Source organism: Gilliamella sp. WF3-4, from assembly GCF_001690275.1.
GTDB lineage: Bacteria > Pseudomonadota > Gammaproteobacteria > Enterobacterales > Orbaceae > Gilliamella > Gilliamella apicola_C.
In genome coordinates this window covers 115,344-159,429 of sequence record NZ_LZGW01000030.1, presented here as the reverse complement: position 1 = coordinate 159,429, position 44,086 = coordinate 115,344, and the positions used below count along the sequence as shown (strand labels likewise).

Here is a 44,086-nt window from a genome sequence, read left to right as displayed (position 1 = left end):
ATCCGTGGTTCAGCGCTTAAAGCATTAGAAGGCGAAGCAGCGTGGGAAGACAAAATTGTTGAATTAGCTGAAGCATTAGACAGCTACATCCCAGAGCCAGAGCGTGATATTGACAAACCATTCCTATTACCAATTGAAGACGTATTCTCAATTTCAGGTCGTGGTACAGTAGTAACTGGTCGTGTTGAACGCGGTATCATCAAAGTGGGTGAAGAAGTTGAAATCGTTGGTATCAAACCAACAACTAAAACTACTTGTACTGGTGTTGAAATGTTCCGTAAATTACTTGACGAAGGTCGTGCAGGTGAAAACGTTGGTGTATTACTACGTGGTACAAAACGTGAAGAAATCGAACGTGGTCAAGTACTTGCAAAACCAGGTTCAATCACTCCACATACTGATTTTGAATCAGAAGTGTATATCTTAAGTAAAGATGAAGGTGGTCGTCATACTCCATTCTTCAAAGGTTACCGTCCACAGTTCTACTTCCGTACAACTGACGTAACGGGTACTATTGAATTACCAGAAGGCGTAGAAATGGTAATGCCTGGTGACAACATCAAAATGACAGTATCATTAATTCACCCAATCGCGATGGCTGAAGGTTTACGTTTTGCGATTCGTGAAGGTGGCCGTACTGTTGGTGCTGGTGTGGTTGCTAAGGTTATTAAATAATCTGCCTGCTACTATAAAGAGTAACCAACTGTTACTCTTTACCATCAATCAAAAAAGTGCACAATGTGCACTTTTTTGATAACCATCGATCATATCCATGAAGCACAATAGATAACTTTAAAAATAAAATCAAATATTTACATAAAGTTACAATCAATCCATTCGCTGTGCTTTTCCCATTTTTTTTAAAAAGACTTGCTGTTGCACAAATAGTTCATATAAGGTGATTTCGTGATAATCAATCTGATGTTGCTTGGCAATTTGTTGAATAATTTTCGTCAGGTGTTGATAGTGACGATGGCTGAAACCAGGATATATATGGTGAGTTAGATGTAAATTTAATCCACCTAACCAATATTCTAAAATGGGAAACTTTAATCGCCAATTAAGCGTAGTATTAAATACATGTTGTATCGAACCATGTGGCATAAGACCATGTTCGGGCGCTTGATAAAAGGTCGCTTTTGCCCAGTGGGTACCAAGAATCAGTATGACAAAAATCAGTGAAGCAAAAAATTGACTTAAACCATAGACAATGAGAATAAACCATAAACTAAATTGAGGACAAATATATACCGGAATAACAATAGCCAAACTAACATGTAAAGCCTTAATAACCAAAAAGGCAAACCAACCAACTATGCCATGATGGGTAAATTTGTTTTTATCAAAATTTAAGCCTAACCGATCTTGCCAATCAAACCACCAAATAATTGCAGGAAAGGTCATTCCTGCCACTAATGGCCAGTAATAATGCTGATAACGCATAAACCAATGGTGCACTTGGAAAGGTGTTTGCCTAAGCACGCCATTATACTCAATATCTAGATCATAATGTTCAATATTAGTAAAAGGATGATGCTGCACAACATGACGAATACGCCAGCATTCTGGATCAATCCCAAGTGGAATGGTAATTAGTCGATTAAGCCAAGTATTTGCGTTGCTTGATTTAAAAAATACATTATGTGATGCGTCATGCACCACATTAATCGCTAATAGTAGGGCGAGCGAACTAAACATAAAATAGTAAAGAGAGAATAGATACGCTGATTGTTGAAAAAACGCGCAACAGTAAAATCCTATACACAGAACTAAGAGTAAACCTAACTTTAAATACATGCCACTATTTGCATAACGATGATCATTTTGGGAAAATAAATAATCTTTTGCTGCCGTATTTAATGCTTCTCGCAATAATATATCTTGCTCATTACTAAACCGTAGTGTGGGCTGTTGTGGTTGCGGCTGTGATTGTGGCTTTTGCATTAGTCTGACTCTGAATAGGAAGTTTGTTTATTCGGATTTTGTGCCATTTTACGGATAAATTGTTGCTGTTGAGTAAGTAACTCAAGATAGCCTAACCTGCGATAAGGTAATTGATACTTTTGTGCTAATCGTTCAACAATTAGCATTAACGCTGGATAATGGCGATGGCTCCATCCTGGAAACAGATGATGAGTAAGATGTAAATTTACCCCACCTAATAATTCGTTAAATATTTTGGGAGATGGGTACCAATCACAGCAGGTAGTAAATTGCTGGTAATACCAACCATGCTCTATTTTGCCATCTTTGGGTGCCGTATAAAATGCAGGATCGGCCCAATGTGTCCCTAAGAGTAAACACACAACAATTAAGGATGAAAGCATTTGTGTGATAAGATAAACCGATAGTACACCATACCAGCTAATACCCGCCGAAGATAAAATAAATATCGGTAGCATTAGGGCTATGATGAAATGCAAAATTTTGCTACCTAAAAATAACCCCCATCCTGTGAGACTGGTTAAGTTTTTTTTATCTGATGCTAGCGCAGTTTTACCTAATTGATCAGACCAATCAAATACCCATGCAATATAAGGTAATGATAACCCAGCAATAAAAGGCCAATAAAACGACTGAAATCGCATGTGTGGGTACCATTTTTGAAATGACGTTTGGCGAAAGACCCCATTCTCTTCCATATCAAGATCGTATTTGTCGATATTAGGATAAATATGATGATAATCAACATGCCTAACTTGCCAATAATGTGGATCAATACCCAAAGGTAATGTCACCAATCGCCCAAAAATGCGATTCGCTAGTCGAGTTCGAAAAAAGACATTATGGCAAGCATCATGTTGTGCATTAATATTGGCTAGCATGGCTGACATAACAAAACCAAAATAATAAAGCGCAAATAACCCGATAGTCACTTGATGTAAACTGAAGAAATAACATACAGCACAAAGGAATAATAATAAGAAATTCTTAAACAATAATGTGCTATTAGCAAAACGATGATCGCCTTTTTGAGCCAAATAAGCTTCAGCTTCTGCCATTAATTCTTGATGAAATGGTTCATCATTATTGGTGTAGTGTAACTTAGGTAACGGTTTAGTTGACATGATATTTTCCTATAAGCCACATAACATAAGTGATTGAGCCATGTATTGTCATCAAGCTTGCAAATAATAGCCAGTAAAATGGTGGCCATTGCCAAAAGATGGCAAAAAATAGAGGAATCAACCAGCACAAGACAAACCAACTAACTATTCCCCAATGTTTGCCTTCCGCCATGCCTCCTAAGGCAATACTACCCAATACCAAACTGCCAAATAATAGATACTGCGTCATGGTAACATTATGGTAACCGTAGCCATAATCATAGACGTAGCTTAATACCAAGCCAAATAGAACTAAACCACCACTCACTAATAAACCATGCGGTAAGCGATAACGGGATAAACTAGGGGAATAAGGAATGTTGAATAATGCCATAAAAGGTAACATGCTAGCCCAAAAAGGATTTTGTGACATAATGCCATGGCTACCATAGGTAATCGTTTTATCGACAGGCGTTGTTTCAAACGTACCGAAAAGCTTATCCCAGAATATAAATGACCCTGAAAAATTATGATTAGCATAATAATGGTCTTTAAGGTGATGGACTTTATGATGCGTTGGCGTAACCAAAATCTTTTCTAATAGACCTAGTTTTGGGGTGACAGCATTGTGATTAAAAAATTGAATCGAATAATGAAAGATCGACACGGCAATAAAAATTGGTGTTGGAACGCCTGCAATAGCCAATAAGGCAAAAAATGGGATTGAAGTAAGCGATGAATACCACGAATTACGGATAGCTAAAGATAAATTAAAATGTTCGCCTTGATGATGCACCATGTGAATTGCCCACAATAGGGGTATTTTATGATGTAAACGGTGTTCCCAATAAAAACCAAAATCCCAAGCCAATAAGGTAAATATCCAAGTTAAAATGATCGGCACATGGATAAACAGATTAAAGCTAAAATGCGTATAAACAAAATGGTAGCAGACTAATTCAAGCCCACGAAACAACCAAAGCATTAAATGCCCTGAGTTTAAATTAAAAATAATATCAGACCAGTTAACGGTTACTTTTTTTATATATTGTAAAACGAAAGCTTCTGCAACAATCAAGATTAACATTATCACAAAAGGTAAAACTAAATCCAACATAATAAGATTCCTATTGTTCTAAATTTTGTTTAATTAAATAAGAAGAGCCGTAACGCACACCATACCCCACCATCAACGCTAATGCGATCCCACCAAGAAAATCAACAAACAAGTGCCGCCTAAGTTGGATAATCGAAAAAGCAATGGCTATGCCCCACAGAACTAATAATATATTACGCAGAGGATGATACTTATCTAAACTCCCCCAAATTGCAAGCAAGGTTAAAGTAATATGTAACGAAGGAAAGCAGTTAACAGGAACATCAATATCAATCAGCTTGGCTAATAGCCAAGAACTAATTGAAGTACCAGTATCGACAGGAAAATCCATCGAGGTCGGAAAAATAAGGTAACAAAGCCCTGCAAGAAAGCCACTTAATATAAAACAGGTAGACATCCAAAGTAAGCGATGATAAGGAGCGACTAAAAAACAAATTGGGATGATCAAAAAGAACGAAAGATAAAACCAAATAGCATGAGGTGTAAAGGCAATCGATTGGTCAATTATCGAAGGGGTAAGTAATGTCGGCTCGCCTTGTAGCTCACCCGCACTACGATAAAATACCCCCACACTAAGCCATCCGAACAATAAATAGGCTAATCGCATAAGACAAGGCTTTATTAACTTCATTGGCTACCTCGCTCACGAATGATCCGCCGTCTTTTTTGTGCAAAGTCTTTGGGTAGTGTAACAACTGACGTAAGCTTCCAGCTTAGCGCATCAACCTTGGCACCTTGTTGAATAAAATGAGCCGTTAATGCCTGCTGACACTGGCTTAACTGTTCTTTTGAGCAACTGCCAATGAGTTCAATACATTGATCGTTGTGCTGAATCAGGCGGTAATCACAGGTTAGCGGTAAGGTATTGGCTATTACTCGACTACAATAATCAGCAAAAATGGTTAATGGTTTCCCATGTTGATCTGTTAATACAAGCTGATCATCGCATCGCCCCTCAATATGTGAAATCGCCATACCTTGCCAACCACATTGGCATGGCGTTTGGCTACGAACTAAAATATCATCTAATTGATAACGTACGATAGGCTGTGTTTGCCGAGTAAAATCGGTGATAATTGGTATAAAACGATCTTCATCTAACCAATGAGGTTCAATATAGATAAACTCTTCATTTAAATGCAAAGTGCCGAGTGGACAGGTTGCAGCAAGAAATCCTTCGGTGGCTTGATAAACTTCAGCGAGCTGATTAAACGCTTGTTTGATAAGTTTTTTATCTTGTTCTTCGAGCACTTCTGCGACAGATATCACTAAAATAGGATTGACTGTTAACTTGTCGTTGAGTTTTTCAGTTGCAAGAGCGCGCAGTACCTGTGCAGGGGCAATAATAATAGTTGGTTGATAGTCATCCAGCGATTGGATCTGTTGTTGAAAATTATCAAACAACCCGTAAAAACGAAAGGTCAATCGATGACTTTTAGTACTATGATAAAGATGATTATCAGCTCTTAAAAACAGTGCAACACGTTCTTCTTTCCATAACCCGCGTGGTAACATTTTTGCCAGTATGCCTCCAGCCCAAATTTGTTGTTCTTTTGGACTAACCACAAAAATCCCTCGTTGCCCTGAAGTTCCTGAAGATAATCCCACACTAAACTTACCCATTTTGGCGCTAAAATCGCGCTTTTGCTCGCTTTGTTGGGCTAATGCCAATAACGCTTGGCTATTAAGATTTGCGGTATTCATTTGATCAAAATTCGCCATCATCAATTGTTTGTTCATCAGTGGCCAAGTATCAAAAGGTTGTTTAATAAATCGACTAAAGTAAGGGCTTTTGCTTAATACCCGCTGTTTAAATTTTTCTAATTGTTTGCGTTGATATGCTTCAAGATCTGCTCGGCAGCTAAATGTTAAGCGTTTGGTGCGCCAATAATACCAAAGTATTTTTAGTAGCCTCATTGTTCATCCTCATGGCTTAAATAAATGGTAACATTAGGTTGATAAGAAAGTTGGTGTAGTTGATTAAGGGTTTGATGATAGGCGCGTGGATCGTCCATAATGAGTTGCGCCAAACGAGACGGCTTTTTTAACTCTTTATAATTAGCTTTAACCCATGCTGCATCGCTAGCCAAAAGTGTCCACCCCTCATCAGTCAAGATAAATGCGCCAATGTGACCAGCTGCATGACCAGGTAAAGGCACTAAAATTACCTGCTTTTTGCTATTAGGTAAAATATAGCCATGCGTAAAAGGAGATAACTCAGGTGCTAAAGTGCAACACTCAAATTGTTCTAAAAAACTAACACGCTGTTCAAAATCATCAGGAATAAGATCGGGAACAAAACCTTGCTTAAGGGCAAAAAAGCCATATAGCGGTTTGACCGTTTGCCAACCTTTTTGGGAACAAATAAAACGGCTGTGAATAAAATCTTTCAATCCCGCAATATGATCACCATGAAAATGTGAGATAATCACATTTTGTATACTGGCAAGCTCAATACCCAAAGTCGCAAATTGCGCTTTTAATGATTCGCCTTGCTTTAGATAAACTGGGGTGGTTTTTTGATAAAGTTTGAATATGCCCGATTGGGTATATTGTTGAAAATACTCAGCATATCCAGTATCCCACAACCAGCGATAGCCATCAACCTCAATTAGCCAAGCACGTGCAGGAAACTGGCAAACATGAAATCCAGCACCCCGCATAACCATACACGCAATATGAGTACAGTATCCAGCTTTAAATGGGATTATTTTAGCCATCTTATACCATTCCACTTTCCTGTAACCAGCGCGCTGTCAGCGTAATGCTTTCATTAAGATCATATAAAGGTTGATAACCTAAACGTTCAATCGCCTGTTGTTGGCTTAAAGTCATATCAAAATATAATGTACCAACGCTATAACGCGTTAGTAGTGGTTCTTTATGAGTTAAAGCCGATACCCCCTCAAGCACAGTAGCGATACCGTAAAGTAGTGGATAAGGGAGCGAGCGAATTTTATAATCGAGTTGCAATTGATCGGTTAACAACGCCTTTAATAATTGATTAAGCTGACATGGTTGTTGATTGGTAATATTAAAGGCTTCACCCGACAATACTTGCTGCTGAGTTGAGGCCACAAATAAAGCATAAACTACATTTAGCACAAAGGTAAGATCCAAATAAGCTTGCCCTCCTGCTGGCAAATATAATATACCGCCAGTACGTTTTAATAATGCAAGCATACGAGGAATAATCACACGATCATGTGGTCCAAATATACCTCTCGGTCTTAATATTAGATAAACAGTTTCACGATAGCGTGTAACACATGTTTGAATATGCTGTTCGGCTTGATATTTGGTATCAGCATAATGATTAGCAAACCGTTTAGCTCGATATTCTTCAGAAATATGACGGTGGGATTTAAAATCAAAATAGATCGATGGCGTGGATACATGAATAAAGCGCTTAATCCCAAGTTGCCCTGCAATATCGGCTAATTGTGAGGTCACTAAAACATTCGCCTGATAAAACCATTCATAATTCCCCCAAGGGGATGATAACGCAGCACAATGCCAAACTATATCACAATCTCTCAATAATTGGTGATAATCCATTTTGCTCGCCGTGACTAAATCAAGCTGAGTAAACGTAGCACCTAGCGCAATAAGTTGCTTTCCCACCTCATTATTGCGCCCTGTCGCATGCACTTGATGACCTTGTTTAAGCAACCACTCAACTGCATTACGACCTAAACCACTGGTCGCACCAGTAACTAAAAATCTCATGGCAATAAAATCATTCCCCCTAAAGTGACCCCAGCAGCAGTACCTATCAACATGGCAGGTTTGCCAGAATTAAATCGTTTAGTTATTATTGCTTCATGCAATGCACTAGGTATCGAAGCTGCCACTTGATTACCGCGAAAGCGGTAGATATCAATTAGCACGTCACTTGAAACATTAAGTCGTTTACGCATATGTTCTAAAGACAAATGGCTAGCTTGATGAGGAATAACCGTAGCAATATCGGCAAGAGTTAAACCAGCTTGATTTAATAAGCGAGCTAAATATGGCTCAATTAACGAAGATACCAGTTTAAATAATGGCTTACCCTGCATATGGAAAAGACAATCGGTTTCATCCATCCCAGTTCTAAAATTTCGGCGGCTCCCGCCACCGCGAATTTCACATAGATCAATACCATCGGTATAAGTCTCTAACAAACAAGAAAGAATACCACTGCGACCATCCCCTTGTTCGACAATAGCACAAGCAGCGCCATCACCAAAGATAAATGAAGATTCTTCATCTTGCCAATCTAACCCTCGTGAAGCCAAATCTGCCGAAACAATAGCGATTCGCTTATAAGCACCAGAATTTAATAGCCCAGCAGCCACTTGTAACGCACTAATAAAGCTCACACAACTGCCATTAACATCAAAGCAGGTAATATTTTTGGAAAGTGAACTGGCTTTTAGAATATGGGTTGCGGTATATGGTAGGGCTTGAACAGGAAGTGCACAAGCTGAAATTAATAAATCAATCGATTTTGCGTCTATATCACAACGCATTAACGCATCATTAATCGCTTGGGCGGCTAAATCGGCTTGACTCAATTGCTGATCAGCGTGATAGCGATAAAGGATACCTGAACGCTTAAGCGAATAACCAGCAGGTTTATTCAGCCTTTTATCTAATTCTTCCGCATCAAGTTTATTTGGCGGTAAAGCAATACCGGTTGAAATAATTTTGATAGGGACTACCGTTTTGTTTAGCACTTCATTGTCTTTTAACAAAAGCTATACTCCAAAAACTATCCTGTACCAATTATTATAGTACTCTATTTAATTCTAATAAACTTTTTTTAAACTACAGGTTATTAGTGGGTCGGCCCACACTTTTTATAAGAGATAAGGTAAACTTACCACAATTAAAAAAGAAGCTAATATAAATAAGATTAAACGAAAAAAGCGAACATTCAATGATGATTTTAAATACCAAATCATCAGTCTTTATCAACACGGTAAATCACGTTGTGAAATCGTTGCAGAATATAATTTGACACCATCAGCATGGGACCGTTGGGTAATGTAAGCCCGTTAAAGTGGCTTATTTAAAACAAAAGATAATCACAGTCCATAAGAACAAAAGTTATTGCGCGGATAATAAAATCCTTATTGTGCGTATCAAAATAACACCATTAAACGTTATAAACCTCATAATACAGAAGTGAATCAAACAGCCAAAAAGAATCGTTGACAACGGCAATTTGACGTAGATGATAAAAAGCAAAATGTTGTTGCAAATTTAACTTATATACGCATTAATCAACGTTGGCATTACTTATGTGTTTTTGATGAATTTACCCGATAGACAGATTATCGGTTATCATGTTGGTAAACATAAAACGGCAGAGTTTGATAACTGGTTATTAGAGGATTGTTTTAAGGTATTTAATATCACACATTCATTAAACAAGAAAGGAAGTCCTGATGGCAATACAGTAGCCGATGCGACATTGAAAACAATTAAAACAGAGTTTGTAAAAGGCCAACGTTTCAACGCCATGACTCAGTTACAGTGCGCTTTTTCGGCTTATGCCTGTTGGTATAATAATCAACGATGACATTCTTCGTTAGGCTACTTGCCTCCCGTCTAATTAAAAAAAACACTTACCCCTTAATTTTTCGTTTAAAAATGTGCTGCTATTCTAGCCATTATTATACATATCTTGGTTTATCATAGCCGATAATAGTAGTTTATTTATCTCTAAAATAATTGGCTAATTTGTCAATTTTTTTAGATTATCCATTGCAACCAAACAGCTATCATTCATGACTTAATAGCATTTTTTTGCTATAGTAGGCGCCATTTTATTTAATTTGGATGAATCTTAATTATGGAATCTATACCTAATTGCCCTGTTTGCCAATCTGAACACACTTATCATGATGGTTCATTTTATGTTTGCCCTGAATGTGCTCATGAATGGGATCCAAACGAAGTTGTAGCCACTGATGGTGAATTACAAGTAAAAGATAGTAATGGTAATTTACTTGCTGATGGTGATGATATTATTTTAATTAAAGATCTTAAATTAAAAGGATCGTCAACTGTGCTGAAAAAAGGTGCTAAAGCCAAAGGCATTCGTTTAGTAGACGGTGATCATGAGATCGATTGTAAAGTCGATGGTATGAAAATTATGCTTAAAGCTTGCTTTGTGAAAAAAGCTTAATTAGAAAGATTCAGTTCAAAAGTCGAGTTAAATATCCTATTCACATTGGTTTAACCAATATGAATAGGAATAGTTAACATAAAATAAGCTTCTAGTTAATTATTCATGACGTAAAACGAAGAGGGCTTCGTGAGATTGACTTAATAAAAATTTACCCTGCTTGTTATCGGCTTGTTCTATTAAACGGTCTAATTGCGCTTCGGCATCATCAGGTAGTGGATACGTATTCAGTAGTCGGCGAATCTTATTATTAAGCATCTTAAAATGATCATTGGGATATAACGCTTCTTCAAGAGCGATAGAGTAAAAAGCCACAACCCGGGATCTCATTTCAAGATCGGTTTCGTTGTTAAGTAGATCCATAAGTTGATCGAATGGCTTTTCTGAATCTGGAAGTAAAGCGAGCCTTTCGGCTTGTTTTATTCATTCTTGCTCTTTACCCATAGTAATTACACGCCATTAAGTTGTAAAAATTATATATTAACGATAACAGCAAAATACCGCTTATTTTGCTTGGCTTATAATCACAATGATTAGCTAAATTAATTAGCTTTAATAATCAACATGTTGATTTTATTCTTATCAGTCATTTTAGTGCTTAAAAGCCATTCAGAAAACCCATTGATTTTATTGAATTTTTTCTTTTTATGAAAATCAATCGTTTTTCTATGCTATTTTTTAGTTATCTTGTTATTTTAAGATAACTTTTCTTCCTGCATTTGGTTTTTTGCTGATAAATAAATGATTGCTAACAGATTAGATTTAGGCGATTTAGTGCCAAATATTTTGCCTCAAACATGGCGTTGAATGACTAAAAATAAGGTATTTTGCTACTTAAAAAAGAATTCAGAAAACCAATTGATTTTATTAGAGTTTTTTAAAGATTAACACCGTGCTTATTTGGCGTGAGAATATAGCTACCGATGGTATAAAGTAAGCACAGCAAACAAGCATGTTTGCAAGGCACTGCTTTGCCTAGAATAAATTAGCATCGTTGCGTTAAAACCAAGTGGCAAAGATCGGTTGTCAAAGCCTCCATTTTGTAGCCATGCTTAAAGCACAGGGGGATTTTACAGAAAATTTTTTGGTTTTAGCATGGTAGCACATGGTAGCCATAGCTTATTTTATTAATAGCGCTTCAAACACCCGAAATAGCACAGATCTCAAATTGACTTAGTGTTTTTATTGGCTGAAATATCGCAATAGAGTAGAAATTTGTTCAAACATTTGTTCAAAGACAAATGTAGCAAAGGTGGGCAATGCTGAAATTAAGTAAGTTAGCATGAGCAATCCTAATAATAATGTAGCTGGATAGCCGACAACAAAAATAGAGAGTTGTGGCGTTATTCTATTAAGTAGCCCTAATGATATATTGACGATTAGCAACAATGTCATTAAGGGAAGTGCTAACATTATCCCGTTGATAAATAATAGTTTACTGACATCAATTAAAGCTAAGTATCCGTTTGCTTGTAATGGCATTACTGCGATGGGAATAATATCAAAACTGTTTGCTATGCCGTATAACAACCATAAATGACCATCAACACTAAGAAAGATTAGCAGTGCAATAATGTTAATTAAGCGTGATAATACCGATGTAGATGGACCGCCAATAGGATCAAAAAAGGTGGCCATTCCAAGTCCCATTTGCATACCAATTAATTCGCCGGCAAATCGCACCGTCATAAATGCTAACTGCATAGTAAAACCAATAAGCACGCCAATCATTATTTGCTGTGCAATCATCCATATGCCAATAAAAGAGTATATTTTAATATGTTCATCAAGATGTGGAAGTGGCAAAGCAATTGCAATAAGTAATGCCAAGCTTATTTTTACGCGGTTGGGGATCTCTTTTTCTCCCAAAATAGGGGCAACCATAATCAACGCTAAAATGCGCACAAAGGGGAAAAAGCCATCTTTAGCCCAAGCAAAGAAATCAATATTAAATAAAATATTACTATTAAAATCCATTTAATTTAACGGGTTAAATTAGGAATATCGGTAATGACCGTTTGCATATAATCAATCATGGTTGATAGCATTGATGGTCCCCATAGGATTAAAACCACAACGACCGCGATAATTTTGGGAATAAATGATAATGTCATTTCGTTAATTTGTGTGGCCGCTTGTAATAAGCTAATGATTAATCCTGTTACTAAAGCAACTAATAGTAACGGTCCAGCCAGTGATGCAGCGACTTTTATTGCTTGTATTGCTAAGGTGCTAATATATTCGGGCGACATAGTGTAATTCAACTAAAAAAGCTTTGCGCTAACGAGCCCAGTAATAAGTGCCAACCATCGGCTAACACAAATAACATTAACTTAAATGGTAAAGACACCGTTGCTGGCGGTACCATCATCATGCCTAATGCCATGAGCGTGCTTGCAACCACGAGATCTATCACTAAGAAAGGAATAAAAATGGTAAAACCGATTTGAAACGCTGTTTTTAATTCACTGACAACAAAAGCCGGAACCAATACTTTTAAAGGGACATCTTCACGTGTTTGAATATCATTTTGGTGAGACATGTTAACAAATAATGCTAAGTCCGTTTCTCGTGTTTGGGCAAGCATAAATTGTTGTAATGGTTTAGCCGCTTGAGTTAAGCCCTCTTGCATGGTGATTTGATTTTGCGAATACGGCACATAAGCATCTTGATAAATGTTATCAATCACGGGGGACATAATGAAATAGGTCATAAATAGGGCAATGCCCAAAATAACTTGATTGGGTGGTGCCGATTGCGTACCAAGTGCATTACGTAACAGACCTAATACAATAATAATACGTGTGAAACTGGTCATTAATAACAAAATTGCTGGAATGAAGGTAAGCAATGTCAAAAAGACTAAGGTTTCAACAGGTAATGACCAATTTTGCCAATCACTCATCGGTTGGGATATGGCAGGTAACGTAGATAAGTCAGCATGGCATGATAAACTTAGCAACAATAAGCTGAGCAAAATAATAAAATTTAACCGCACTAGTTGTTACTCCTTTTTTGCTTTTAAAGCGGATTGTAATATCTGCTGAAATACGTTACTTTTCACACAAGTAGTATCTGTCGTATTTTGCGAAAGCAGTGCTTGAGTGCGTTGTTCATTGATAGTGTGTAATAACGTCATTTGTTGAGATGTAACCCCAATCACTAATAATTGGTTATCAACATGAACCACAACCATACGTTCTTTGGGGCTAATGCTATATGTGGCTTTGACATCAATCCATTGATTGGTCTTTTTTTTCCAGCTCATTCGTTTGGCAAGCCAACCTAACAATAAAATAAAACCAATGACAACGATAAGCGTTGATCCCATTGAGGATCCTACTTCGGTATAAATATTTAACGGAGAAGATGACGGAGCCAACGTTTTGGTGCTTGTTAACGTTTTGGTGTTTGCTATAGTATTTACAGGTTCAACCAAATTAGTTTGCTTCATTACCATTAATGGCTCAATCTTCACTATTAACGACTCAGTCTTCGTACACGTTCTGATGGGGTAATAATATCGGTGATACGCACACCATAGTTATCGCCCACAACGACAATTTCACCTTGAGCAATTAAGTAACCGTTAATCAATATATCCAATGGTTCACCTGCTAGCCCATCTAATGCAATTACCGATCCTTGTGTTAAATTTAATAGATCTTTAATTGCTATCTTGGTTCGACCAAGCTCTACACTTAAATCAACAGGAATATCTAAAATCAGATTAATATCTTGCTTTTTTTCTTCCGTTTGTTGCGGTGATAATGTTTCAAAAATTGCTTCTTTGGTAATAAGATCATCACCAGTTGCTTGGTTTTGGTCGTTATTTGCTTTGATGTCAGTCATGGGATACTCCTTCATTCAATTGTTCTATCACAGGGTTAATAACCTGATCGACTTGAATTGCATATTGTTTATTCACTTTACCATAATGACCCTTTAGCACAGGCACTCCACCGACAGTGACATCTAAATTGGTGGGTTTGTCGATGACTAAAATATCATCAACTTTTAAGGATAATAATTTAGCAACGGTTATATGAATACGGGTAAAGTTTGCGACTAATTCGACAGTTGATTGCTTGATCCCCGTTGTTAGTGAACTCATCCAAATATTATCATCTTGATAACTCTGTTGCTCGATAGGCGGTTTTATAAGTAGCTCTTTAATAGGCTCTACCATAGAATAAGGAATGCAAACGCAAAATGTTGCTTTGCTATGACCGACTTCAACTTTAAAATTTGTTGTTAATACAATATCATCTGGTGAGCTGGTAATATTGGTAAATTTACTTTGCATTTCAGATCGAATATATTCGGTTTCAATGGCGTAAATATCTGCCCACGCATTTTGATAAATGCCTAATGCTAACTCGAGTACTCGTTTAATGATTTGCTGTTCCGTGTGTGTAAATTCCCGCCCTTCGGTTTCTATTTGGGAAAAATGCCCATCACCGCCAAACAATGAATCCACGATAATAAACACTAGCTCAGGTGAGAATGAAAATAAACAAGTCCCTCTTAATGGATTAAGGTGCACTAAATTCAAATGATTTGCTGATGAAATATCAGAAAACTCTTTGAACGTGTGCGGCTCAACGGGAGAGGCAATCACATCAGTATTACGGCGTAATCGATTAAATAATCCAATTCGAAATTGCCGAGCAAAACGTTCATTAATGATCTCTAATGCCGTTAAACGTTCAGGGATAAATCGATGTTTGACTGATAAATCATAAGGTCTAACATCGGACTTTTTCCCTGTAGGCAGCGAAGTAGCCAAAGCATCAATATTGCTATCATCTTCAGCTACAACAAAATTATCTGGCGTTAAAGCATCACTGCTTTCATTCATATCTTGTTTCGGTTCGCGCTTATCAGGCATAGTCATCACCGTATAATAAAATCAGTAAATAAAACTTCATCAATATTTACCCAATGTTTTGCATCATATTTTCGCGATAACGTATTTTTTATCTGTTCTTGTAAATCGATTTTGCCTGTTTCTTGCTTTAGCTTATTAATATATTGCTTTGAAGTAAGGAGGAGGATATCGCTTCTTACTTCGGGTAAATAATCTAATAGCACTGTTTTTTGACTTTCATCATTAACACGTAATACCACCCCGACATAAAGGATTTTAGTCATCTCAATATTATCTTCAGCAACAGGCAATGAAATAGTAAACGGTTTTAATGTTAAAAATACTGGCGAGACGATTTCAGGCTCTTCTTGCACTTTAGTTGTGTCTTTGGGATAGCCTTGAAACCACAAATAAGCTGTAGCACCTATTGCTGATAGGGTAATAAGAATAAGGATTAAATTTAAAGCACTTACTTTTTTAGACGTTGTAGGCATATTTATTCTTGTCTCTATAAAAATTTAAAAAAATTTATAATCCATTAATTGGCTATAGTGACAAGAATAATAAATCATATTTTTAAAATTGATTTGAAGAATAGGCAACAAAACATGACCTATTTAAACGTTTCATCTTCTCTAATCCCCAATTTGTACAATAAATAGCAATTTTAATCGTTAAGCAAATATGCTGAGTGCTGATTTTTGTGGGCTATTTTCAACACGGATTTGTTCAACATTAATATCGTTTGTCTCTGGATCTAACGTTAGGGCGCTATGTGACTGATTGTGTTGGGTTTGCTGATACATAGCAGATTGTTGCGAATCACTCATCATCGAAAAGTCACCAATATCTGCTTGTTCTAGGGTAATGCCTTGCTCAGCTAATGATGTTTTTAAGAAAGGCAGTGCCGATTCTAACAGACCTTTAACAACACCATGTGCTGCCATCATATGAAGATTCATCTTATCATCGCTCATCGCAAGTTTAATGTGTAATGAGCCTAATTCTTGTGGGTGCAAATTTATGTTGGCAGATTGAATACCTTGCCGATTAAACATAATAATTTGTTCTGTTAATGAATTTTGCCATTGCGTAGTATTTGCTTGCATCGACATATTTAGTGTTGCTGATGTCGTGCTAGCATTAGCTGACGGTAATAATGCATTTTGCCCATTGGCATGGGTTGTTAAAGCTGATTCGGGATTGATATGCAAAATCGCACCTTGATCGTCATTATTTGTTATAAATGGTGTTTGATCTGCCATCGCTTTTTGCCTAATGTCGCTAGCATTTTGTGTATTATTCGTTGGATTAAAATGCGTATTACTCACATCATTTTTAATTCTTGTGGCTTTTTTATGCACCAGATCAGTGGCTATCGCTTGGTGATTGTCAGACAATGGCATGGCATCTGTTTGCTGTGTTGCTTTATTGATTAAATTCTCACTGTCATAAATAGAGGCCAGTAGCTGTGTTGGCTGATCATTAATTAACGTTTCTGACGATAAATTATCGAATACATCCGCCTCTAAAATGTCAGTGTTTAGAGGATTTGTTATCGATAAATTGGGCTTGGTTTTTGCCTCACTATTTTGTGCTGCGCTGACAACATCTTGTTTTTCTTGTTCAATAGTTTGTATATAAAAAGGATTGATAGCCATAATGATCATATCAGCATCATGATCTTCGTGCGTATCATCAATAACATTTAACTCAGCATGAATGATTTTTTTGCCTTGTTGGCTTTGCTTTTCACTCTGTTGCAATAATTGTTGAAAGCCATCACTATCACTTGCAATTACATCCGTTTCAACTGATTGTGATTGATGAGATGGGGTAAGATTTAAATCATTAATAAGATTAATATTCATTTAATACTCTCCTTGCTAGTTGTAGCTGTGCAAATTCATCAGTCAGTTTTTGTTGCAAACGGCTTTGTTGCTGTAACTGTTTTTTATATTGCTTGTCTAATAATGTTGTATAAGTGTTCAAGTTTTTTTGTGATTGATTAAGTTGATGGGTTATTTGCTTTTGCTTAACATCCAACGTTAACAATACTTTTTTTTGCTGTTCAATGCCTTTTTCAAGGGTTGAAATAAATGCATTAAAATTACTTAATTGGCATCCATTAATACCATGAGATAAGGCATTATTTAATTTTTGTTGGTACTCATCATAATAATCATTTAATACATTCAATTGTGATTGTGCATTACGATGATTTTCATGGGCTTTTTTTAACTTAAGTAAAGTGTCGTCTACCGATTTTTGCGCCAATTTTTTTAGTGTTAAAAAAGCAAATTGCCCAGAATTTTTATTTACCATTACTCAGTCCTAACTAGCTAATTTGGGTTCGACAATATTCACTAATTGTTGATAAGCATCTTGATAACTACAATGCTCATGAATTCCTTGCTGTAAAAATTTTTGCATAGCAGGAAACAGCATAATCGCCTTATCCAATAAAGGATCGGTGCCAGACACATAAGCACCAACATTAATCAAATCGCGATTTCGTTGAAAACTTGAAAATAACTGTTTAAACAACCTTGATTTTTTTTCATCCTCTGGTGCGGTAAGATCGGTCATCACTCGACTGATTGAGGCCTCGATATCAATAGCGGGGTAATGGCCAGACTCAGCAAGTGAGCGCGACAAAACAATATGCCCATCGAGTATGGCTCTAGCTGAATCGGCAATCGGATCTTGCTGATCATCACCTTCTGTCAATACCGTATAAAATGCCGTAATGGCGCCTTTTCCGCTTTCGTCATTGCCTGCTCTTTCAACCAAGGCGGGTAATTTTGCAAAAACCGAAGGTGGGTAACCTTTCGTTGCGGGTGGTTCTCCTATTGCTAACGCAATTTCACGTTGTGCCATGGCATAACGCGTTAAAGAGTCCATAATCAGTAACACATTAAACCCTTTATCGCGGAAATTTTCGGCGATTTTAGTCGCATAAGCAGCGCCTTGTAAGCGCAATAATGGCGAAACATCCGCTGGTGCGGCAACAACAACCGCTCGTGCTAATCCCTCTTCACCTAAAATATTTTCGATAAAATCTTTAACTTCTCGCCCCCGCTCACCGATTAACCCGACAACAATAATATCGGCTTGGGTGTAACGTGCCATCATGCCAAGTAAAACGCTTTTTCCAACGCCAGAACCAGCAAATAACCCCATCCGCTGTCCTTTACCAACCGTTAATAACGCGTTAATGGCTCTAACGCCAACATCAAGCACTTGGTGAACTGGCGTGCGCTGTAATGGGTTAATCGATTTATGAGATAATCCCCCAAACTCAATCTCTTCGGGTAACGGTTGACTATCTAACGGTTTACCCATAGCATCAACAACTCGCCCTAACAACCCCATTCCCATGGGTAATGCTTTATGACTAAAGTGCGCTAAATCATATTGCTTGGTATAAACACGAGCGCCTAATAAAATGCCGTCAGTGGATTCAAATGGCATTAAGTAAATTGTTTTATCATTAAAACCAACGACTTCACACTCAACGGCCTCAATTTGACCATTTGTTTGTCGCTCTACTAAACAATTAGATCCCAACGGCAATTTTAATCCGACAGCTTCAAGAACCAATCCCGATGCCTTTACTAACCGCCCATATTGATGAATTAAAGGTAGCGATTGCAATTGATCTATACCTTGATTAATTTTGGCGACCCATTGAGCAGAAAACCGCATATTAATGATCATCTCCATGTAAACAATCCGATATCATTTGCCAATGGTCATTGATATTGGTGTCAATTTCGTTGGTATCTGTAAAAATTTTGCAGCCACCCACTTCAATGCTAGGATTGGCAATTAATTGGCAGTGATATTGTTGGTTGTCGTCATTAAGCATGGGCTCTAGCCATTGCAAATCGGCTGGATTAAGATGCAACGGCATAGGTTCTGATAAAATTGAGCACTGCTCAACTAATGTTTGTATTGTGTGAATTAACTGTTTTTGTTTTATTTTAGCGAGGCTACCTACCGTCTTTTGTGCCGCAATTAACGCCAAATCAAACAATTTAGGTACAATTAATTCATCAATTTCATTAATTGATTGCTGAAAATTAGTGGCTAAACTGGCTATAGCATGAGCAGTTTTAAGCTTTTCTTCATTAAGTTGCTGTTCAATTTGCTCACGCCCTTGTTGTTGCCCAACAAGATACCCCTGCTCATAACCCGCTTGCTTACCTTCATTAAAGCCTTTCTCAAAGCCCTCATCGCGCCCTAAATTAAAACCTTCTTTATAAGCTTGTGCTTCTACTTCTTGCTTTAACTGTTCCCATGTTTTTTCAATAACACGAGGGTCAGGGCTAGCAGCGATTGATTCAAGATCAGGCTCAACCTGAAGCTTTATTTGATTATCCTCTACTTGCTCTGTCATCGTGTTTTGGCTTGATTCAGATAGATCGGATAATGCCAAATCACGAAAGTTGAGCGGTTCCCAATTTAAGCTATCGGGCTGATTATACATATTCATCATCACCGCTAGTTAAAATCATTTCACCACTTTCGGCTAATCGACGCGCAATAGCCAAAATTTTCTTCTGTTCAGTTTCAACTTGTGATAATCGTACTGGCGGTCGATTTTCTAAGTCTTCACGTAAAATCGAAGCCGCACGCTGTGACATATTACTTAATAGTTTGTCACGTAATTCAACCGTTGCACCTTTCAATGCAATGATTAACATCTCATTATCGATTTCTTTAAGTAAGCGTTGGATACTTCGGTTATCCACTTCAACAAGATTTTCAAACAAGAACATTTCATCAATAATTTTTTGCGTTAATTCACCATCATAATCACGTAATGCATTAATAACTTGTTCTTCTTGTTGTGTTTTCATTAAGTTAATAATTTCTGCTGCGGTACGTACTCCACCTAAATTATTAAGTTTAATATTTTGTCCGTGTAATAAGGTTGATAGTGAAGTTGAAAGCAATTGAAGCGCTGAAGGCTCAACCCCCCCAAAGGTTGCAATACGTAACATAACATCGTTACGTAATTCATCATCAAATAAGTTTAGAATTTCTGCCGCTAAATCACGATTTAAATGAACAAGAATCGTTGCTATAATTTGAGGGTGCTCTTTCTTCACTAAGTCAACCGCTCTTGTTGCATCAACATAATTGAGCATTTCAAGACCATCGGTAGCTTCTTCTTGTTCAGTAGATAAAAGTTCATCAAGTAAACGTTCCGCTTTTTCACTACCCAGTGAACGCCCCAATATTGAGCGTAAATAACCATTGGGATCAGTATTTAAAACAGCGCACTCTTCAAGCGCCACTTGACACTCATTAAGTATGCCTTTCAACTGTTCTTGAGAAAACTGAGGCAACGACATCATCGCACTACTAATTTGTTGCACTTCTTTTTGGCTAAGATGTTGCATTACTTGCGCCGCCAGCCCTTCGCCTAATACCATTAAAATGGCAGCCGCTTTCTGAGATTCACTTAAAATCATTGGTTAGTGTCCTCCTTACTCATCCAGCTACGAATAATTAATGCCATTACACGAGGCTCTTTCTCAACAATTTTTCGTATGTGCTGTTGTTGTTGCATATTATCTTCAAACATTTTGTGTTGCTGTTTACTGTGTGCTTTATAATCTAATTTTTCTTCCGCTGATAGCTCAATATCAGATGTTTGACCATTACTGTTAAGAAGCTGTCTTTGTAATTTTATCCAGAACGATCGTAATACCTTACGCCATAAAACCCATAAAATAGCAATATAAATTAAATATTTAACTGCATTTTTAACGGAGTCATAAAATTCATTTGTTTTCCAAAATGCGATATTTTCGTTGTCATCAAATAATTGATCAGTAAATTTCAAATTTGCAACCGTCAATGTATCGCCACGTAAATCAGAAAAGCCCATTGCTTGGCGTGCTAATGCTTCAATATTTTTCAGCTCATCGTTATCTAACTTTACCCATTGTTCTGTTATAGAAGATGACTTGCTGTCATCATCAGATTTATCCTCATCTGGCTCAATGGTGACAAATTTATAATTAACCAAAACAGCGACCGATAAACGTTTAACCCGTCCTTCAGGTATTTGGCTACGTATAACTTGTCTATTTACTTCAAAATTAACGGTATTATTCGATTGTAAGTTGTAAGGTTGTTGTTTATTATTTTTTCCAATCGATTCATCGTTTTCATCGATCGGTGCACTAGGTGTTGGTACAGGTTGATTAGATAACGCACCTGGCACCCCGCCAATACCATAGCTTGTTGCTGATTGATGATTTTCGACTTGCTGTTTACTACGAATGGTTTGATTCGCAATATTGCTATTAGGATCATACGTTTCTGATGTCGATTCTTGGCGACTAAAATCAACATCCGCATTCACTTGTACCTTGACGTTATTTTTACCCAAAATAGGAATAATAATTTTTTCTACTCGCTCACGAACGCTGTTTTCAATCCGCTCACTAAACTCCAACTGCGCAACATTCGCGCTTCTGTCACGATAGCTTTCACCAGTTAATAAATTGCCTCGCTGATCAATAATTGTGACTTTATCGGGCTGTAATTCCGGTACACTACTTGAAATCAAATGAATAATGCCATCAATTTGACCTTGCGATAATGAGCGACCTGGGAGTAATGTTAATGCCACTGACGCTGAAGGAAATTTGCGTTCTCTAACAAACAAAGAAGGTTTAGGCATAGCTAAATGCACTCGCGCATCATCAATACTACTAATGATAGCAATTGTTCTTGATAATTCGCCTTCTAAAGCGCGTTGATAATTAACTTGCTCATTGAATTGGCTCATACCAAAGCTTTCTTTATCAAGCAATTCAAAGCCAACTGCACCACCTTTAGGCAACCCTAGTTGGGCAATCCGTAAACGGGTATCGTAAACTTTATCTTCAGGAATTAAGATAGTTGTGCCAGAAGAGGAAAATTGATAAGGAATATTCATCTTATCAAGCTGGCTAATAATTTCGCCACCATCTTTATCATTCAAATGACTAAATAGAACTGCGTAAGGCTCATCTTTAGCCCATAAATAAACAAAACTCATCATTGCGATTGTAATTACACCCGCAATTAACAATGCCATTTTTTTGTTTTGTTTTAATTGATTAACAAAAGGTAATTTATTTAATATTGATTGACCTTTATTATTGACTGTTTGGCTAGTCATAGGCATCCTGATTCTAAACTATTTAGATTTACTCTGTCGTTTATTATCCATGTATTTAGAAAATTCAATGGCTAGAAAAGCGTGTAGTTTTCCCCTTACTTAAACCCTTTGGCTTTTTATTTTTATGATAAATTTAATGGCACATTGACAAAAAAACACAAGACGTAATTATCAACATGAATACAATCAATACGTTAAATTCAATTCAATTCGCTAGCTTAAATCAATTAACAGAAACTTCACAACAATCGACTATTTCTGATAAACAAAATTTTGATTTAGCGCTAAAAAACGCGTTAGATGGCATAAGTCAGCGACAAATACAAGCACATAATGACGCTAAAGCTTTCGAAATGGGCGATCCCAATACGTCATTAAATGAAGTGATGGTTAATATGCAAAAATCATCGGTTTCATTGCAGTTTGGCATTCAAGTGCGTAATAAACTGGTTGCCGCTTATCAAGAAATTATGAATATGAATGTTTAATTAATGGCATCGAATATCATTCTTATATCCTAAATTTTGCATTTTACTTTTACCGATAACCATTCATTCTGGTCTAAATGCGCTAATCAACGCACCACTCAATTCAAGTTTAAAATAAGCATCGCTCATATTTTTGATGCTTGTTTTGCTAGGCAATATATTATTTTTGCTATCAATTGATGACTCAAAAAACTTTACCATTTTTACTCTACTATTTAAAAAAATAGCGACATAATGCGATTATTTAATAAAAAACAACCAATGAAATACAACCAATGAAATACATAAAGGATTCAACGTGATAATATTCAAACAACAATATTATTCACTAGTCTATTACTTAGCATAGTATCAATCAATCGCCCTGAATAAAATTAACTATTGGCAGCAGCATCCAAACCAACAATGCCAATGGCACGGTTATCTTTTATGGAAAAGAAGAAGATAATCAAACAAAAAACGGTTTATTTTCAATAGACATGTTTGTTAAAACGAGTTGAATAGAAGGATTGGCTTGCGCTTTATCTGATACATAAAACTCAAACCAATTCGTTTACAAATTTACATTAATCTTGCCACTTCTTGATAGTTATCGATTTTGTTTTGATAATCAACATGCTCGCCGATCATCTTTCTCAGCTGAGCATGACGCGTAATAATCAATTGAGTTAATTGTTGTTGATAACTTAAAATGTTTTTTATATACATCTGAATGATATCGCGATGCTGTTTTGGCAATGTATCCATGCTAGTAAAATCGCCTGTTATTATAAGATTTTCAGACAATTGTTGATATTTTGCCTGCCAACTGACTAATGATTCCCAATGTTCATCGTGTGCATTAATCAACATTTGTTCAACGACATAATTCAATTGTTCATATTGTTCTAATAATTTATTTCCTTGCATAAGCATCCTTTTTTATTTTGCAATTTCACGCCAAGATTCGGCAATATTGTTTAACAGGTCATAACAAGTTTGTAGCTTTTCGTTATCATTATGTAAATTAGCTAAAACTAACTGTTGGCTAATATAGTGATAGAGACGATCTAAATTTTCGGCAATTTCTCCCCCCTTTTCTAAATCTAGACAGCTTTTAAGCCCATTATCAACAATATTAATCGCTTTAGAAATGGCATTACCTTTACCGACAATATTGCCTTTTTGAATATACAAGCTAGCTAATTTAATTGCGTTAAGCGCACCATCAAACAATAATACGATCAATTGATGAGGCGATGCTTGGCTAACACGCGTTTCTAAATTCACTTGCTCATAGGCCTTAGAACCTAATTGATACATTATTTACCCCCTATTTTTTTAAATTTGCCATCATGTCAAATTGGGTTGTTAAATAATTACTCATACTATCTAACTCGTTAATTAAAATATCTAATTTGGTAAATTGCACCCTATAACGTTCAATAGTTTGTTCAATAGAGTTGCTCACTTGTTCATGGCGTTTCTCTAATGATTTTAAGGTAGAATTTAACCCATTAGTTGCTGAATCAATCATGCCATCGCTATCAATAAATCCACTCACTTTTGCAAAAACTTCGTTAGCAATACCCGTTTTTTCACCATCACCAGTAAATAATATCATTACCGCATCGCTGTTTTCATTGAGTGCTTTTTTCAGCTCATTTTCTTTGATCGTTAACTGGCCACTTTTGTCCATATTGATGCCTATTTGCGACAAAACAGCAAATTCGCCTGATTGCCCTTTGGCAAAGATTGAACGAATACTTTGATCTATATTACGTAACGTTGAATCACCAATAAGTGGACCATTACTACTGTTTAATTCTTTTGAATTTGTATCTTCTGCAGTAAACTTAGTTAATGATGAAATCGTTGTTTGTAATTGATTAAATGCATCTACCCATTCTTTTATGGCCTCTTCCGCTTTTTCATGATCAGCCGTTATAGCAAGGCTTTGGCTAGTTGGTGTGGTCTGTTTTAAGGTAATATCAACACCGGCAATAACATCCTTAACCGTATTAGACCCACTGGTTATTGCAATACCATTAAACGAAAATTTAGCATCTTGCGCTTTTTCTACTTCGATCATGTGGCTATTATTCGCCTGATTAATGTCAAAACCGATAATATTGTTTAGCTGATCATCATCTGATGAAATAGACGTGATGGCTTGTTGTTCACCTGTTTCTTTCGAGGTAATCACTAATTGGTAGCTATCAGTGCCCGAACGGACAATTGCCGCATTCATTGTTGAAGGGCTTGTTGTGCCATCTTCATTAATCACTTGAGCATTATTAATAGCATTAGCTATGGATTCTAAGGATGTTTCATCTTGAGATAGCGTGACATTAAGCTTATTGCCATTTGCTTGTTCAATGGTAATAGTTCGGGTTTGATTATCATTGCCTAATTTGGCGTTTTTATCATTGATTGTCGATGTTGCAATACGATGAGATGACGCTAATTGCTCAACACTAACAGGATAATTACCCAATGCGGCTTTACTATTAGCATTCACCGAAAAATAATTATCATTGCCTGTCACAGATCGACCTTCAAATAAGTCCTTTTTTTGAAGTTTTGCTGTGGCGGTATTAAACGTTGTTAACGCACTTTTTAACTTACCAAAACCGCTGATTTTTGCATTAATCGCTTTTTGTTGCGTTACAATTGGTGTTAGGCGCGTTTTTTCGGCGGCTTCTAATTGATTTAAAATTTCATTAAGATCGATTCCCGAACCTATTCCTAATGCACTCATTGCCATGACTTAGTCTACCTATAACAATTATTCAATATTGTTTATATCGGCTAACTTTTTAAAAAATTTAGCTAGCAACACAACATTTATTTTATGTATAGGATTATTGTTGTTCTTTCGTTAAAAAAAAGGTGGATTTAAAATTTATTTAAAAAAATAACACCATGATTTATATCGAAATATAAAGATAATTTAAAGCTAAATGGCTTTTTTGAAAAAAGATAATCATTAAAAATATTAAAGTTCCCTAATTTGTTACCGATAAGTAATTTATCAGCAAGGATATTGAATTTTATTTCAATATATCGTTGGTTTTACTATTCATATTAACGGAGATAAAAATGGCTCAAGTAATTAATACTAATACAATGTCTTTAATGGCAAAAAATAACCTTAACAATTCTCAAAGCGTTCTTAGCACATCTATTGAGCGTCTTTCATCTGGTATGCGTATTAATAGCGCAAAAGACGATGCAGCAGGCCAAGCAATTGCTAACCGTTTTTCATCAAACATTAAAGGCTTAACGCAAGCGGCACGTAATGCAAATGATGGTATCTCTCTTGCGCAAACTACTGAAGGTGCGTTAAACGAAATCAACAACAACGTACAACGTATTCGTGAATTAACCGTTCAAGCAGCCAATGGTACCAACTCTGAAAGCGATTTAGTATCAATTCAAAATGAAATCGATCAACGTTTAGATGAAATCGATCGTGTTTCTAAACAAACTGATTTCAACGGCTCTAAAGTATTATCAGAAGATAAAACGCTTAAAATTCAAGTGGGTGCAAACGATGGTGAAACTATTGAAATCCATTTGAAAAAAATTGATAGTACTGAACTTGGTTTAAATGGATTTAAAATTTCAGGTGAAGACCTAACCGCAGATCCATTAAAAACAATTGATGAAGCATTATCAAAAATTGATGCTTTACGTGGTCAACTTGGTGCGGTACAAAACCGTTTCGAATCAACAGTAAACAACATCAATAATACTGTAAACAACTTAAGTTCTGCGCGTAGCCGTATTGAAGATGCTGATTATGCAACAGAAGTTTCAAACATGACTCGTGGTCAAATCTTGCAACAAGCAGGTACTTCAGTACTAGCTCAAGCTAACCAAGTACCACAATCAGTACTTTCTTTATTACAATAATTGTAATTACCCATTTTTGATCATTCAAACTTTACACATAGTCATAACAGTATTTTTATAATGCTGTTATGGCTAATAATTATAATTAACTATTTTTTCGCCCTTTATTCTGCCCATTAAATTCATTAACTATCGTCATAATACTATTCGGCATTTTTCTTAACATTGGTTCAAAAAATGGATGATAGCTTATATAACTCATATGGTGTAATAAACCAAATCGATTGGAAACAATATATTCATTTGGTACGTAATGAAGCTTTAAAATTAGCAGTTCGTTTGCCGACTACCGTTGAGCTAGACGATTTATTACAAGTTGGCTATATCGGTTTATTAGACACAATCAAACGTTATGATGCCACTCAAGGTAATACTTTTGCAACCTTTGCCATTCCAAGGATACAAGGGGCAATGTTAGATGAACTACGTAGCCGAGATTGGTTACCAAGACAAACTCGCAAAAAAATAAAAGATGTCACAGCGGCAATCAATGAATTAGAGAAAACATTAGGCGTCGCTCCTAACGATCATCAGATTGCCGAATATTTGCAATTATCCCTTACTGAATATCATAAAATTTTATTAGATTCGAATTATAGCCAGATAGGCTCATTTGATGAGATCCAACTAAAGTTAGGCGATAACATTGATGCCATCATTGAGCATGGCGAGGATAATAATCCTTTTTCGGCAATTATCAGCGATGAAAATTACACCATCATTAACCAACAAATTGAAAATCTACCAGAAAAGGAAAAACTTGTCCTAGCACTTTATTACCAAGAAGATCTTAATTTAAAAGAGATTGGTAAGGTAATGAATATTAGTGAATCAAGAGTAAGCCAATTGCATAGCCAAGCAATAAAAAGAATACAAAGTAAAGTTTCCTGTTAGAAAAAATAGAAAAATAAGTTAAATAAATCGAAATCAATCGAAAATAAATTGAAATTATTTTTTTATTGACCTTTCGCGTTTAAAAATGTAACTTTAGGCGCAGAAAAAAATATTTAACTTTAATTTTACTAATTTTCGTTTTTTTATGCGAAAAACAGATATAGGTTGGTGACTAAATTGGGAAACACACTAGATGACGATATTCTTAAATGTATACATCATTTAAATCTTTCAACACTACTGTTAAGCCAGCGTATGCTTGAGAAAGATAAAGTAATGGCAATGTATCGATTAGGTATTGATGAACAAACCGCTGACATACTTAGCCATTTAAGTACTGCTCAGATGTTAGTTTTATCCGAAACCAATCAGCTCATATTTCAGCTAAGATTTGAAAATGCAGAAATGATGAAAAAACTAACAGAAGAATCCCGCGTCAGAGATATAAAACAGATGCATACAGGGATTCTTTTATCAAGTTTGCTATTAGATTCAATCAATAAGTAGCTAAGGAATGACGATGACAGGTACAAGTATTATTCAAAAATATAAAGAAACCCAACTCGCTATCAAATTGATTTCCCTTGGTGGCAGAATTCAAATGTTAGAAAGCGAAACGAATTTAAGCCGAAACAAACTGATAAAACTGTATAAAGAGATTCAAGGCTGCCCACCGCCTAAAGGTTTATTGCCTTTTTCGACATCGTGGTTTATGACATGGGAACCGAATATTCATGCCAGTATATTTTATAATGCTTATGCGTTTTTAGTGAGAAATGGGCTCAAGTCAGGCATTCAAACTATTTTAAAAGCTTATCAACTTTATTTAGAGCAATGTCAATGTTCGCATAAAGAAGAACCTGTTTTAGGGCTGACTAGAGCTTGGATTTTAGTCAAATTTGTTGAAAAAAAGGTGATGCAACAATCCTGTTGCACGGAATGCCGTGGGCTTTTTATTACTCATGCTTATCATCCGCGAAATACTTTTACTTGTAGCTTATGTCAACCACCGTCAAGAGCAGATAAAAATAATAAAACTCAAAAAGAAAATGACGAAAGATGCATGAAAGTGTTATCAAGACCAAGTTATTTAAATTCATCAACGACCAGACAGATCACTGCTTAAATAAGTATTAAAAATAAGTATTAAAGCAATTTAGCTGTTATTTTATGGAGAAAGAAGAAAACCAATGCTAATCATTATAGGTTATATTGTCGTTATCGCCTCGGCACTACTTGGTTATGTGCTAAGTGGCGGTTATTTAGCCGTACTGTTTCAACCACTCGAATTGTTAATTATTGGAGGCGCAGCCGTTGGTGCTTTTATTGTTAGTAATGAAATGAAAGTCATCAAAGCCACACTACAATCTTTAGGACAACTATTTAAAACCTCTAAATATAATAAAGCGCTTTATTTAACATTAATTAATTTAATGTACAGCGTATTAACGAAGATCCGACAAAGTGGAGGATTATCCATTGAGGCTGATATTGATAATCCACATGAAAGTGAATTATTTAAAGCCTATCCACAGATTTTAGCTAACCCTAGAATCTGCGACTTTATCACTGATTATTTACGACTTATGATTAGTAGCAATATGGATGTATTTGAGATCGAAACACTCATGAGCGAAGAAATTGAAACCTTCGTTCATGAACTGGAAAAACCCGTTGATGCCATTTCAAGTATTGGTGATGGTTTACCGGCATTTGGTATTGTTGCCGCGGTCATGGGCGTTATTAATACCTTAGCGCAAGCAGATCGACCAGCAAGTGAACTTGGTGAACTTATTGCCCATGCGATGGTGGGGACTTTTTTAGGGATCTTACTTGCCTATGGTTTCGTGTCACCACTAGCTGCCTTATTGAAGCAAAGAAACGCTGGCGTGGTTAAAATGTTAGAGTGCACCAAAGTGATTCTTCTTGCCAGTATGCATGATTATGCCCCTCAAATTTGTATTGAATTTGGACGCAAAACACTTTTCTCTCATGAAAGACCGTCATTTTTTGAATTAGAACAATACATACAAGAAGTTAAAGACAAAAACACGAATCAAAATGAAAATAATTAATAATGAAAGATAAGTCTGTAAGAATAATTGTCAAAAAAAAATCGGGGCACGGCGGTGGGCATCACGGCGGTTCGTGGAAAATCGCTTACGCCGACTTTATGACCGCAATGATGGCGCTATTTTTAGTTATGTGGCTAATTTCTACATCAACGCCACAAGAATTAAAAGGTATTGCTGAATACTTCAGAACGCCCTTAATTCTTGGCTACAATGGTGGGAAAAACCTTAGCGACAGTGAAAGCCCGATTCCTGGTGGTGGCGATGATGTGAGTAAGCAAATTGGCGAAGAAAAAACCCATATGTTAAATGCATCACAAAATGAATATGAGCAGCTACATATTGAAAGAAATCTACTTCTTGAAGCTGCACGTAAAATTTATGAAACGTTTGAAATAGATAATCGCCTTAAAAGCTTAGCGCCTAATCTTATTATTGAATTAACTGAACTCGGATTACGGATTCAAATTTTAGCTTCCGATGATAAACCCATGTTTGGTGTTGGTAGCACATCCATTGATCCCAATATGCAAGAAATCTTGCACGCACTGGCGCCTATTATTAATTCATTACCGAATAAAATCACTTTATCTGGCCATACCGATGAGCGGCAATATATAACAGGGGATCGTGGCTATAGTAATTGGGAATTATCAGCAGATAGAGCCAATGCATCAAGAAGAGAACTCATTGCTGGTGGCTTAGATTCCAATAAGATTATTCGCATTATTGCGTTAGCTGATACAGTAAGCCTAAACAATCCAAACTATAGCAAAGATGCTAATCGTCGCATTAGTATCTTAATTTTGAATAAAAATGCCCAACAATATATTGAAAATGAAAATAACATGACAGGTACCGATTTTTTAAAACAATCAAAAACCATTAGCGAGCAATAATCAAATAATCAAATAATCAAATAATCAAATAGTCAAATAATTTCAAAAATAAAAACACATTATTTTTTGGATAGTGAAATCAGACAAACTATCCATTAATGAGTTGAAAAAATCATTAAAGTTTTGAGAAATTGCGCCGATATAGAAGACAGCCCTTTCTTTTAATAATCACATTATTAACTGAAACTATATATTATATTTAGGAGTTTTTATGACAAATTCATTGATGAATACGGGAATTAGTGGATTAAATGCAGCGCAAAATATGCTTAATGTGATCAGTAATAATATTAGTAATGCCCATACAATCGGTTACAATCGCCAACAGCAAGTTTTACGTCAAGCAAATGGAACTCAACATAGTTTTGGTTTTGTGGGTAATGGTGTTTCAGTATCATCAGTTAATCGCGCCTTTAACCATTTTGTTGTAGGACAGCTACGTCAATCACAATCACAAGATGGGTCGATTAAAGCTTATTATAATGAATTATCAAAGGTAGATAATTTATTAGCCGAAAATGATAATAGCATTTCATCACAACTCAATAACCTCTTTGCAAGCTTAAATAAGCTTGCTTCAAATGCGGGTGATGCCGCGACCAAGCAAACTGTTATTAGCGATCTAACCTCATTGACGAATCAATTTAATAAAACAGAAAAAAACCTAAAAAATCAAATTGCTAATGTCAATACCGAGTTAAGCAGTAATATTGATAAGGTTAATACCTATACTCAGCAAATCGCCGAACTTAATCAAAAGATTTCACACTTACAGGCGGTGGGAAATGGGCTTGAACCCAATGCATTACTTGACCAACGCGATCAATTGGTTAATGAGTTAAGCGAAATCGTTGGCATAACCGTTACTGAACAAAATGGGCAATATAACCTTTCACTGGCTAATGGCTTGAATTTAGTCCAAGGCTCTTCAATTAACCTATTATCGGTGCAACCATCGCAAGACGATCCTACATTAAATACCATTATTTATACGCATCATTCAGGAGCAACACAAGAACTGACTAGCCAAAATATTACATCAGGCACATTAAACGGATTATTAACCTTTCGTGACGGGCCATTAACTGAAGCTCGTAATCAATTAGGTTTAATTGCCTTAAATTTGGCGGAACGTTTTAATGAAGTGCATATGTCAGGCGTTGATATTAATGGTAATCAGGGTGAAAAGCTATTTGACTACAATCACCCTAGTTGTATCACCAATATAAAAAATCAAGGTAATGCCTCGGCAAAAATCGAATTTAACTCAGTTTGCGACGTAAAAGCTTCTGATTATAAAATTGAATTTGATGGTGACAATTGGGTTGTTACCCGATTATCTGATAATAAACAAATCACTCCAGAAATTGAAGATGGTAAGTTAATTTTTGATGGGCTTTGTATTGAGATCAATGGCAATGCAATGCCTGGTGACTCGTTTATGATAAAACCCGTTGCCGATATTGCCTCATCATTACAATTACAAGTCAAAGACGTTAATAAACTCGCAACGGGTATTAATGATGAAGAAAATGGCGCAGGTGATAATCGTAATGTTGCCAAATTACTAGAAATTCAAAATGAAAAACTGGTTAATGGTACAACAACCTTAAAAAGTGCTTATACAAGTTTAGTCAATTATATTGGCAGTGAAACCCAAACGGCTAAAATATCTGCCCAATCAAGCAAAAATATTACTCAGCAAATTTATGAACAAAATCAATCTATATCCGGAGTGAATATTGAAGAAGAATATATCTCTATGCAGGTATATATGCAGTATTACCAAGCTAATGCAAAAGTGATAGATGCGGCAACAACAATATTTGATACCATTTTAGGTTTAACTAAATGATAAAAGGATAAAAAATGCGCCTTAGTACAAACTCACTTTATCAAAAAAACTTACAAAGTATTTTAAATACCAATAGCCGATGGCAAAAATCTGGTTTGCATTTAGCCACGGGCAAAAAGATCTTATCGCCGTCTGACGATCCGATGGGCGCATCACAATCATTGATAATAAAACAGGCTCAAGCGCAAAATGAACAGTTTCAAGCAACCCGTGAAAGCGCCGATAAATTACTTAGCCGTCAAGAAACAATTTTAGCGGAAACCAATACCGTTATTCAAACAATTCAAGAAACATTGGTTTATGCAGCAAACGAAACATTAAATGAAGAAAACAGATTAGATCTTGCCAACAAATTACAAGTTTTAAAAGATCAACTGTTATCATTAGCCAACTCAAAAGATACTAATGGCAACTATCTTTTTGCTGGCAAGAAAAACGACACCCCACCTTTTGTTGTAAACGAATCTGGCGAAGTAAGTTACGTAGGCGGCACAACATCGGTTAACGTTTTTATTGATGACTCACGAGAAATCGCACTCAGTTTTACAGGCATTGAAGTATTCATGACGGGAGCAAATGTAAAACAAGCTGATGGAACCCCCGCCGAAAGTAATATTTTTGCAAGCATAGATTATGCAATTGAAGCGTTAAAAATGGATTTAGACTATGACAATGAAGAGACTGTCCAACAATTTAGGGATGGATTATCAAAGGCTCACAACGGAATAGATAATTCTTTTAATAACATCTCAACGCTTAGAGCGCAAGGCGGATCGGTATTGTCTGAAGTTGATAGACTATTAGCACTAGGTAAAACACTGGATATTGAATTTCAAACTCAAATTAGCCAACTTGAAGATGTTGACTGGTACGAAACAATTTCAGAATATGTCATGCTACAAGCTAATTTACAAGCGGCGCAATATACCTTTATGACCATGCAAAATATGTCACTGTTTCAAATGAAATAAAGTGTAGAAAACACCGAGTTGTTTACACTTCATAATTAAAATAATTCACTAAAAACGCATAAGGCATTTTATCAAAAATCGCTTTATGCGCTCACATTATTATATTGATTAATCAAGAATTTAATCTTAACACCCTATCTTTATAACCGCTAAATATTTACAGATGATACCTCACGATTAAATGACATATTACACTTTCTACTTTCTCTCGATTGTTTGAATGAATTTGCTATTTATATAAGCATTACCCCCCTATTTTATTGGCGAAAAATTAGAGTGATTTTTGTAAAAAATATTCAGGAATCTATACCGTTTCAGTATAAAATCATTTTAAATTTAAGGGATTAATAAATTATTTTTCATAAAGCATCAAATGGCTTAAATCCCTTATTTAGCTAAAACGTTAAACGGTTATCACTGACTGATTTAACTAATATAAACAATTAATATTAAACACTATTTATTTAACAATTTAAAAAAAAGATTAAATTTTACACTAAAACAGTGTATGCTTTTTAGCTAAACCGTCTGTTTTTTGCGCTCAGCCATGCTGAGTATAATGAGTATAAAATGAAATAATAACTAAAATAAAAACAAACGAGATAAATTATGAGGAATAATAGGAGAGCAAAACATGTCGAATGAACTTAATCGCCTTTTGGGGCAACTCGGTGGCGAGTTTAGCCATTTAATGGCCGGTTTAGGGGGCGTTAGTCACAACCGCTATACCTTAACCGTTGACGGGCTGACCGCACCAATTTCAGTTTTGCATGTTGACGGTAATGAGCAGTTAAACCAACCTTGGCGTTATGTGATTACCTTTACCAGCCCTGACAAAACCTTATCGCCCGATGCGTTCCTTAATCAAAAATCGACTTTCTTCTTTAATCCTGTTATTAACAAGCCATTAACTTCCGCTATTCGTTCGTTAAGCGACTTGCCCGCCGTGACGAATAAACGCACCTTGCATGGGGTTATCACTGAATTTAGCCAGCTATCAGTCAATAAAGATGAAGCTCATTACCAAGTCGTGTTATCTTCCCGATTAGCTCGCTTAGCGATAGGGAAAAATAGTGCTATATTTCAAAATCAAAGCGTGGTCAGTGTGGTTGAAGAAGTGCTACGCAGTCACGGCTTTACCGGCATTGATTACCGGTTAGCGCTCAAAGACAGTTATCCTGAACGGGAGTTTATCACCCAGTGGCAAGAAAGTGACCTGGAATTTATTCAACGCTTATTGGCCGATGTCGGTATCTGGTTCCGCTTTGAAACCCACGCCGAGCATGACTGTGATGTGATGGTGTTAAGTGATTATGAACAAGGCTATGCACAGGTGGCCAATATCGACTATAAACCGCCGAGTGGTATGGCCGATACGGGCATAGAAAGTGTTTGGGATATCACCTTACATAGCGAAGTGGTACCCGCCTCAGTGACCGTTCAAGACTATAACTACCGTGATGCCAAAGCCGATTTACTCACCGATATCAACACCCAACCGAAAACCTCCACCACGCAAGGCACTGATTACCGTTACGAAGAGCATTATAAAAGCGGACAAGGTCAGCAGAGTAAGCCAAATGATAAAGCCGCTAACTCCAACCAACCACAAACCGCTAACCCGTCACCGCAAGATGACGGTATTGAACAAGATAACACCATTGAAAGCGGTCAGTGGTATGCCAAAATCCGCCATGAGCAGGCGATTAGCCAGCAAATTATCATTAAAGGTAAGAGTAATCGCTATAACCTTGCCCCCGGTCAATGGATTAATATCAACGGCAGTCCGCTAACGAATATTAATGACGGTATCCTCATTTTAAGTGTACAAGGGCAAGGTAACCGTACTGATGCCTATGCACTCACCTTTACCGCCATTCCCTATCAAGCCTTAAAACCCTATCGCCCCGCGCCCATACGCTGGCCACAAGTCAGTGGCACCTTACCCGCACGGGTCACTAGCCCTGATAATGACACCTATGGCTATATTGACACTCACGGGCGCTACCGAGTTAAATTCAACTTTGACTTAAAAGCGTGGAAAAAGGGTACTGAAAGCTTATGGGTACGCTTAGCCAAACCTTATTCGGGTAACACCTATGGTTTTCACTTCCCGTTAATTGACGGCACGGAAGTGGCGATTGCCTTTATGAATGGCAATCCCGATAGGCCGTATATTGCCCATGCCATGCACGACAGCGCCCACCCTGACCATGTGACCACCATTAACAAACACCGTAATGTGATTCGCACCCCCGCCAACAACAAACTGCGCATGGATGATAAACGCGGGCAAGAGCATATCAAACTCGCCACCGAATATGGCAAAAGCCAACTTAATTTAGGGCATTTAGTCGATAATAAAAAAGCACAACGTGGTGAAGGCTTTGAACTGAGGACGGATGAATGGGGGGCGATTGCTGCCAACAAAGGCTTATACTTAACCACCCAAACCGAGCCGAAAGCACAAGGCAAACAACTGGATATGCAAGCGGCAATAAGCCAACTTGAAAATGCCTTATCGATTGCCAAAGCGTTACAAAATGCCGCTAGCCAGTCCGACGCACACAGCGCAGATACCGACAGTCAAGACCAGCTTAAAGCCAACTTAAGTGAGCTAACTCAAAGTGGCCTACTGGCCTATGCGCAAGAAGGCATTGCCTTAACCAGCCCAGAAAACATCCAACTGACAACAGGCAATAGCTTAACCCTAACCAGTGAAAACCAAACCGATATCACCGCATTAAAAAACATCACCGTATCATCTGGCGAAGCAATAGGACTATTTGCTCATAAATCAGGCATGAAACTGTTTGCCAACCAAGGCGATATTGCAGTGCAAGCCCAAAATGCCAACCTCAATATGGCGGCTAAGCAAGATATCAAAGTGGATAGCGTTGACGGCAAAGTGACTATCACCGCCAGCGATAAACTCACGCTTATCTGTGGTGGCTCTTATATCAAAATCAGCAGTGCAGGCATTGAACTGGGCACGCAAGATAATGTGTATCTTAAATGTAACGTGATGCAAAAGATGGGGCCAGCAAGTATAGAAAATAACACAGACAACTTCTTGAAAAGTGATGTTGAAATAGCGCTTATCAGATTAATAAATAGTGAACATATCGATTTTTCAGGCTAAAGGTACAAACAATGGCACTAACACCAATAAAAAAATGGAAATATCCAGTTGTTGTCAATGAAAAACAACCAATAAGCACTAATGCTTATTATACCGCATTAATGTCGGCATCTAGAGGGTTTTATCCTGTCAGTATAAACAAACAGTTGCATGGAGGGATCCATTTTGATGAGACGGTACTTGAAAAATTAGGCGACACAAAAGAGCGAAAAGTGCATTGTCTTGCCTCGGGTGAAGTTATCGCTTATCGAGTTAATGATCATTATCAAAAAGTGGATTATGGCGAAAAAGTGGGGTTTTTCTCAACGGGTTTTGTGTTGGTTAGGCACTTGCTAGAAATGGAGCGTGTAGAAGAAGCCGCTGAGGCAGAAAGCAATACCCCGACGGATAACAACACGACGCAAACATCAGCAACAACGACTGAGGCCACTGAATCATCTAATGCCACTACCAATCCAGCTACCGACACCTCAACGCCGTCAAATGAAGCGTCAACCGCGGAAACAGCAGAAACTAAAAAAGAAAAACAGCCCGGGCACCGTCTTTATTTTTATAGTTTGTATATGCATCTGGCTGATACTCAATACTACGATGATAACCCCAAAGAGCCTGCACCCGCATTTTGGGAGCAGGATATTTATCGTGTCCGCGTAGGGCATAAGGACTTAGATTACGTAGCTGGGTTAAATATACGAAAGACAGCGGATAGTTCAAAGCGCACTAATATTTTAGCTGTATTACAAGCGGGTACCAAAGTGAATCTAAATCTTGATTTACATGAACAAGATTATAAATGGTATGCTGTTTCGTCTTTAGTGGAAGGATATTGTTCGATTCCGGAATTAACACCTTATGACTATAAGGGAAATAAAATTATTGGTTGGATTTACAACGACACTAAAAAACAACTCACCGACCCGATAGTTGAAATAACGGGAACAGATAGTAAGTTAGTCAAATCCAAAGGGCTAAGAGTCAGGGATAAAGATAAAAATATTATTTCCATGTTACCTGACGGTACGCAAATTAAAATAGCAGGTACCAAAGCGCCAAAAAATTATGTTGAATTAGTTGAAGTGATTCGAGATGGAAGCCCCACTATTCCTTTGCCAGCTGGGAAAAAATACGTTTATTTTGATTGTCTTGAAAATATCATTAGAGGTAAAAAATATAATGAAGTTGTGGTATTAGACGAGCCTTTTCCAATTGAAGCCGGTGATTTAGTTGGGCATATTGGTCATAATCAAGATAAGGCGATTGATAAAAAAAAAGATAAAGAGGGGAATTATATTGATATAGAAACCCTACCGCTTGCACAAGGTATGAAAGGGAGCGAATTTCAACCAAATTTACATGTTGAATGTTTTACCTGTGAAGACTTACCCAAGTACATTGCGCAAACGCAAGCAGAGGCGAGTAAAATAGCTGATGAAGCAAAAACATTATTAGCTATATCCAAAGGCGCCAAAATACTGACGCGCCCCAGTCTAGCCGACACCACCGTTGGTACACCACTTAAAGGCAGCAAAATAAAGGTACTTAGTAAAGAAACCAACATAAACTGGCTACAAATAGAAATTAAAACCTCTGCAACTGACACAAAAACATTATGGATTGAAAATACTAAGGAGAGAGCCAAAAAAGCAAACGCGAATAATGAAATCGAATTAGCCTCAGACACCGAGGCATGGAGTAAACACCCCTTACAAGCTAGCCAATTAACGAGCAGCAATTATAATATTGGCACACCACTCCTACTTGATATGAGTGATAATAACGTAAAAACACGCCAGCATCGAGCGGTGGATGAGCAAGATACCTTATGGATATACATAGAAAAAGCCCTTGACGATAAAAATATCACCATTTCGTCCGGTTGGCTATCAACCGAAAGCGAAGGTGTGAAGAAAGTGAGTTGCTGGGATTGGTTTGATTTTAAGCAAATTAAAGAAAATGCTAGCCTGAAAGACATTTATCTGAGTGCTAAAAAAACCTTAAGCAGAAATAAGGATAATGCATCACTTGAACAATACACGCCAACAATAAAAGAGACATTAACAATATTAGACAAGCAATACAATTCTAGCGATCAGAAATATGCGAAGATAGATATTAATAGCTTTAACGGGATAATTAATAAGCCAATATTAGCCTCATCACTGGGTCGCCTGTTAATCCATTATGAAAGTGAATGGCATGGCAAACTGGATTCGGAAGGCAAATTGCCAAAATGGGAAGCGTTAAATAGTGAAATGACAGAAAATGCCAACAATATATTGGATTATTTAACGGAAGGCGACGAAGCAAAACTGGATGCTTATATCAACACGCTAGAAACAAGCAAACAACAGTCAGAAAAAAAAGGTTTTGAAGCGTTAAGCAGAAAAATTGAAAGGTTCCCAGAAGATTATAAAAGTAACCCACAGGAAAAGTTGAGCAAAGAACAACTTGAAATTTATACACAAATACAAAAGCTAGAACAAAAAGTCATGGCTTGGGACAAAACCAAAGAGAAAATCAAGAAAATGTTATGGTGGGATGATGTTGCTAAAGGCTTAGCTAAGTTGAATCAACCCAAAAACACGCCTCCAGAAAATGGCGAGACAGCCAATACCACAACCACCCCAACAGACTCAGCCCCACCTGCTACGCTTAGTGCTGATGGTAGGGCGTGGTTTATTCATCCGGTAGCAATGGTTGGTTATTTTAATGAGAAAATTAATCTTATAAGGAATTATACTTTAGAAAATGCAGAACTCGCGTTAAGGGCTATATACGCGAAGTATGGTAAAGATATGGCAATAATAATTGAAAGAATGTATCGTTCTGAAACTGCACATTTTAAATCTTTACAATATAAGAAGACAGGAACAGGAGGAATGGAGTCTTTTGGTTCACCTCCATATTATGGCTGGGATAAAGAATTTTTTTTATTAAATCCAAATTATACTCCTATAGGAACTACATATTTATTTGAAAATGTTGGGTTGAGTAAGCAGGGAGGAAATGTTCAAATAAAAGATAGGCCTAAAGAGTTTATAATTTTCCCTTCTGTGTTAGCTGCAATGGAGTATTTAGTTTTCTATATTAATAAATATAATGGTAATTATGCTCGTTGGCATTCGACCAATTCTGTTGTTCAAGAAACCTATAAAAACATATTAAATAAAATTATTCCAAGAATTGTTAATAAAATAGAGGAAGAAAATGCAAAAAAAAATTAAAGCTACGATAATATTTGTTTTACAATTTTTGTTAATTTTAAGTATAACATGTAATGCAAATGCCAAATCGATCGATTGTGTATCTATTTTTGAAGAAATAATTAAAGCTAGTGATTTTCTTCCAGAAGTAACATCAAGGGCAACTTTAACTATTGATTTATATGATATTTATGTTAATGATGATTCAATTTTTTTCAAAGTCTATGACTCTGATACAGAAAAAAATAAAAATAGAGGAATGTTGGCTACATTAGGTTGGTTGAAATACAACTATAAACGAAAAAGCATGGAAAATATTACATATGATGAATTAAACCCAGTCAAAGTTATTTATAACAAAGCGTTAGAAATAAAATTTAATCAATGTTTGGATTTTTATAAAATAAATATAAAAGATCTTGCTACTTCAGAATAAATAACGGCGTGGTAAATCATTTAGTTATTTGCACTTTCTGGCTGGAATGGCAAATATCTTCAAAAAAAGGCATACTAAAAGTACATGCAAAAAATTTCAAAAATTATTTAAAAAAGTAATAGGAATATGGGAAAGGAAAGGTATTGATTTTCATACATGGAATAACAAAACCCTCCCCTAAATTTTGTGTATTTGCCAGTTATAGTAAAAAGCACGGTGAAATAATTAAATGGATTCGGGGGAATGCTTTTAATAACTGGTCATACGGAGAAGGTTGATTGCTGGTTATCAACCAAGAGCGAAGGCGTGAAGAAAGTGAGTTGCTGGGATTGGTTTGACTTTAAGCAAATTAAAGAAAATGTCAGTCTGAAAGACATTTATTTGAGTGCTAAAAAAACCTTAAGCAGAAATAAGGATAATGCATCACTAGAACAATACACGCCAACAATAAAAGAAACATTAACAATATTAGACAAGCAATACGATTCTAGCGCTCAGAAATATGCGAAGATAGATATTAATAGCTTTAACGGGATAATTAATAAGCCAGTATTAACCTCATCACTGGGTCGCCTATTAATCCATTATGAAAGTGAATGGTATGGCAAAGTTGATTCAGAAGGCAAATTGCTAAAATGGGAAGCGTTAAATAGTGAAATGACAGAAAATGTCAGCAATGTATTGGATTATTTAACGGAAGGCGACGAAGCAAAACTGGATGCTTATATCAACACGCTAGAAACAAGCAAACAACAGTCAGAAAAAAAAGGGTTTGAAGAGCTAAAAAGAAAAATTGACCGATTTCCAAAAGACTACAAAAGCAATCCAAAGCAGAAATTGAACGCAGAACAAATCGAAATTTATAAAAAGGTACAAAAGTTAGAAGACAAAGTCATGGCTTGGGACAAAACCAAAGAGAAAATCAAGAAAATGTTATGGTGGGATGATGTTGCTAAAGGCTTAGCTAAGTTGAATCAACCCAAAAACACGCCTCCAGCTACCCTTAGCGATAATGGTAAGGCGTGGTTTATTCATCCTGTAGCAATGAAAATGTTTGCGTTAAAAAATAGCGAATTAACAATTGTAATTGATCCTGGTCACGGATATGAGAAAGGAAGTTCAGGTGCTACAGCTAAGATATATACTTATAAGATAAGCAAAAATAAAACAGCTACAGCAAATATCGAAACTTTACCACAAGAAGTTATTGATGATACAACATTGATTATATCGGATACAGAAGATCCTGAGAAAAATGAGAGAGGATTAGTATTCGATGTATCCATAAAACTGAAAAAATTACTAGAACTAAAAGGTTATAAGGTTATTCTCACTCGGACTGAAAGGCGTATCAAAGGTATAGATGGTCCAGAGACAAGACAAGCTAGAATTGATCTAGCGAATAAAAATAATGCTGATTATTTTATTTCTATTCATGCTGATGGTGCTTTAAATTATTCTGCATCTGGTTCCCATGTAATCTATCCGAACATATCGGATAGCGAAATTGTTGCACTTAGTAAGGAGTTAGCGGTAGATATATTTAGTTATTATAATGTGGTTCCTGTTGAATCATCTTCCCCCAAAAAAGATGTAAGAAACCTTCAGGTTTTAAGAACTTCAAATAAAACCAAACGTAAAGTTCTCGTTGAGTTAGGATTTATTACATCACCTAAAGATGCAAAAGCCTTATTTTCAAATATTGATCTAATTGCTCAACAATTATATGAAGGGTTACTAAAAAATATTAAAAAATTTTATTAAAAGGTTGCATAATGAAAAAAATGATTATTTTACTACCCATCTTTTTATTTATTGTTTGTCATTCTTTTGCTAACTCTGTTAAGGAAAATTTTGATCCTTACGCCATATCATTAATAGTATCAAGTAATTCAAATACTCCTTTTTGTTATTCATTTCTTATTGATTATTATCCAAATGGTCAAGTAAAAGAAAAAGGTTGTCAAGGACATTATAATGCGACAGGTATTTTTGTGGGTAATTGGTATGAATATGATTTATTGGGTATGCTTATTCGTACAAGGTATTATCACCCAGATGAGTTTGGTAAAGATTATAAAATCATTATAACCTACGATAAAAATGGTAAGGTCTTAACTAAAAAAATTTTTAATTATAGCGATTTATATGAAACAGAGGACGTAGAAATTAATGAAATACCTAAATAAGGAACTCGTCTTAATGATAATGTTAGCTTTTATGCTGTGTCACTCTAATATTTTAACTGCTGATACTAACAAAAATAATTTAATTATACAGGCGGAAAATGGCGATAAGATTGCTCAATATTCCTTGGCTAATCTGCTTTTATCTCAAAATATTGATAAAAAATATAATGATAAAGTTTTTTATTGGTATCAACAATCAGCGCAACAAGGATATGCAGAAGCTCAGTTTGCTTTAGCCATTATTTATGAAGAACTGGGCAATGATGAACAAGCTATTATTTGGTTAGAAAAAGCCGCAAAACAAAATCATGTACAATCTCAATACTCTTTAGGGGTTAATTATAGATTTGGATTTTGGAGAGTTAAACCTGATAGTTCAAAATCATTATATTGGCTAACAAAGGCGGCTCAACAAGATTATACAGCCGCTCAAGTTGAATTGGGTAATTTATATTTGACAAGTAGTGGAATAGATACAGATTATAAAAAAGGTCTTTATTGGTATAAAAAAGCAGCTGAAAAGAATAATGCTTTTGCTCAACTTAATTTAGGAATTATTGAAATGGCTCAGTCAAACTATAAGCAAGCATTTTTCTGGCTTAATCAAGCCTGTAAAAATAATTTAACAGATGCTTGTCATTTAGCTTCTACCATAAAGAAAAAGAAGTAGTGTTGATTTAAATATAGTTACAATAATCTTAAATCCTAATAAGCACCTAAAAAACTAAAAATAAATCAATAGAAAATCCACTGTATGAATAATATTGGAGCTATTTTGTCAAGAGCTTGGCAATGACTGGAAATCCCGCACCGTTTTAGAGCCTTCGATACGATAGATGATTTTAACCGTGAGGTGTTAGACATTAATATTTCCGTTAGTTTACCGATAGGTAGAGTTACTCGTTATTTGGATAAATTAACGGAGTATCATGGCTATTTAAAAAGAAAAATTTACCGCTCCCTAGAAGACTATAAAAGCAATCCAAGTCAAAAATTAAGCACAGAACAAATCAAAATTTGTGAAAAAGCGCAAGAGCTAGAGGACAAAGTCATGGCTTGGGAAAAACCAAAGAGAAAATCAAGAAAATGTTATGGTGGGATGATGTTGCTAAAGGCTTAGCTAAGTTGAATCAACCCAAAAACACGCCTCCAGAAAATGGCGAGACAACCAATACCACAATCACCCCAACAGACTCAGCCCCACCGGCCACGCTTAGTGCTGATGGTAGGGCGTGGTTTATTCATCCGGTGGCGATGGGAGCATTTATTGCTAATGATTCAATGATAACAATGGAAATGCTAATCGCCTCTCATCCAACAGGGGTAAAAAGTTATTACGCTGAAATTTTACCTTATCTCAATCAATATGCTTTAGTGTATGGATTAGTTGAATCTAAAGAAATAGCTCATTTCCTTTCACAAATTGGGCATGAAAGTGGATTTAAATCAGATAGTGAAAAATTATATTTTAGCTCATCTAGAATGAAGCAAGTATATGGTTGTAAGGGAGGGAAATATAACCAACTAAAAGATAGCTGTGATTTAGGACAGCTTAGGCCTAAATTATGGACTAATACTTCTTATTATGAAAGAAATCCTGAAAATTTGGCAAATTATGTTTATGCAAATAGAATGGGAAATG

46 protein-coding genes (1 of these 46 running past the window's edge) are annotated in these 44,086 nt (G+C 36.3%); 20 read left to right on the top strand and 26 right to left on the bottom strand.

All coding sequences use genetic code 11. The features are described from left to right. Nucleotides 1–675, top strand: a 675-nt coding sequence (locus tag A9G47_RS07120) for an EF-Tu/IF-2/RF-3 family GTPase (protein ID WP_255309208.1), incomplete at its 5' end; no start/stop codon positions are given. A gap of 153 nt (nucleotides 676–828) precedes the next feature. On the opposite strand, the gene A9G47_RS07115 is transcribed toward A9G47_RS07120, so the two are convergent. From A9G47_RS07115 to A9G47_RS07080, 8 genes are read right to left on the bottom strand one after another with little or no spacing between them, the layout of a single operon-like run. Next, nucleotides 829–1,944: a fatty acid desaturase family protein gene (locus A9G47_RS07115; protein WP_065642534.1), complete on the bottom strand. Its 1,116-nt coding sequence runs from the start codon at nucleotides 1,942–1,944 to the stop codon at nucleotides 829–831. Next, nucleotides 1,944–3,068 carry a fatty acid desaturase family protein gene (locus A9G47_RS07110; RefSeq protein WP_065642533.1) on the bottom strand — a complete coding sequence of 375 codons (1,125 nt, stop codon included), beginning with the start codon at nucleotides 3,066–3,068 and terminating at the stop codon, nucleotides 1,944–1,946. The genes A9G47_RS07115 and A9G47_RS07110 overlap by 1 nt, the downstream gene beginning before the upstream one ends. Then, nucleotides 3,058–4,164, bottom strand: coding sequence for a sterol desaturase family protein (locus A9G47_RS07105; protein ID WP_065566169.1), 1,107 nt, complete (start codon nucleotides 4,162–4,164; stop codon nucleotides 3,058–3,060). Before A9G47_RS07105 ends, A9G47_RS07110 begins: the two co-directional genes overlap by 11 nt. 10 nt (nucleotides 4,165–4,174) lie before the next feature. Further along, nucleotides 4,175–4,795, bottom strand: a complete 621-nt coding sequence (locus A9G47_RS07100; RefSeq protein ID WP_218057446.1) for a phosphatase PAP2 family protein — start codon at nucleotides 4,793–4,795, stop codon at nucleotides 4,175–4,177. After that, the gene (locus A9G47_RS07095) at nucleotides 4,792–6,081 is read right to left on the bottom strand and encodes a F390 synthetase-related protein (protein WP_065642532.1); all 1,290 of its coding nucleotides are present in this window, start codon (nucleotides 6,079–6,081) and stop codon (nucleotides 4,792–4,794) included. Before A9G47_RS07095 ends, A9G47_RS07100 begins: the two co-directional genes overlap by 4 nt. After that, complete coding sequence (locus A9G47_RS07090; RefSeq protein WP_065642531.1) at nucleotides 6,078–6,884, bottom strand: MBL fold metallo-hydrolase; 807 nt, start codon at nucleotides 6,882–6,884, stop codon at nucleotides 6,078–6,080. Before A9G47_RS07090 ends, A9G47_RS07095 begins: the two co-directional genes overlap by 4 nt. Before the next feature lies 1 nt (nucleotide 6,885). Next, nucleotides 6,886–7,893, bottom strand: a complete 1,008-nt coding sequence (locus A9G47_RS07085; protein WP_065566166.1) for an NAD-dependent epimerase/dehydratase family protein — start codon at nucleotides 7,891–7,893, stop codon at nucleotides 6,886–6,888. Continuing rightward, a complete protein-coding gene (locus A9G47_RS07080) occupies nucleotides 7,890–8,903 on the bottom strand; it encodes a 3-oxoacyl-[acyl-carrier-protein] synthase III C-terminal domain-containing protein (protein WP_218057356.1) in 1,014 nt (337 codons plus the stop codon). Before A9G47_RS07080 ends, A9G47_RS07085 begins: the two co-directional genes overlap by 4 nt. 560 nt (nucleotides 8,904–9,463) lie before the next feature. Between A9G47_RS07080 and A9G47_RS07075 the strand changes: the two genes are divergently transcribed. Together A9G47_RS07075 and A9G47_RS07070 are read left to right on the top strand one after the other, a co-directional pair. Next, entirely contained in the window at nucleotides 9,464–9,733 is a 270-nt protein-coding gene (locus tag A9G47_RS07075) for an IS3 family transposase (RefSeq protein ID WP_065642530.1), read from the top strand. A gap of 273 nt (nucleotides 9,734–10,006) precedes the next feature. Then, the gene (locus tag A9G47_RS07070; protein ID WP_065566382.1) at nucleotides 10,007–10,342 is read left to right on the top strand and encodes a zinc ribbon domain-containing protein YjdM; all 336 of its coding nucleotides are present in this window, start codon (nucleotides 10,007–10,009) and stop codon (nucleotides 10,340–10,342) included. A gap of 99 nt (nucleotides 10,343–10,441) precedes the next feature. Here A9G47_RS07070 and A9G47_RS07065 read toward each other — a convergent pair whose 3' ends face one another. The 14 genes from A9G47_RS07065 to fliF all read right to left on the bottom strand — a co-directional run bounded on the left by A9G47_RS07065 (nucleotide 10,442) and on the right by fliF (nucleotide 22,398). Beyond that, nucleotides 10,442–10,672 carry a hypothetical protein gene (locus A9G47_RS07065; protein WP_141674831.1) on the bottom strand — a complete coding sequence of 77 codons (231 nt, stop codon included), beginning with the start codon at nucleotides 10,670–10,672 and terminating at the stop codon, nucleotides 10,442–10,444. Nucleotides 10,673–11,524: 852 nt separating this feature from the next. Continuing rightward, nucleotides 11,525–12,319: a flagellar biosynthetic protein FliR gene (gene fliR, locus A9G47_RS07060; protein ID WP_065642528.1), complete on the bottom strand. Its 795-nt coding sequence runs from the start codon at nucleotides 12,317–12,319 to the stop codon at nucleotides 11,525–11,527. A 5-nt stretch (nucleotides 12,320–12,324) separates the two neighbouring features. Next, the gene (gene fliQ, locus A9G47_RS07055) at nucleotides 12,325–12,594 is read right to left on the bottom strand and encodes a flagellar biosynthesis protein FliQ (RefSeq protein ID WP_065566385.1); all 270 of its coding nucleotides are present in this window, start codon (nucleotides 12,592–12,594) and stop codon (nucleotides 12,325–12,327) included. Between the two features lie 8 nt (nucleotides 12,595–12,602). Beyond that, a complete protein-coding gene (fliP, locus tag A9G47_RS07050; protein ID WP_065642527.1) occupies nucleotides 12,603–13,340 on the bottom strand; it encodes a flagellar type III secretion system pore protein FliP in 738 nt (245 codons plus the stop codon). Between the two features lie 6 nt (nucleotides 13,341–13,346). Next, nucleotides 13,347–13,802 carry a flagellar biosynthetic protein FliO gene (gene fliO / locus A9G47_RS07045; RefSeq protein WP_065566387.1) on the bottom strand — a complete coding sequence of 152 codons (456 nt, stop codon included), beginning with the start codon at nucleotides 13,800–13,802 and terminating at the stop codon, nucleotides 13,347–13,349. A 20-nt stretch (nucleotides 13,803–13,822) separates the two neighbouring features. Further along, a complete protein-coding gene (fliN, locus tag A9G47_RS07040) occupies nucleotides 13,823–14,194 on the bottom strand; it encodes a flagellar motor switch protein FliN (protein ID WP_065566388.1) in 372 nt (123 codons plus the stop codon). Then, complete coding sequence (gene fliM / locus A9G47_RS07035) at nucleotides 14,187–15,233, bottom strand: flagellar motor switch protein FliM (protein WP_176700672.1); 1,047 nt, start codon at nucleotides 15,231–15,233, stop codon at nucleotides 14,187–14,189. The genes fliN and fliM overlap by 8 nt, the downstream gene beginning before the upstream one ends. A gap of 5 nt (nucleotides 15,234–15,238) precedes the next feature. Continuing rightward, the gene (locus tag A9G47_RS07030) at nucleotides 15,239–15,706 is read right to left on the bottom strand and encodes a flagellar basal body-associated FliL family protein (RefSeq protein ID WP_065642526.1); all 468 of its coding nucleotides are present in this window, start codon (nucleotides 15,704–15,706) and stop codon (nucleotides 15,239–15,241) included. Between the two features lie 180 nt (nucleotides 15,707–15,886). Then, nucleotides 15,887–17,083, bottom strand: a complete 1,197-nt coding sequence (locus A9G47_RS07025) for a flagellar hook-length control protein FliK (RefSeq protein ID WP_065642525.1) — start codon at nucleotides 17,081–17,083, stop codon at nucleotides 15,887–15,889. After that, complete coding sequence (gene fliJ / locus A9G47_RS07020) at nucleotides 17,073–17,537, bottom strand: flagellar export protein FliJ (protein WP_065566391.1); 465 nt, start codon at nucleotides 17,535–17,537, stop codon at nucleotides 17,073–17,075. The genes A9G47_RS07025 and fliJ overlap by 11 nt, the downstream gene beginning before the upstream one ends. A gap of 9 nt (nucleotides 17,538–17,546) precedes the next feature. Further along, a complete protein-coding gene (gene fliI, locus A9G47_RS07015) occupies nucleotides 17,547–18,920 on the bottom strand; it encodes a flagellar protein export ATPase FliI (RefSeq protein ID WP_065642540.1) in 1,374 nt (457 codons plus the stop codon). Between the two features lies 1 nt (nucleotide 18,921). Beyond that, nucleotides 18,922–19,710 (bottom strand): FliH/SctL family protein, encoded by a 789-nt coding sequence (locus tag A9G47_RS07010; protein ID WP_065642524.1) that lies wholly within the window; start codon nucleotides 19,708–19,710, stop codon nucleotides 18,922–18,924. After that, entirely contained in the window at nucleotides 19,697–20,695 is a 999-nt protein-coding gene (gene fliG / locus A9G47_RS07005; protein ID WP_065642523.1) for a flagellar motor switch protein FliG, read from the bottom strand. The genes A9G47_RS07010 and fliG overlap by 14 nt, the downstream gene beginning before the upstream one ends. Beyond that, complete coding sequence (gene fliF / locus A9G47_RS07000; RefSeq protein ID WP_065642522.1) at nucleotides 20,692–22,398, bottom strand: flagellar basal-body MS-ring/collar protein FliF; 1,707 nt, start codon at nucleotides 22,396–22,398, stop codon at nucleotides 20,692–20,694. The genes fliG and fliF overlap by 4 nt, the downstream gene beginning before the upstream one ends. Nucleotides 22,399–22,574: 176 nt before the next feature. Here fliF and fliE point away from each other — a divergent pair, with 176 nt between their 5' ends. After that, nucleotides 22,575–22,886, top strand: coding sequence for a flagellar hook-basal body complex protein FliE (gene fliE / locus A9G47_RS06995; protein WP_065566395.1), 312 nt, complete (start codon nucleotides 22,575–22,577; stop codon nucleotides 22,884–22,886). A gap of 63 nt (nucleotides 22,887–22,949) precedes the next feature. Here the strand turns inward: fliE and A9G47_RS14240 are convergent, their stop codons facing one another. The 4 genes from A9G47_RS14240 to fliD all read right to left on the bottom strand — a co-directional run bounded on the left by A9G47_RS14240 (nucleotide 22,950) and on the right by fliD (nucleotide 25,632). Continuing rightward, nucleotides 22,950–23,087: a hypothetical protein gene (locus A9G47_RS14240; RefSeq protein WP_176700671.1), complete on the bottom strand. Its 138-nt coding sequence runs from the start codon at nucleotides 23,085–23,087 to the stop codon at nucleotides 22,950–22,952. A gap of 360 nt (nucleotides 23,088–23,447) precedes the next feature. Continuing rightward, a complete protein-coding gene (locus tag A9G47_RS06990) occupies nucleotides 23,448–23,795 on the bottom strand; it encodes a hypothetical protein (protein WP_065566396.1) in 348 nt (115 codons plus the stop codon). Nucleotides 23,796–23,807: 12 nt separating this feature from the next. Further along, complete coding sequence (fliS, locus tag A9G47_RS06985; protein WP_065566397.1) at nucleotides 23,808–24,188, bottom strand: flagellar export chaperone FliS; 381 nt, start codon at nucleotides 24,186–24,188, stop codon at nucleotides 23,808–23,810. Between the two features lie 10 nt (nucleotides 24,189–24,198). After that, entirely contained in the window at nucleotides 24,199–25,632 is a 1,434-nt protein-coding gene (fliD, locus tag A9G47_RS06980) for a flagellar filament capping protein FliD (protein ID WP_065642521.1), read from the bottom strand. Nucleotides 25,633–25,967: 335 nt separating this feature from the next. On the opposite strand from fliD, the gene A9G47_RS06975 reads away from it, so the two are divergent. The 16 genes from A9G47_RS06975 to A9G47_RS06900 all read left to right on the top strand — a co-directional run. After that, nucleotides 25,968–26,783, top strand: coding sequence for a flagellin N-terminal helical domain-containing protein (locus tag A9G47_RS06975; protein ID WP_065566399.1), 816 nt, complete (start codon nucleotides 25,968–25,970; stop codon nucleotides 26,781–26,783). A gap of 177 nt (nucleotides 26,784–26,960) precedes the next feature. Then, nucleotides 26,961–27,677, top strand: a complete 717-nt coding sequence (locus tag A9G47_RS06970) for an RNA polymerase sigma factor FliA (RefSeq protein WP_065566400.1) — start codon at nucleotides 26,961–26,963, stop codon at nucleotides 27,675–27,677. A 177-nt stretch (nucleotides 27,678–27,854) separates the two neighbouring features. After that, the gene (gene flhD, locus A9G47_RS06965) at nucleotides 27,855–28,184 is read left to right on the top strand and encodes a flagellar transcriptional regulator FlhD (protein ID WP_065566401.1); all 330 of its coding nucleotides are present in this window, start codon (nucleotides 27,855–27,857) and stop codon (nucleotides 28,182–28,184) included. Nucleotides 28,185–28,197: 13 nt separating this feature from the next. Beyond that, the gene (gene flhC / locus A9G47_RS06960) at nucleotides 28,198–28,803 is read left to right on the top strand and encodes a flagellar transcriptional regulator FlhC (protein ID WP_065566402.1); all 606 of its coding nucleotides are present in this window, start codon (nucleotides 28,198–28,200) and stop codon (nucleotides 28,801–28,803) included. Nucleotides 28,804–28,867: 64 nt separating this feature from the next. Then, entirely contained in the window at nucleotides 28,868–29,752 is an 885-nt protein-coding gene (motA, locus tag A9G47_RS06955; RefSeq protein ID WP_065642520.1) for a flagellar motor stator protein MotA, read from the top strand. Between the two features lie 2 nt (nucleotides 29,753–29,754). After that, nucleotides 29,755–30,648, top strand: a complete 894-nt coding sequence (motB, locus tag A9G47_RS06950) for a flagellar motor protein MotB (RefSeq protein WP_065566404.1) — start codon at nucleotides 29,755–29,757, stop codon at nucleotides 30,646–30,648. 211 nt (nucleotides 30,649–30,859) lie between these two features. Continuing rightward, entirely contained in the window at nucleotides 30,860–32,503 is a 1,644-nt protein-coding gene (gene flgK / locus A9G47_RS06945) for a flagellar hook-associated protein FlgK (protein ID WP_065642519.1), read from the top strand. 14 nt (nucleotides 32,504–32,517) lie between these two features. Continuing rightward, nucleotides 32,518–33,474 (top strand): flagellar hook-associated protein FlgL, encoded by a 957-nt coding sequence (gene flgL, locus A9G47_RS06940; protein WP_065566406.1) that lies wholly within the window; start codon nucleotides 32,518–32,520, stop codon nucleotides 33,472–33,474. Nucleotides 33,475–34,108: 634 nt separating this feature from the next. After that, nucleotides 34,109–36,616 carry a type VI secretion system Vgr family protein gene (locus A9G47_RS06935; RefSeq protein WP_065642518.1) on the top strand — a complete coding sequence of 836 codons (2,508 nt, stop codon included), beginning with the start codon at nucleotides 34,109–34,111 and terminating at the stop codon, nucleotides 36,614–36,616. An 11-nt stretch (nucleotides 36,617–36,627) separates the two neighbouring features. Further along, nucleotides 36,628–39,840: a hypothetical protein gene (locus tag A9G47_RS06930; protein WP_065642517.1), complete on the top strand. Its 3,213-nt coding sequence runs from the start codon at nucleotides 36,628–36,630 to the stop codon at nucleotides 39,838–39,840. Continuing rightward, complete coding sequence (locus A9G47_RS06925) at nucleotides 39,824–40,255, top strand: hypothetical protein (protein ID WP_065567985.1); 432 nt, start codon at nucleotides 39,824–39,826, stop codon at nucleotides 40,253–40,255. Before A9G47_RS06930 ends, A9G47_RS06925 begins: the two co-directional genes overlap by 17 nt. Before the next feature lie 243 nt (nucleotides 40,256–40,498). Beyond that, nucleotides 40,499–42,019 carry an N-acetylmuramoyl-L-alanine amidase gene (locus A9G47_RS06920; RefSeq protein WP_065642516.1) on the top strand — a complete coding sequence of 507 codons (1,521 nt, stop codon included), beginning with the start codon at nucleotides 40,499–40,501 and terminating at the stop codon, nucleotides 42,017–42,019. 11 nt (nucleotides 42,020–42,030) lie between these two features. Beyond that, entirely contained in the window at nucleotides 42,031–42,444 is a 414-nt protein-coding gene (locus A9G47_RS06915; protein WP_065642515.1) for a hypothetical protein, read from the top strand. A 13-nt stretch (nucleotides 42,445–42,457) separates the two neighbouring features. Further along, on the top strand, nucleotides 42,458–43,114 hold the full coding sequence (locus A9G47_RS06910) for a tetratricopeptide repeat protein (protein WP_065642514.1): 657 nt from the start codon (nucleotides 42,458–42,460) through the stop codon (nucleotides 43,112–43,114). Nucleotides 43,115–43,351: 237 nt separating this feature from the next. After that, complete coding sequence (locus tag A9G47_RS06905) at nucleotides 43,352–43,564, top strand: hypothetical protein (protein ID WP_141674830.1); 213 nt, start codon at nucleotides 43,352–43,354, stop codon at nucleotides 43,562–43,564. Next, nucleotides 43,531–44,086, top strand: the 5' portion of a protein-coding gene (locus A9G47_RS06900; RefSeq protein WP_218057445.1) for a glycoside hydrolase family 19 protein. It continues 374 nt past the right edge of the window; the window shows 556 of its 930 coding nt (coding positions 1–556); the start codon lies at nucleotides 43,531–43,533; its stop codon lies off the right edge, out of view. Before A9G47_RS06905 ends, A9G47_RS06900 begins: the two co-directional genes overlap by 34 nt.

Excerpts from the sequence above, each read along its gene's own strand:
- A9G47_RS07105 (WP_065566169.1), bottom strand. The coding sequence starts at position 4,164 with ATGTTGGATTTAGTTTTACCTTTTGTGATAATGTTAATCTTGATTGTT.
- fliJ (WP_065566391.1), bottom strand. The coding sequence starts at position 17,537 with ATGGTAAATAAAAATTCTGGGCAATTTGCTTTTTTAACACTAAAAAAA.
- flgL (WP_065566406.1), top strand. The coding sequence starts at position 32,518 with ATGCGCCTTAGTACAAACTCACTTTATCAAAAAAACTTACAAAGTATT.
- A9G47_RS06970 (WP_065566400.1), top strand. The coding sequence starts at position 26,961 with ATGGATGATAGCTTATATAACTCATATGGTGTAATAAACCAAATCGAT.
- fliM (WP_176700672.1), bottom strand. The coding sequence starts at position 15,233 with ATGCCTGATAAGCGCGAACCGAAACAAGATATGAATGAAAGCAGTGAT.
- fliE (WP_065566395.1), top strand. The coding sequence starts at position 22,575 with ATGAATACAATCAATACGTTAAATTCAATTCAATTCGCTAGCTTAAAT.
- fliN (WP_065566388.1), bottom strand. The coding sequence starts at position 14,194 with ATGACTGACATCAAAGCAAATAACGACCAAAACCAAGCAACTGGTGAT.
- motB (WP_065566404.1), top strand. The coding sequence starts at position 29,755 with ATGAAAGATAAGTCTGTAAGAATAATTGTCAAAAAAAAATCGGGGCAC.
- fliD (WP_065642521.1), bottom strand. The coding sequence starts at position 25,632 with ATGGCAATGAGTGCATTAGGAATAGGTTCGGGAATCGATCTTAATGAA.
- A9G47_RS06915 (WP_065642515.1), top strand. The coding sequence starts at position 42,031 with ATGAAAAAAATGATTATTTTACTACCCATCTTTTTATTTATTGTTTGT.
- A9G47_RS07030 (WP_065642526.1), bottom strand. The coding sequence starts at position 15,706 with ATGCCTACAACGTCTAAAAAAGTAAGTGCTTTAAATTTAATCCTTATT.
- A9G47_RS06930 (WP_065642517.1), top strand. The coding sequence starts at position 36,628 with ATGGCACTAACACCAATAAAAAAATGGAAATATCCAGTTGTTGTCAAT.
- motA (WP_065642520.1), top strand. The coding sequence starts at position 28,868 with ATGCTAATCATTATAGGTTATATTGTCGTTATCGCCTCGGCACTACTT.
- flhC (WP_065566402.1), top strand. The coding sequence starts at position 28,198 with ATGACAGGTACAAGTATTATTCAAAAATATAAAGAAACCCAACTCGCT.
- A9G47_RS07070 (WP_065566382.1), top strand. The coding sequence starts at position 10,007 with ATGGAATCTATACCTAATTGCCCTGTTTGCCAATCTGAACACACTTAT.
- fliR (WP_065642528.1), bottom strand. The coding sequence starts at position 12,319 with ATGGATTTTAATAGTAATATTTTATTTAATATTGATTTCTTTGCTTGG.
- A9G47_RS07010 (WP_065642524.1), bottom strand. The coding sequence starts at position 19,710 with ATGAATATGTATAATCAGCCCGATAGCTTAAATTGGGAACCGCTCAAC.
- fliF (WP_065642522.1), bottom strand. The coding sequence starts at position 22,398 with ATGACTAGCCAAACAGTCAATAATAAAGGTCAATCAATATTAAATAAA.
- A9G47_RS06990 (WP_065566396.1), bottom strand. The coding sequence starts at position 23,795 with ATGCAAGGAAATAAATTATTAGAACAATATGAACAATTGAATTATGTC.
- A9G47_RS07110 (WP_065642533.1), bottom strand. The coding sequence starts at position 3,068 with ATGTCAACTAAACCGTTACCTAAGTTACACTACACCAATAATGATGAA.
- A9G47_RS07100 (WP_218057446.1), bottom strand. The coding sequence starts at position 4,795 with ATGAAGTTAATAAAGCCTTGTCTTATGCGATTAGCCTATTTATTGTTC.
- A9G47_RS07090 (WP_065642531.1), bottom strand. The coding sequence starts at position 6,884 with ATGGCTAAAATAATCCCATTTAAAGCTGGATACTGTACTCATATTGCG.
- A9G47_RS06935 (WP_065642518.1), top strand. The coding sequence starts at position 34,109 with ATGTCGAATGAACTTAATCGCCTTTTGGGGCAACTCGGTGGCGAGTTT.
- A9G47_RS07075 (WP_065642530.1), top strand. The coding sequence starts at position 9,464 with ATGAATTTACCCGATAGACAGATTATCGGTTATCATGTTGGTAAACAT.
- A9G47_RS07085 (WP_065566166.1), bottom strand. The coding sequence starts at position 7,893 with ATGAGATTTTTAGTTACTGGTGCGACCAGTGGTTTAGGTCGTAATGCA.
- fliO (WP_065566387.1), bottom strand. The coding sequence starts at position 13,802 with ATGGTAATGAAGCAAACTAATTTGGTTGAACCTGTAAATACTATAGCA.
- A9G47_RS07095 (WP_065642532.1), bottom strand. The coding sequence starts at position 6,081 with ATGAGGCTACTAAAAATACTTTGGTATTATTGGCGCACCAAACGCTTA.
- fliQ (WP_065566385.1), bottom strand. The coding sequence starts at position 12,594 with ATGTCGCCCGAATATATTAGCACCTTAGCAATACAAGCAATAAAAGTC.
- A9G47_RS07065 (WP_141674831.1), bottom strand. The coding sequence starts at position 10,672 with ATGAGATCCCGGGTTGTGGCTTTTTACTCTATCGCTCTTGAAGAAGCG.
- A9G47_RS06910 (WP_065642514.1), top strand. The coding sequence starts at position 42,458 with ATGATAATGTTAGCTTTTATGCTGTGTCACTCTAATATTTTAACTGCT.
- A9G47_RS14240 (WP_176700671.1), bottom strand. The coding sequence starts at position 23,087 with ATGGTAAAGTTTTTTGAGTCATCAATTGATAGCAAAAATAATATATTG.
- fliG (WP_065642523.1), bottom strand. The coding sequence starts at position 20,695 with ATGATTTTAAGTGAATCTCAGAAAGCGGCTGCCATTTTAATGGTATTA.
- flgK (WP_065642519.1), top strand. The coding sequence starts at position 30,860 with ATGACAAATTCATTGATGAATACGGGAATTAGTGGATTAAATGCAGCG.
- fliS (WP_065566397.1), bottom strand. The coding sequence starts at position 24,188 with ATGTATCAATTAGGTTCTAAGGCCTATGAGCAAGTGAATTTAGAAACG.
- A9G47_RS06975 (WP_065566399.1), top strand. The coding sequence starts at position 25,968 with ATGGCTCAAGTAATTAATACTAATACAATGTCTTTAATGGCAAAAAAT.
- A9G47_RS06920 (WP_065642516.1), top strand. The coding sequence starts at position 40,499 with ATGCTTTTAATAACTGGTCATACGGAGAAGGTTGATTGCTGGTTATCA.
- A9G47_RS07115 (WP_065642534.1), bottom strand. The coding sequence starts at position 1,944 with ATGCAAAAGCCACAATCACAGCCGCAACCACAACAGCCCACACTACGG.
- A9G47_RS07025 (WP_065642525.1), bottom strand. The coding sequence starts at position 17,083 with ATGAATATTAATCTTATTAATGATTTAAATCTTACCCCATCTCATCAA.
- A9G47_RS06925 (WP_065567985.1), top strand. The coding sequence starts at position 39,824 with ATGCAAAAAAAAATTAAAGCTACGATAATATTTGTTTTACAATTTTTG.
- fliI (WP_065642540.1), bottom strand. The coding sequence starts at position 18,920 with ATGCGGTTTTCTGCTCAATGGGTCGCCAAAATTAATCAAGGTATAGAT.